This is a genomic window from Pedobacter cryoconitis (genome assembly GCF_014200595.1).
GTDB classification, from domain to species: Bacteria; Bacteroidota; Bacteroidia; order Sphingobacteriales; family Sphingobacteriaceae; genus Pedobacter; species Pedobacter cryoconitis_C.
This window is the reverse complement of record NZ_JACHCG010000004.1, coordinates 519,043-576,713: the sequence shown is the minus strand read 5'-3', so window position 1 is coordinate 576,713 and position 57,671 is coordinate 519,043. Positions and strand designations below refer to the sequence as shown.

The window sequence follows — 57,671 nt, the reverse complement described above, 5'->3', positions numbered from 1 at the left end:
AGAATCTGAGCGCATCCAGAGAGAGTGGGAAGAAAAACAAGCAAAAGAAAAAGCAATACTGGATTAATCTCCTTTATTAAAATTATACAATGAGGTTATCTGCTTGAGTATCTACTTAGAACGATAACCTCATTTTTTTTAAAATCAAACCAATGGTTCCTAAATCTGAAAAGAGATTTATCCGGTTAAACCTGATTACTTTAATAGTTACGTTAGTACTCATCTTAGCTGGTGCAGTAGTACGGAGTACAGGTTCAGGTATGGGTTGTCCGGACTGGCCAAAATGTTTTGACCAATATGTTCCACCAACGTCGGTAGATCAGCTTCCGAAAGACTATAAAGAAAAATACGTAGCAGGCAGGGTTAAAAAGAATGAGCGTTTTGCGCTGATGCTTGATAAAATGGGTAAGAAAGATGTGGCAGATAGTATCCGTCACGATCAAAGTATAACAGTTCCGGAATCATTTAATGCAGCAAAAACGTGGACTGAATATATTAACCGTCTTACCGGGGCAGCTACAGGATTTTTATTAATTGCGGTTACCGTTCTTTCATTTACGTATAAGAGTAAAGCTAAAAGGATTATAGTTTTAAGTATACTGAATCTTTTTATGGTAGTTTTTCAGGCCTGGCTGGGATCAATTGTGGTTTCCACTAATTTACTGGCCTGGGTGGTGACCGTTCATATGCTGCTGGCTCTGGTTATGCTCGCTATCCTGGTTTATACCCATTACTATGCACAATCACTACATAAAGAACCGACCGTTGTTATTTCTAAAGTGTTCTGGTTAAAAGTACTGATACTGGTTTCTTTATTCCTGAGTGTATTGCAAATTGTTTTAGGAACAGAAGTAAGGGAAGCTATTGATGAGATTTCAAAAAATCTGTTATACCAGGAAAGACATACCTGGATTGGGAAAATAGGAGATATCTTCTCTTATCACCGTGATCTGGCAATTTTTGTAGTGGTACTGAATGCATTTATTTACCAGTTCGTAATGAATAAATTTGGCGGTAAGGCAACAGAATTGAAATTAGGTAATTCAATAGTACTGGTGCTGATGGTTCAAATTGCGAGTGGGTTATTATTATCTAACTTTGCACTGCCACCGGCAGCTCAGGTTATACATTTAGTGTTCTCAACAGTTCTGTTTACACTCCAGTTTTATCTTTATCTGCTGGTATACAGAACAAGTACTTATAATCAATAATATTAAAACACATAGAATTGAAATTATTTTTCTCAGATTTATCTAAACTCATCAAATTCAGACTTACTTTTCTGGTTGTGTTTTCTGCGTCAGTTACTTTTTTAATTGGCTCAAGGATGCAGGTTGCCAGGGGAGAAGTTCCTTCTATTGACTGGGGGAACTGGTTGATTCTGGTAGCTGGTGGATTTTTAGTGACTGCGGCAGCAAACTGCTTCAATGAGATTATAGAAAAGGATCTGGATAAACTGATGACCCGTACAATGGATCGTCCAATGCCAGCAGGAAGAATGACAACAGGCCAGGGTCTGGTATTGGGTTTGATCATGGGAATGCTTGGTACCTGGTTATTAGGAAAACTGAATCTTGAAACAGGGCTTTTATCAGTGTTTTCTATTTTACTCTACGCATTTGTATATACTCCATTAAAACGTAAATCTCCGATTGCTGTTTTTGTTGGTGCAATACCAGGTGCTTTACCACCGCTAATCGGTTATTTAGCCGCGCTGGGTCATACTACAAACTTTACGCACGTAGATTATGAAGTAGCCGGAATTCTTTTCCTTATACAATTTGTATGGCAGTTTCCACATTTCTGGGCAATTGCATGGGTTTTGGATGATGATTATAAAAAAGCAGGTTTCAGATTGTTACCTACTAAAAAAAGAGACAAGACCACAGCATTTCTTGTTTTCTTAAGCACGTTAATATTAATACCTGTGAGTTTACTGCCTACATTCTTCGGATTCGGGGGTTATTACATCGCAGGGGTTTCGATCATAGCCGGGGTGATTTTTGCGCTGCTGGCCTTTAAACTACTGGTAAAACTGGATATAGACAGCGCACGTAAGGTGATGTTCTGCTCATTCTTTTACATACCACTGGTACAATTGATTTTATTGTTTGATTTTATAGGTAAATAGTTTTTTATATATGGTACACACATTGAAACCGGAAGACGTAGCGCAGGATAGATTAGCTACCTCTTTTAAAGCTAAGAAATTCGTTCTTTGGCTATTTGTGGTCTCTTCGACTATTATGTTTGGAGGATTTACAAGTTATTATATTGTATTTGCAGCATCTAAGGGTAAAGGACATGGATTAGTTCTTCCGGATGTCTTTATGTACAGCACAGCGGTGCTTGTATTGAGCAGCATCTGTTTATTCTTCGCAGCAAAGGCAGTCCGTCAGCAGAATATACAGACACAAAAAATATTTCTATGGTCAACCTTAGCATTGGGGATTGCTTTTGGCTATCTTCAAGTAGATGCCTGGTCGGCACTATACCAAAGTGGTGCAACACTGGTTAACAATAACGCAGCAATTTCTACGATTTATATTGTTTCCGGCATGCACTTACTGCACATTTTTGCAGGACTTTGTTTCATCCTGAATAGCCTTTGGGGTGCATATGGCAAAATTCCTAAAGAAAATGCGGTATATCGCATAGAAATAGCCTCTATATTTTGGCATTTTATAGATATATTATGGATATATCTTTATGTTTTTTTACTTTTGAACAGTTAGACTTTTTAACAAACTATTACAATTTTTAAAATGAATTCATTATCACAATTAGATCAGGTAAAAACTACTCCATGGAGTGGCGGCCGTTCACCGTGGTCGGTAGAATACGGGAAAATAATGATGTGGTTTTTCTTGCTATCAGATGCATTTACATTCTCTTCATTATTGGTATACTACGGAGCGCAACGTTTCACTAAATTTACATGGCCTGATCCGGATTTGGTATTCCAGTCTATTCCAGGTGTAATGGATTCCGGAGCACCATTAGTGTTCGTAGGTATCATGACTTTTATCCTGATCATGAGTTCGGTAACGATGGTATTAGCTGTTGAAGCTGGTCACAGACGTGCTAAGAAAGAAGTGATCTGGTGGATGGTAGCAACTATTATCGGTGGTTTCATGTTCCTGGGTTGCCAGGCATTAGAATGGACTCACCTTCACCATGAAGGTTTCTGGTGGGCATCTATTCCAAAACCAGAAAAATTACAGGAATTCTTTGTTGGGCCTGTGTCTAACGTTGCGGCACAACAATTTGCTAACTTGTTCTTCACCATTACAGGTTTCCACGGATTTCACGTATTTACAGGTGTATTATTGAATATCATCATCTTATGTATGACTATTAACGGTACTTTCGAGAAACGTGGTCATTACCTGATGGTTGAAAAAGTAGGTTTATACTGGCACTTTGTTGACCTGGTTTGGGTATTCGTATTTACCTTCTTCTATTTAGTTTAATTCCTCAAAAAAAATATTATGTCTGAACATAACTTACAAAATACAGAAGAGCATGCACACGATGAGCATGCCGGCCTAAGCAAATCTAAAATCTGGCAGGTATTCTTTATCTTATTAGGGATTACTGTAGTTGAATTTATCATTGCTTTGGTGATCTTACCAAAGAACCTGATTCCTCATACTGCTGGTAATATCGCTTATATCTTATTGACCCTTTTAAAAGCATATTATATTGTTGCCTACTTTATGCACCTTAAGTTTGAGAAAACCGGGTTGCAGTTATCTCTGGGGCTCGCATTTATATTTATTGCGTACTTTATAACTTTGATGCTCATTGAAGGTGGTTATTTGCATATACATATGACTGTTTAATTCATGAAGTTTTCTTCAATAAAAAAAATAATAATCCTGGTATCGATTTTAGCGGTACCGGGATTTTTATATTATGAACTGGTTGAACAAGGAAAGAACAGATATAAACCGTTACCCTTTTTCGGCCCCAAAAAAGTAGCCGCTACTTTCCATTCCAAAAGAGGAAAACAGATTCCTGATACTATTTATCATCAGCTGCCTGACTTCCGGTTTATCAATCAGCAGGCAGATACAGTGAGCTGGAAAAATTACGAAGGAAAGATTATTGTGCTGAACCTGATTTACACATCGGGAAATAATTATGCCGTAGAATTTGCCAACAAAGCAATGAACGTGTATATGAACACCTATATCAAAAACCCGTTAATTCATTTTATAGGATTAAGTATAGACCCGGTAACAGATGTTCCTGCTAAACTGCTTCCCTATGCTGATAAATTAAAAGCAAAGGCAGGTAAATGGGACTTACTGACCGGAGATAGTACAGCGGTTTATAACTGGATCAATAAAGGGCTTTATATTGATGCCCAGCAGCATTTTGAAAAGGGGGAACGTAAATTCACTTATAGCAATTTATTCGTCCTTCTGGATCCCCAGCACCGCATCAGAGGTTATTATGATGCGACTAATCAGGAAGCGCTCTCCAAGCTTAATGATGAAATAAAAGTTCTCGTTGCCGAAGAGCTTAGAAATGTAAGAGACGGAAGGTAAGCCTGCCCTGCATGCTACCTGATGCTTAATAAAGATACACACCATGAATATTAATGATAAATTCTTTTTACGTCTGATCTGGATTGTTTCTGCTGTAGTACTTGCAGTAGTTATTGCTTTAAAGATTGTACCCCCACCGACAACAAAACCATCGTTCATCTATTTACTGCCACACTTAATTGGAGGTATTAATGCAGCCTGTTCGGTACTGCTAATCCTTTCTTTAATCTTTATCAAGAAGAAAAATATACAGGCACATAAAGTAACGAATGTTATTACGTTTATCCTGTCCGCTATTTTTCTTGTCTTCTATATCCTGTTTCACCTTTATGAAAAGGATACAAAATATGGGGACATTGACCATAACGGTATCCTTTCAGTTGCTGAACTGGCAGCCGTAAGCGGAACGAGAATGATTTATTTCTTTATTCTGATTACACATATTATGCTGGCCGTTGTGGTGTTGCCATTGATTCTGATCAGTTTCCTGAGAGGCTTTAGCATGCAGATTGAAAGACACCGTAAGATTGTTAGATGGGCTTACCCGGTATGGTTATATGTAGCGGTTACCGGGGTAATTGTTTACCTGATGATTTCACCTTATTATAATTTTTAAACAATGCCTGGCATTTTTACATTAGACTTATGTAATGTCAGGCTTAATTGTGCGTTTAATCTTATATTTGCTGTAGTTAATAATTAACCTGATGAAGCTTGCGGTTTGTAAGCTTCATAAATGATAAAATCCAATGAAAAAAGCTATTATTTTCTTTATTCTTTTGGTTGCTGTAACAGCAGGAGCTGGTCTTCAGAAAGCTGCTGCACAATGTGCAATGTGTACAATCAGTGCAGAGCAGGGAACTCAAAATGGGAATACACAAGCTGTAGGCTTGAATACGGGTGTTTTGTACCTGATGGCCATTCCTTACCTGATGATTGCTGCTATTGGCTTTTTATGGTATAAAAGATACCGTCGTTCACAAGCTTCCCTGCGTTCCTGATCTCCTTCAGTTTAGATGGAGAAAACAACAAAACTATATGCATTAGTACATGGTAAATGTCCGCATTGCCGCAGGGGGGATATATTTACTGGTACTTTATATGGTTTCGATGTACAACGTACAAATGATATTTGCACTCATTGCGGACAGCGCTACGAGATAGAACCGGGCTACTTTTATGCCTCTATGTATGTAAGCTATGCAATGAATGTAATGGAGATGATTGCCGTGGGTATTGCAACCTATATTTTTTCTGGTGGTAATCTGGAATTTGATTCCCTATGGATGTATGTAGGTGTGATCTTTAGTGGATGCTTAGTTCTCGCACCCTTTAACTATCGTTATTCACGCGTGATTTTATTACATTGGCTCTCTCCTAAAATTAGTTATAACGCCTATTACGACAAACCATGATTAAACCAGAAACACTAGCTTTCTTAAGCGCAGTAGCAGCAAACAATAACAGGGAATGGTTTGCCCTGAACAAGGAATGGTATGAAACAGCAAAGGCTGATGTGATTCACCTTGTTGAGGAGCTTATTCCTGTTCTTGCAACTGTTGACCCGCAGTTCCCACTCGAAACACAAGCTAAGAAATGTGTAATGCGCATTTACAGAGATGTGCGGTTCAGTAAAAATAAAGATCCCTATAAGAACAACTTTGGAATTTCTTTCTCCGTGAAAAACTCGAATGGAAACGGGCCGGAGTTTTATCTGCACCTTCAGCCGGGGAAATCATTTTTTGCCGGCGGTTACTGGATGCCGGAAGCATCGCTGCTTAAAAAAATAAGAGAAGAAATAGATTACAATACCTCAGAGTTTCTTGAAATTATAGAAGCTAAAGGTTTTACTGACCAGTTTAAGCTGAGTACAGAAGATACCCTGAAAAAAGCTCCTAAAGGTTATGATCCGGAGCATCCTCATATCGGATTGTTAAAACTCAAAAGCTTTATTGCCGTTTTACCACTTACTGATCAGGAATTGTTAAAACCTACATTAGTTAACCATTTAAAAAAGGCTTTTACAGGAATATACCCATTTGTCCGCTTCCTGAGAGGAGCTATAGCACCATAATTATGAAGAGAGTTATTTTGTTTTTAAGCATCGGTTTATTGGCCAGTGCATTTAGTTCATGTGTAGTCCTGTCGCCAAAAAAATATAAAGCCTTACTGGCTAAACAGGATTCATTAAGTACCGGCTGGAGCGGAGCACAGGAATCTATTGATAATCTACAGAGCGCTATTGCTAAATTACAACGGGATACAGCGAATCTGAGAGGACAGCTCAATGAGCTTCAGGGGAAATATAAAGCGATTGACGGTAGTTATGCCAAATTAAAGGATAACAGCTCTTTTGCAATTAATAAGCTGTCAGAAGACCTTAAAAAGCGTGAACAACGCCTTAAAGAAGTAGAAGATGTTTTGCGTAAACGTGATGAAGCCTCTAACCAATTAAAAGAGAAATTAGAACAAGCACTGCTTGGATTCTCGAAGAGCGGATTAACTGTAGAAATGAAAAACGGTAAAGTTTATGTCTCTCTGACTGATAAACTATTATTTCCTTCAGGAAGTATCATTATTGATGAAAAAGGAAAACAAGCATTGGCTCAGCTGGCTAAAGTATTAAAAGAACAGCCTGAGATTATCATTGCTGTAGAAGGACACACAGACTCACAGAAAATAACTAACCTGGGTCAGATTAAAGATAACTGGGACCTGAGTGTATTGCGTTCTACTTCTGTAGTACGTTACCTGACAGAAACTGAAAAAGTTCCGGGGGTAAGGCTTACTGCAACAGGAAAAGGTGAATTCCAGCCATTAGAGTTGAATACTACACCCGAAGGAAGAAGTAAAAACCGCAGGATTGAAATTGTATTGGCGCCTAAACTGGATGAGCTTTACAACCTGATCAAAAAATAAGGTATCATTTTATAAAAAAGGTCATCCGGATATCCGGATGACCTTTTTTATAAAAATTCAGGAAAAGAATACGCAGCTCCTTTGTTAAAAAGGACTAACGAAATCTTTAAAAGAAGAAAGTACTAAATCCTTATCAGAAAGCAAAAGCTCTTCTTTTGTTAATTCTTCACTCCAGTTGATATTCAGATCCGCATCATTCCAGATTACACCACATTCAGACTCTTTGTCATAATAATTAGTCACTTTATAAGTGAAAATAGTATTATCTTCAAGCGTTAGGAAACCATGAAGGAACCCTGGCGGAACCCATAGCTGTTTGTGATTTTCACCACTAAGGACAATACTGAAATGCTGGCCATAAGTGGCAGATTCTTTTCTGACGTCGACAGCAACATCAAGCACTTTACCTTGTATAACCCTAACCAGTTTTCCTTGTGCAAAAGGAGCTTTCTGAGCATGTAAACCACGCAAAGTACCCTTTTGTGAAAAAGATTGGTTGTCTTGTACAAAGTCGGCCTGGATGCCAGCTTCTGCAAATGCGCGCGCACTAAAACTTTCGTAAAAATAGCCACGGTTATCTTTCCATACTTTAGGTTCGATAACAAAAAGATCGGCTATAGGTGTTTGTATCATATTCATATTTAGGCTATATATTCCATTACGGTAGTGAAAGAAACAAATTTATCTTTAAAACGGCTATTTAATTCTGCTGCCAGCGCATTTGCATGCGTTAACTGGTAAGCATCATAATCTTCGATTGACTGTACAACGTATTGTGCGCAATAAGTTACACCTTCATTTGGTGAATCTACCACCTTTAATAATCTGTTGGAAACGAATAATCCGGTAGCCATTACTTCAGGAATATGTTCTTCTTGCATCCATTGCAGCCATGCCGCAGCAGAAGCTTCTTCAATAATCAGGGTTACATTGTATAATAACATAGCACAAAGATATCATTAAGAGCTTGTGTAACTTTATAAATTGCAGGAATAAATTCAGGATTCCATAGGATCACCTCTCAGTTTTCTGAAATGTTTACGCGCCTCGGTTACAAACATGCTGCCGGGGAAGTCTGCAATCAGTTTTTGATATAAAGCCTTAGCTTGCTCAGCATCATTCAGCTGGTCTTCATAAATGCCGGCAAGGATAAATAAGGCCTCATCTGCCCAATTCCCTTTTTGCTGATGTCCGATCAATTCTTTAAGCAAAGGGACAGCAAGAGCAAAATCTCTGTTTTTGATATAAATATTTGATTTAAACATCAAAATATCATCAGTAAGGCTGTTTTTGGGATATAACAGGCTAATGCTGTCTACTTTAGCTATTGCGTCTTTGCTGAGATTTCTGAATTGCAGTGATTCAGCAGCAGCATACATTTGAAGTGCCAGTGTATCTGTTTTGGTTTCCAGATGATCAGAAATTAAAAGGCTGAGATTTAGCGCGTCGTTTGCTATTAATTGTTCCGTCGAAGCTTTCAGTACATCTGCCTGAGATTTGGCATAACTAAAGTTTCCCTGCTCAAATGATAACCTTGCAGATCTGTATTTGGCCTCAGTCCCAATGTTTTGATTTTCAAACTCTTTAGCCACCTGCTCGTACATTAAAATGGCTTCCCATGGTTGTTGTGTCAGTCTGTAGATATCTCCAAGTTCAAGTTTCATTTCACCCAGATCTGCACTGCTAATACCCGGAAATTTTATAGCCTCTTCCAGCGCTTCTTCCGCTTTTTTAAGATCTTTCAGATAATAAGCTTGTAAATTTGCCCATTTTCTAAGGGCAAAAAGTGTCTTCGCATTTTTGCCATATTCATCCAGAATTTCCTGATACTGACCTGCAAGCACTATAATATCTTTTTGCTCATTTTTACCCAATAAAAGTGCTTGATAACTGGCATCTATCAAAGCCAGTTTGGAAGGCAGATAATACGGGTTTTCCTTGCCTTTAAGAGCTAAATAAGTATAAGCTTTTATAGCTGTATCATAGGCCTTATTGGAGGCAAATATTTGTGCATGCTCAAATAAGATCGTTCCGTCATCTTTAATCCTTTTATCCTGCGCAATTAATTGACGCAACGCCATATCATATTCCTTTTGCTGCAAAAATTGCCAGATCAGCAATTTTGAATAGGATTCATTCTGAGGGTCTTTTTGTATCCTTTTGAATAATGAATTTTGAAGGGTCAGATAATCGGCATTGGTTTCAAAAACAGAAGGCAGTACTGTTTCAGCCTGCTGGAGCATTTGCGGCATGGTAGACAACGCATTCAAATATTCTTCTCCCAATTTATTCTTGTCCTTCTTGAAACGATAAATACTCAGGAGTTCGAAAGTGAAGATCTGATTGTTTTTCAGGTTTTTCCTGGCTTGCAGAAATACATCCGCTGCCAGATCATATTCGGCCATCTGATATAAATCATTTGCCAATGCCCTTATTTTGGATTCATCTTCAGGAAGGGAGTGCAAGAGCTGATCAAAAGTCTTTTTTGCATTCTCCAGTTCTCCCTTTTCTTTATAAACCCGGGCTTGTATAGTCAGATATTTTGATGATTCAGGATTTTGCCTGATCAGCTTTTTAACCGCTTTATCAGCAACTTCATATTGTTTTGATTTGAGCAGTGCATTGAAGTACAGATCTGAATAGGCCTCGTTTTTTGTTTTGAAGACTATCTTTTCCAGCAATACGGAAGCCTTTTGATAATCTCCATTTTGATAGTACAGCATCGCCATCTCATTATCATTATTACTTTGCGCAAATAATGATAGTGAGCCTGTAAAGCAGAGTAGGATTGCCAATATTGTTTTTATCATCATGTCCTGTATCAACGTGAACAGCAATAAACTGTTATCAAAAATAAAGATAATAAATTGTGGCTGTCCATCATTCCGGATTACCCGTATTTTAAATGTTACCACACATTTCTTTATCAGCGATAAAATATTCCTATTTTGAGACGCTCTTCATTTGCTGTTAAGGTAACAATATTAGTGTATTGTCCATATAGACAGCTCGTGTTGCGTATTTTTGCAGGCTACCCTAATGCTATGACCTTAAAGAAAAGATATTTATTAATTGTTCTTCTAGCCCTTTTCAGTGCTTGCCGGCAAAACAGGCAGGTGAGGGTTATTCCTGTAGCAGACTTCTTTAAGGCACAGGACAAGGGTTCTTATGCAATTTCTCTGGATGGCAAAACCATGTCTTATCTGAAGTTGCAGGGTAAAAAGCAAAATTTATTTGTAGAAGAGCTGGCTACCGGGAGGTCTTCACAAATCACACAATTGAATGAGAAAAATATCAATTATTACTTCTGGGTAAGTAATGATGAAATTGTTTATTACAAAGAGAAGGCCGGTGCAGAGCGGTTATCTGATATCTTTATTATCAATAAAAACGGGGAAAATGAACGTCAGCTGAGTGATAATGGAAAAAGCAGGATGCACGTACTTAAAGATCAGCTGATTGATGGTAAATTCTTATTGGTTTCATCTAATAAAAGAGATTCTACGGTATTTGATGTTTACCGTTTAAATGTAAGAGATGGCCAGATGGATATGGCTGCGAGGAACCCTGGAAACATTACCAACTGGGTAACAGATTCAAAAGGACAAATTCGCCTGGCCACTACAAGTGATGGGGTAAACCAGACTTTACTCTACAGAGAGACTGAAAACCAAGCCTTCAGGGCTGTCGTAACCAATAACTTTAAAACTACTTTCACGCCTATTGCGATTTCAGACACGAGACCAAATATTGTTTATGCGATCTCTAATGTCAACAGGGATAAAAATGCGTTGATAGAATTGAACTGTCTGACGGGAAAAGAAAGCAAAGTGCTTTTCAGTAATGATACGCTCAATGTAGTGGATGCTCAATATTCTGAGTCTAAAAAAACGATAGCTTTTGTAATCTGTGAAACCTGGAAAAAGGAGAAGCATTATCTTGATCCATCTGTTAAAAAGCTATATGAAAAGCTGGATAAATTATTACCTGGTACTGAATCAAGGATTATTGACAGAGATAAAGCAGAAAATACATTTATTGTAAGAACGTTTACGGATAGAAATCCGGGATCTTATTACTTATATATTGCCAATAAAGGTACAATCAGAAAACTAAGTGATTTTAATCCTTACGTTAAGGAAGCTGAAATGTGCGAGATGAAACCTGTTTCTTATACGGCACGTGACGGATTAAAAATACAGGGATATCTTACGTTACCGATTAATAAACCTTCTTCAAACCTTCCTGTAGTTGTTTTGCCGCATGATGGACCGGGGCGCAGAGATTCCTGGGGATATAAGGCAGAAGTACAATTTCTGGCGAACAGAGGGTATGCAGTGTTCCAGGTTAATTACAGAGGTTCATCCGGGTACGGGAAGTCCTTTGCTGCTGCTGGATCTGGTCAATGGGGAGGCAAAATCAAAGATGATATTAATGATGGGGTAAGGTGGCTCATTGAGAATAAGATTGCTAACCCAAGGAAAATAGCTATTTATGGTTCTGGCTTTGGCGGTTATATCGCGTTAAATAGTTTATATTCGAGTCCGGGGATGTATGTTTGTGGCGGGTCTAATTCAGGAGTGATTAATTTGTTCAGTTATCTGAAGTCAATTCCTCCATTTTTGAAGACGAATTTGCAGATGTACTATGAGGTGATTGGTAATCCTGTAACTGAAGGTGACCGGATGCGCCAGGTATCTCCGGTTTTTCATGCAGATAAGTTCAGAGTTCCAGTGTTTCTTGCGCAAAGCCCAAAGGATCCAAGGAGTAATTCGGGAGAGGCTGTTCAGTTTGTGAAAGAACTTAAAAAAAGAAATGTGAACGTAACTTACCTGGAAAAGGAATATAATGAGTTTTCTCCGCAGGGTGAAGATGTGCGCCAACAGTTATATGCTTCACTGGAGCAGTTTTTATCTGTAAATTTGTCTAAGAAATAGATGGGTAATATGGCTCCGGAAAAGACTAGTGGCTATCGTAAAAACTTTTCACTGATCGTGACATTTATTGTGCTGATCTCTGTATTGTTCATCTTGTCACTGTTCTTGGCTTATAATTTCAGCAAGAAGTTTATAGAAAATGAGTTTGTCTCTGAAAAGGTAAAGGTGCTGGAAGAAAGTATCAAGCCTTACAATGAGTTTTTCCAGAATAAAGTTCCTGAAATCTCTTATTACAATGGGTATCTTGATTCTGCTACGGCATCAAAGTTTGTTGATACAATTATTAATGCCTATCCATTCGTTTCAAAGGTGGTCTTTTATGATTCAGAGATTGGAAATACACCAGTCAGAGATGGATTAAATACCGGACATTTTTCTTTTGGCCCTAAAAATATTTATCAGTTTGGTGATCTGGTGCCTTTGGATTCGGTCAAATTGTTTTCCAGGGATGATACGAAAAAATTCAGCAGGGGTGATGATTTTAATGCTTTAGGGATTAAGCTGATTTCTTATATTGAGAGTTTGGATACGACTAGTGTGCCTAGTCAGGAAGAGCTTTTTACTAACTTCAGTATTATCCGTTCGAACAAAATTACTTACCTGAATATTCCGGGGTTTGAAGATTTAAAGGTCTATAAGCAGATGTTAAGGCAGCAGCTGAGTCCGTCTCCGGTTTATCAGCAGGATATGTTATCTTTTCATCTTGATCCTTATAAGATTAAAATTATCAATACGCGACCGCTATTGTATCAAAATATAAGGATTGAACCGCTTACTTATGATCCTTTAAATACTTCAACGGATTATGTGGCTACAGAGATTACGTTACCCGGCCCGTTTTCAGATTATAAGCTCTATTTTATTTCTGCAAAGTCGTTTGTGTCTCAGGAGATCCTGAGTTATTTTATGCCTATTGCATTGGTGATGTTACTTTTTTATGGTATTCTGGTATTGGTGACTGTTTTGATCTACAGAAATCTGAATATTAATCATAAGATGTTTAAATTGCAGTATGATTTTGTGAATAACCTGACGCATGAGTTTAAAACACCGGTAAGCGTGATTAAGATCGCAGGTAATAATATTAAAAGTGCGAGTGCGCTGACTGAAAGGGAGCTGAAGTTATATGGTAAAATCCTGGATGAGGAGGCCGACAAGTTAAATGGGCTGATGAACAAGCTACTGGCTTTTACGCAGATTGAAAACAGGGCTATTCAGTTAAATCATGATGAAATCAATATCGTGGATTTTATTGAGAGTACGATTGAGTCGCATACGTTGAAGCATCCTGATTTTGTGGTTACTTATGAGGTCTCTGGTTTTGGGACATTTATCACGGATCCGGTATTGCTGGGCAGCCTTTTTGACAATTTAGCAGAGAATGCCTATAAGTATTCACGTCCTGAGCATAAGCGGCTGCATATTGTGGCGAGAATGATTAAGGGAAAAGTTGTATTCAGATTTGTGGATCAGGGGATAGGTATTCCTACACCAGAAATTAATAATATCTTTAAGAAGTTTTACCGGATACAGAATCAGTATAATCAGAATGGTAGTGTTGGTTTGGGGCTGGCTTTTTGTAAGGAGTTAGTGAATTTCATGAAGGGTGAGATTTCGGTAAAGAGCAAAGTAAATAAAGGAACAGAGTTTAAAATAGTACTGCCTTATAATAATTAATGATATGTCTAAAGGAATTAAAATACTGATAGTTGAGGATGATGAAAATTTAAGGTTTTTAGTGGTACACAGGCTAAAGTCTGAGGGATACGATGTACTGGAAACTGGTGATGGTGAGCTGGCGGTAAAAACGATCATGGATGAAAAGCCTGATATTGTTTTGCTGGACTGGATGTTGCCGGGTAAACAGGGGTCGGATGTTTGTCAGGAGGTGCGTAAGCAGGGTTTTGAGAACTTGATTATTATGATGACTGCTAAGGCGCAGGATGTGGATAAGATCGATGCTTATACTTTTGGTGTGTCTGATTATGTAACCAAGCCGTTTAATATGGATGTTTTGGTGGCGATGCTGGAGAGTAAGGTGAAGTTTTTGCTGAATAATGATAAGTCAGAGATCCATCGTTTTGGGGATATGGAGCATCACCCTAATATCCATACGCTTTACAGGAGTGGAAGAAAGATTGAGTTAACGATATTGGAGAACAGGATTTTATTGTATTTCCTGAGAAATCCGAATAAGGTGATTAACCGTGATGAGTTAATGCTGGTTGTTTGGGGATATAATTCTGATGTGAATACGCGTACGCTTGATATGCATATTGTTCGTTTGAGAAAGAAGATTGAATTGAATCCTGATAATCCTCAGTTGTTACAGACTGTGAGGGGTATTGGTTACCGTTTTAATGCGGGATAGTTTTTTAACAGTATTTTTGATAGCGCAGTCTTTTTATAGGAGCTGCGCTATTTTTGTTTAAATACCATCTTGCAACCGGGCAGCCCAGAAGGGGTAATTTGCTCCATCTTCTATAAAATTCGCAAAATATGTTTCGTCTGGTATAATGAAGGCTCCATGTGTTTTTCTTAGTACACTGAATATACTTTGGTCATGGCGATGTTCTATAAATGTTTTTTGCTGAATGGCCGGGTTTTTCTGGTCTGTAAACAGGTACGGGGCTTCATATAGTGTATCGTACCATTTATCGATGAGTTGTGTGGTGTGCTGACATTTTCTCAGCATGATAACAGTTGCCATCAATTGATTAGAATTGATAATTTCTGCTGGGGTTTTGAGGTAATCAAATACTTCTTGTTTGGTATATTCATTTTCTTTGTGAGGGAGTTCAAAGGCGAGTATACCGGTATCGGTTGCTATGAGAAGGGTCAGGTATTCGTGGAAACGCCGGGCACCTCTTTTATTAATAATGCATCCTGCGTCAGCATAAATTAAAATATCGTTTTCCGGAAGTGTGTCGAATATTTTCTTAATAAGGTAGGGTTTCCAGATCCAGTATCCTCCGCCTTTTCCTTGTTCAAGAATTGATTTGAAGTGTTTTGCGAAGATTGGATCTATGGTAGATGGACTGTATACTTTTACTTCATCGAAAAAAGTGGAATCTATAGCTATTTGTTTGAGAAATTTTCTCTGCTCTCTGTATTTATCGTCTCCGTAGGTTATAAAGTGAGTTTTCATGATGTTTAATTTATTTATAATGTAATAAATTAAGTTTAACGGTTTTGATTAAGTTGTTAGTGAGTTATTAACAGTGTTGAGGAGTGTGTGTCCGGCTTCGAAAAAAAACAACATACTATGTTCGGCCGACATTGCCTTCGCCTGAAGAGGCCCGGAACGAATGTCCTCACATTAGTATGTTGTTTTTTTTCGATATCCACACATAGATGGAGGTTATTGGATGACCAGATAGAAGAATTTGTTGAAAAGCTTATTTGAAATAGTTTTATAAGGAAGCTCTCTGGAAGACTTATTAGACACACTAGAAGAACTTGTCACATCATGATAGTAAAACTTCGTTGTTAGACCTTTATAGTTATTCTCTATAGATATATTGGGTGAGTTACTCTTGTATTCTGTCTTTGTTTAATATTTCCCGTATACACAAAATCCCTGTAATTTCTGGTTTTCGTTTTTGTGGACTATATAACGGGGTCAGAAATTACAGGGATGTTTTTTTGTATTCTTTTTCTTATGCTCTTTTGAGCGTGAAGATGGTGATCTCCGGTAAGATACCTACTCTTCCGGGATAACCAAGGAAGCCGTAACCTACGTTAACGTAGAGCTGCTGCCTTTGCTCCTGGTATAACCCGGCCCATTCTTTATAGATATACTCTATAGGGCTCCATTGATACTTTTCGGTACGTACGCCAAATTGCATACCATGAGTATGGCCACTAAACATCGCATCTATCTGTGGGTATTTGGGCAGGACTTCGGCACGCCAATGTGAAGGGTCGTGAGAAAGTAAAAGCTTTACGGGAAGGTCATCGGTGTTCTTAACTGCAAGATCCATACGGCCGTATTTCGGGAAACGCCCCATACCCCAGTTTTCGATGCCCAGGATTCCAATCTCTTCACCGTCAATTTTTAACCGGCGGTTTTCATTCATTAAGAGATCCCAGCCCATAAGTTCATGGGTTTTGATCACATCTTTCAGGTTTTTTACTTTGGCAGGGGAAGATTCTTTACCAAAATAATAGTCGCCATAGTCATGATTTCCCAGGGATGAATAAACACCAAGAGGAGCCTTTATTTTACTGAATATATCCTGATAATCCCGCATTTCTGTTGCCATATCGTTGACGATATCGCCAGTGAAAAAGATGAAGTCTGGTTTTTCGCCAAGGAGCATTTCGACGCCTCCTTTTACAGCAGTTTTATTGTAAAAGCTTCCAGAGTGAATATCTGAGATTTGTCCCATAGTGATGCCATCAAAGGCAGCAGGTAAGTTCGGGAGGATCAGTGTTTTTCTGCGAACCTGGTAATCATAAGCTCCTGATACAATGCCCCAGGACAATGAAGTGAGGGGAATTGCCGCTGCAACTAAGCCTGCTTTGACAATGAAGGAAGAACGGCTGATCGGTTGTTCGATGGCTAAACCGGTTTTATTGGTGGTGCTTATTTTACGGGATAAACCGGTTGCGTTATCCTGATCTTTTAAGCTTCCTGATACTGCTGCGTTGTTGTTTTCCGGTCTTTTGATACGTCTGAACATAGCAATGCTGAATCTGCGCAGGTCATCAACCAGCAGAAAGGGCAGCATCACGATTTTGCAGGCTGTGGTCAGGAAAAAAACAACTAAAATGATTGCGCGCAGTGATAAAAAGAGATTTAAGAAGATACCTGCAAAAACACCAATGATTAGTATCATGGTGATAGCCCAATAAATTCGGGTAAACCTGATTTTTGCTTTATCACTCCAGTTTTTGAAAGCAGATAAAATCGCCTTGACGAAATAAAAGTCAAATGCGATGATTAAAAGACATCCTGCAATAAGAAAGGGTAATCTGCCCATTATTTATGTTAAATATTAAAAGATACTTTAAAACAGACTAGGCATTGAAATCAATGTCATCATCTTCATCCTCTTCAGGATCGGTATTAAATAAGCTGTCAAACATATCAGAGAACCCGAAACCACCACTCAGGTATTTTTTGTTCAACTGAGAATATTCCGCCAGCCCATGTAAGGCAAACTCCATTAATAAAAGGGTTTGATTTGCACTCAGCTTAGGATGGAATTGTTTAACCAGTTCATTCAGGCCGCCAACTTGCATCAGCTCTTTTTTATATTGAGACTCTGTCAGGTTATCAGCAATATCCAATGTGTTGCCATCTGTGAACCAGTCTGTGATCAATTGATAAGGATTTGCAGTTTTGCTTTTCTTTGCTTTCTCCGGATCAGGGAAGTAACGGTTGAACAGGCTTTTGATCGCTTTACCAATTAAGATATTGGCAACTTTAGCAGGCCCTTCAAGCTCACCTTCGTAAACCAACTCTATTTTACCTGTTACTGCTGGTATAATTCCCGTCAGGTCAGCAAGTCTCACGAAGGTTTTCTTTTCTCCGTTAACCAGCATTCTTCTTTCGGCAGTACTGATCAGGTTTTCGTAAGCGGAAATCGTTAAACGTGCCGAAACACCAGATTTCTGATCGATAAATTCACTTCTACGCGCTTCGAAAGCTACTTGCTCAATCAAATCTTTCACTAAACCATCCGCTTCGATTAGTTTTTGTGCTTCAGTGATCTTTGCCTCCTGGAAAGTAATTTTACGGGATATCGCTATCGTTTTAGGATAATGCGTAAGGATCTGACTTTCTATCCTGTCTTTCAACGGCGTCACAATTGATCCCCTGTTGGTATAATCCTCAGGGTTTGCTGTAAATACAAATTGTACATCTAACGGAAGACGTAATTTAAAACCTCTGATCTGAATATCTTTTTCCTGAAGCATGTTAAACAAAGCTACCTGTATCCTTGCCTGTAAATCCGGCAGCTCATTGATTACGAAAATGCTTCGGTGTGCTCTTGGGATTAATCCAAAGTGGATCACACGCTCATCGTTGTAGGTTAACTTCAGTGTAGCGGCTTTAATCGGGTCCATATCGCCAATTAAATCAGCCACGGTCACATCCGGAGTTGCTAATTTCTCCGTATAACGATCTGAACGGTGCTGCCAGCTGACCGGGGTTGCATCACCATGTGCAGCAACTTCCTGTTTTCCGAACCAGGATATCGGATTCAAAGGATCATCAAAGATTTCACTTCCCGTGATATAAGGGATATATTCATCAAGCAGGTTAACCATTAAACGTGCAATACGTGTTTTGGCCTGACCTCTTAAACCTAATAGTAAGATGTTGTGTCTGGATAAAATCGCAGTCTGAAGTTCAGGAATAACAGTCTCATCATAACCAAGGATACCCTCAAAACCAGCATCTTTATTTTGAAGCTGCTGTATAAGGTTCTTGCGCAATTCGTCTTTTACTGTTAAGGAGATGTAATTTGAGGCTTTTAATTCGCCAAGAGTTTTAATTGAGGTTTGCTCCATAGGTGTATTTGTCCGGATTAACGGACTATTTTTCTTCGGTTTTTAATATAATCTTCAAAAATGTACTCGCCTAAACCAGTTAAGGAGCTGTAAAATGCCCTTCCCCCGTTTATTTCTGTAAACTCCCTTACAAATTGTTGTAAATAGGGATCCTGGGCAATCATAAAGGTCGTAATCGGGATATTCAGGCGCTTGCACTGTGCAGCCATATTCAGGGTTTTATTAATCACCTTTCTATCCAGTCCCATACTGTTTTTATAGTAACGGCCGTTCTCTTTCAGACAGGTCGGTTTACCATCAGTAATCATGAAAATTTGTTTGTTATGTGTTTTCCGGCGACGCAGTAAGTCTGCGGCCAGTTCTAAACCCGCAAGGGTATTGGTATGGTAAGGCCCAACCTGTAAATAAGGAAGATCCTTCACCGTAATCGGCCAGGCATCATTTCCAAATACTACAATATCGAGTGTATCTTTAGGATAACGCGTTTTAATCAGTTCGGCCAGCGCCATCGCTACCTTTTTGGCCGGCGTAATTCTATCTTCCCCATATAAAATCATAGAGTGGGAAATATCAATCATCAGCACCGTAGAAGTAAGCGTTTTGTGGTCTTTTTCCTCTACTTCCAGGTCACCCTCAGTTAAAGTGAAATTACCGATACCATGATTGATTTGAGCATTTTGTATAGACGCAGTCATATCAATCTGATCCAGACTATCACCAAAGGTATATTCACGGCGGTCTGCATTCTTTTCTTCCCCGATACCAGAGATATTGCTATTGTGATTACCCTTTCCGGCCTTCTTCAGCTTGCCGAATATCTCCTCCAGTGCAGACTTGCGGATTACCTGTTCGGTTTTGGAAGTAATCTCCATATTGCCATCCTTGGAATCTTCTTTGATATAACCCTTATCTTTCAGCTCATCAATGAAATCACCCATGCCGTAATCGCCCGTGGTAAACTTATATTGCTTGTCCAGTTCATTCATCCAGGCCAATGTTTCACCTGCATCACCCGCAGTGTAATTCAATAGCTGGGTAAATAACTTCAGCATTTCATCAAACCCGCCCTTAGGCTTGTCATCTGCTTGAAAATTAGAAAAATGGAAACCTCTCATATGTTAGTATATAACGGAATATCGAAGGTAAAAGTTTGCCAGAGAACTAATGTTACCTGCTTGTAAAAATACCCTCCGGAGCTTAAACGCAAAAAACCAGTACGCTGAATACTGGTTTTTTGATATAAAGGCTGGGTATAAGCCGTAATCGGAAAGGAATTATGACACAAAGGTGTGCCCTTATTTTTTTGGTAAGCCTTTAGCTAATGCCTTTTCTGCTCTTTTAATAGCCAGTTTTTCTCTGAATTCTGCGTAAGGAGCTTTTAATGCCATTTTCAAAACACTGTCTAAACCACCTTTAATAGCAAGGTTAAATAAACTTTGTGCTTTTCTGATTGGAGAAGCATCCCATGCTCTTAAACTTAAAGAGAAAGAACCATCCAGATATTTCATCCAGTGCCACATTCCTGTAGGCATGAATAGGGTATCGCCATGTTCAAGGAAAACTTCATATCCTTCTACGCCTTTGAGTGCAGGGAATTTATCAAAATCAGGATTGGCTACATCATAATCTTCCAGCGCATAAGTAGCATTTGGAATACAATAAAGACGGTCTTTCCATTTATTATCAAATAAGATGATATGTTTTCTGCCACCAAAGTGTGTATGAAAAAGGTGTGGAAGATCAATGTCATAGTGCAGGAAGGTCACAGAGTTTGAACCACCAAAAAACATGGCGGGCATACTCTCGATGAAACCACCCATTAGATCTTTAGGCAATACAATGTCCTTGATCAGGCTCGGTACATGCTTAAATAAATTAAAGAAAAATATACGGAGTTCTGTAGGCTCTGACTTAATCAAATCAAGGTAATCGCCGAAACGCATATGCGCTGCCGCCGAATTGATAGGCTTGGAAGGGTCTACTTTTGCATTGTCATATAAAGGAACCTCCAGGTTACCGGCAATTTCTTTCAGGTACTCAGTTGTCCACTTTTCTCTTGCAGGCCAGCTCTTTGTTAAACCTTTAATGATTAGAGGTTTTCTAGGGTCTAAATAGTTTTTTTTAAAATCTGCGGGACTGATATTCTCAACGGTATCTACCGGCTTTAATATAAAGCTCATAATCAAAAAAGATCTTGTTTGAGAACAAAAGTGTAAATTTAAATCTATTTATTTATATAAAAAGGCAAGGTATGACGCAGAAAAAATATACTATCTGAAATTAAACTGATTCTTAATTAGGATGGGGCATGTTCTGCCAGTGCTTTATTCGCCCTTTTTATAGCCAGCCGCTCTTTCCATGCCATGTATTTCTCTCTGAAATTTGCTTTCATGAAGTCATCGAACTTACGCTGGATGATCAGGTTATATAGACTCTTTGCTTTTACTGCCCATGACTTGTCCCATGCCCTTAAGCTGATAGAAAATGAGCCGTCCAGGTATTTCATCCAGTGCCAGTAACCCGTAGGCATAAACAGCGTATCCCCGTGTTCCAGATAGGCTTCTATACCCTTTACTCCTTTTAAGGCAGGGAATTTATCAAAATCAGGATTTTCAATATCATAATCTTCTAATGCATAAGTTGCATATGGAATCTGATAAAGACGTTCCTTCCATTTATTCTCAAATAAGATGACATGTTTGCGGCCATTAAAATGCGTATGGAAGATATGAGCCATGTCTATATCGTAATGCAGGAAAGTAACAGAGCCTTTTCCACCAAAAAACATATTAGGATAACTATCCAGAAAACCGCCCATTAACTCTTTTGGAGCGATATAATCATTTAGTAACTTAGGGGCCTGTTTGATAGGATCGAACAGGAAGATCCGAAGATCGGTAGGGGTAGTTTTGATCAGGTCAATATAATCTGCAAACTTCATTTCTGTAGCCGCAGCATTAATTGGTTTGGAAGGATCAGCTTTAGAGCTATCGTAGAGCGGTACTAATTTATCTCCAACTACAGTTTTCATGTAATCCATAGACCACTTCTCATATGCCGGCCAGTTTTTAGCCATGTTCTTAATGACTAATGGCCTGCGTGCATTGAGATAGTTTTTTTCAAAATCCTCTTTGGAAATATCATCAACGCAATCAATCTGAGTTAAATCAAACTTCATGTTAAAATAATGTTAATTCATGTAAAATTATAGAATTTGACTTTTCTTACCAATAGGTCAATGGAAAATAAAAAATTCTGACAATAAAAAAACACAGCAACTTATGCTGTGTTTTCATTATTATAAAAAATAAATTAAAAGAATTAGTTAGGCATCAACACGCTGTCAATAACGTGGATCACACCATTTTTCTGCATTACATTCGCAATAGTAACGGTAGCTGTTCCACCTTTTTCATCTGTTAAAATTAATTTGTCTCCGTCCATAGAAGCCCATAATTTTCCACCAGATACAGTAGTCAGTTCTGCTTTACCATTACCTGCTTTAATTGCTTTAGCAATTGCTTTTGAATCCATTTTTCCAGCAACAACATGGTATGTAAGGATTTTAGTTAGCATCTCTTTGTTTTCTGGTTTTAAAACTGTTTCCACAGTACCAGCTGGCAATTTGTCAAAAGCTTCGTTTGTTGGCGCAAATACAGTGAAAGGTCCGGCACTTTTTAAAGTTTCCACAAGACCGGCAGCTTTAACAGCAGCAACCAATGTAGTGTGGTCTTTTGAGTTTACCGCATTGTCAACAATATCTTTATTGGCATACATTGCTGCACCGCCAACCATTGGATTTTTTTGAGCGTAAACTGAAGTTGAAAATGCCATAGCTACTATGACAAATACAGGTAAGATGAATCTTTTCATGATTTTGTTTTATAGCAGGAGATACGGCGAATATTAGTGCTTGGTTTTCTGAATAGCCAAATTTTTTGTTCTCATGTATTTGGAGAACCTTAACGGAAAAAAGCGCTTGAATAAAATTCCCTTCACTTCTTTGCCGCCCATATAGACTTCTTCTTTGTTTTGTTGGATAGCTTTAACGATTAAACTTGCGCATTCAGCCGGGGCAAGACCATGCTCCTGATTCTCGTCCATCTGGCTATGCAGCTGGCCATCAGCAGTCATTGCATTCAGCGAGATATTTGTTTTAATATAACCCGGGCAAACCAGGGTGATCTGGATATTTTTATCAGCTACCTCTGAACGTAATGAATCAAAGTATCCATGTAAAGCATGTTTGGAAGCGGCATAAGCAGAACGGTATGCAGTTCCGAATTTACCAGTCAGACTACTGATGCAGACAATTTTGCCTCCACCTTTAGCGATCATCTGAGGCAATACTGCCTTACTCAAAGCGACTGTGCCCCAAAAGTTAACATTCATCAGCTTTTGTTCCACATTTAAAGCAGTTTCCAGTGCTAATGACCGTTGACTCAGTCCTCCGCTGTTGATCAGCATATCAATATGGCCAAATATTTTTTGTGCATCTCTGGCCTTGTCTGCTAATAACGCAGTATCTTCCAGATCAAAAGAAAGGACATGGACATTGATCTGATTTTTACAGTTTCCTTTTACCCTGAAAAGTTCATCTCTGTTACGGGCAGAAATAATGAGGTTTGCCCCTGAATTGTTATAAGCATAAACAAGTGCTTCGCCGATACCCGAAGAAGCTCCTGTGATCCAGATTACTTTATTCTTCATTGTTTTTTTATTAATTATTCAGGATTAATCTTCCGGATGTTCGTCTAAAAGGAATAACTCTGAAGCGATATAATCAGCAAACAATTTGCCGTCAGGTGTCAATATTAACCTGTTATTTTCGTTTTTCAGCCAGTCACGTTGTAAAAATGGAACTATGTTTTTTAGTGTATCTTCCAGGAAAAGCTTACCAAATTCATTGCCTATTTTTTGTAAATCTGTACCCCACATGGTGCGGAGCGAAGTCATGATATATTCGTTAAAGCGATCGTAGATATCCAGTTCTTCTATCGTTTCTGCCAATTTACCCAGCGCTAACTGCTGCATATATTTAGCATTGTTTGCGATGTTCAAATACCTGACATTTCCATTAAAGCCATGTGCAGATGGGCCAATCCCTAAATAGGAGATACCTCTCCAGTAATTGGTATTATGTACCGCATGGCGGCCGGGTAAGCTATAATTTGATATTTCATAATGATCAAAGCCTGCAATAGCCAGTTTTTCTGTCAATGTGATAAACTGAGCCGCACTTTGTTCATCATTCACAGGGATTTGCTTTCCCTTTTTTATCGCTGCGGCTAAGGCTGTTTTAGGTTCAACCGTTAACGAGTAGGCCGAAATATGTGGAGTTTGCAAACTGATCGCTTTGTTGATGTTGCTCAACCATTTTTCATCGGTCAGCAAAGGGAACCCATAAATAAGGTCGATACTCAGATTCTCGAATCCCGCATCCTGACTGCGTTTAATACAGGTTTCTGCTTCATTGGAAGTATGTGCCCTGTTCATCCAAACCAGATCTTCATTAAAAAAAGATTGTACGCCAATGCTGAAGCGGTTGACGGGAAGCTGACGCAATTGTGCAATTTTCTTTGCATCTAAATCATCTGGATTAGTTTCAATAGTGATTTCAGCATCGGCCGAAATAGAAAAATTGGAGGTTAAAGTGTCAAAGATCCTGGCCAGTGATTTCTCCGGTAAAAGAGAAGGTGTGCCACCACCAAAATAGATACTCCCTATCTGCTGATCAGAAATTCTGCTCTTTTTTAAAAGGATTTCTTTGCAAATCGCATCAGTCATTTCATCTACGTGCTGCAGAGAGGTGCTGAAATGAAAATCACAATAATTACAAGCTTGTTTACAAAAGGGGATATGGATATAAATTCCTGCCATGGGGCAAAGGTAAGTGCAATTATGTGTTTTGAGGCACCTCTGTTTGTAAAGATGACTTCAATCCGAAATTATACAGTTTTTTGCAAAGTGTATTGCGGTTAATTTACCAAGCCCGCTGCTGGTACCTGTAATGAAAATTGTACTTGCTATTTTTATATTTTTCACGAACGTATAAATATCTTATAGCTATTGGTGAATGGTATACCCATGTATTATATCAGGATCATAATTTGGAATTTACAAGAGGTCAGTGAGTTCTTTGGAAGTGTTAAGTCTGTCGGTCTTGCTAGTCTAATTCCAATTGGTTTTTAACCAAATTGTAATATTCGTTTCTATACGCTACTAATTCGCTGTGACTTCCTCTTTCTATAATTGTCCCATGTTTTAATACAATTATCTGGTCAGCATTTTTTACGGTAGATAGACGATGCGCAATTATAAGAACCGTTTTTCCTCTAAAAAAGGATTGCAGATTATCGTGAATTATCTTTTCATTTTCAGCATCCAATGCAGAGGTTGCTTCATCAAAAAATATGTAATACGGGTTCTTGTACACCGCACGGGCTATCAGGATACGTTGTTTTTGTCCACCGGATATACCATTTCCTGCCGCTCCGATTTTGGTTTTGAATCCGAGTGGGAGACTATCAATAAAAGATCCAATATTGGCTATCCTGACAGCGTTCAAAAGTTTCTCTCTATCAATATTCTCGTCTCCTGTAGCAATGTTTCGCTCAATAGTATCAGAAAAAATATAACCATCCTGCATGACCACGCCACAGTGCTCCCGTATGCTTTTTGGAGATAATGAAAGCATGTTCTTATCATCATAGCAAACAGTTCCATGTGTCGGATCATAAAACCTGATCAGCAATTTCATCAATGTCGTTTTACCACTACCGCTCGCTCCAACAATGGCCGTAATTTTACCATCAGGAATAAAGAGCGAGACGTCTTCCAAAACAAATGGTGATTTTGGCCCTTCAAATTGAAAAAAAAGCTTGTTAATATTTATTCCTTTACTTGAAAGACTATCATTGGCGGGATATGCGGATACACGCATTGGAGTAAATTCTCCTTTTTCTTCGTCGTCATGTAAATGGACCTCGTTGAGCCGGGATAGGCTTAGTTTTGCGTCCTGCAAGGAGCGGAAGAAGTTAACGAGTTGATTTACTGGTGAATTCATTTGACCTATGATATAGGACACACTTAACAAAGTTCCGATGGTCATATCTCCGTTTACCACGAACGAGGCTGTTAAGAATGTAACGATGATGTTCTTCAGCTGATTCAGGAATTCAAAACCAGCTAGTTGAATTTGATCCAATTTAAGCAGGCTCGTATTAACCTTATAAAGTTTCTGCTGTATCTTTTCCCATTCATTTCTCTTGTATATCTCGAACTGATTAAGTTTCATCTCTGATACACCGTTTATGATTTCATAAATAGACTCCTGACTTTCAGCTCTTTGATGAAAACGCGAATAATCTAAAACTTTGCGCTTTTTCAACCAAACTAGCGACCAGACTACAGATAATGTGGTTAAAATCAAATACACTAATAGAATCTGATGGTCATAGTACCATAGTACACCAAAGAATACAGAAAAACTAACCATAGAAAATACGGTGAGTAATGCTTGAGAAGTTAGAAATTGCTCGATCCTTTCATGATCTTGTATCCTCTGATTAAAATCTCCCATTAACTTGGTGTCAAAAAAGCGAATCGGAAGAGATAGGAGTTTGGTCAGAAATTCTGAAATAATCTGAATATTTATTTTATTTCCAACGAAAAGAAGGATGCGATTACGAAAAATATCGAAAATTATATTCCCTAAAAAAAATGACAACTGAGCCAGTAAAATGTAAGTAATCATTTGCAAATCCTTTTTGACTACGCCTTCATCTATAAGTTTTTGCATTAGAATAGGCAAAACCAGCATCGTTAAAGAACTCAGCAGCATAAAAACTGACAGACCTAAGAAGTGGCGCTTATATAATTTCAAAATTCTGAAAAGATATACAGCAGACAACGATTCTGATTTTGCTGGAACCTGAGTATGAAACTTCTCAGTAGGTTCTAAGAATAAGGATACACCATGCTTTTCTTCCGGACACCAGGATTCCAAAAATTTCTCTTCAAAAACCCAAATCCAACCATGAGCAGGATCTGCAATTTTATATTTCATTTTTCCTGTCAATAGGTCTTTTGAAATCTTATAAAGTACCACAAAATGATTTTGCTTCCAATGAAGAATACAAGGTAACAGTTCGGGCTTGAACTCTCTTGGGGTCAATTTTGCTGTAACTGTTGTAAAACCGATTTTGACAGCTACGTCACTAATGCCTAATAAAGATACACCCTCTCTGGAAATAAACATATTTGATCGCAGATATTGCAGACCAAAGTCTTTTCCATGATACGATGATATCATGGCAAGACATGCAGCTCCACAGTCCATCTGGTCATATTGGAAATAGAATTTAAGCATTTATTAAAATTTTCTGCTCAAATACACGTTTAACAATTTCCATTTTCTTAACGGGATCAAAATCATTTACACAGTAGTCTTTTCCCAAATTCTCATAGGCAGCTTGGCTACAACCACCACCACAAATGGGTAATATTGAGCATGTATGGCAAGGTTTGTTCTTAAATTTTGCATTTTCTCTAACCGTAGCATCAGGATTCCATTCAATAACACCATTCTGATTTAATTCTCCTAATCTGTTGCCTACTTTAAAATCTCTCGCTGAACATTTAAAAACATCACCATTGTAATTTAGAAATGCCTGATTCTTTTTATCAGCATAACATGATCCGCGTACTGAATCGTAAACTGCACCATCCACGTAAAAACCTGAACTTTTATATTTGTCTATGTATTCTCTTACATCATTTTCAAGGGCATCTTCCAATTGCCAAACCTTATGGTAGGAGAATCTTAAACGCTTCCTGATCTTATCATCATATTCGCCAAAAAGTTCCATAATTCTGTCGATATCATCCATATTCTTATCTGAGCAGTTAATCCGGATAACAACGTTGAAATCATTCTTCGCAAGTAATATTATATTGTATACAATTTGGTGAAAAGAACCTTTTGTACTAGAAATAAATCTAACCTGATCGTGATTTTCTCCATAGCCATCCAGTGTAATCTGAATTTCCTGAACATAAAAACTTTTGAGGAAATCAATCTTCTTCTTGTCAAATAATAAGCCATTTGTTGTAAATCCTGTCATCAACTGGATGTTGCGTGAATCAAGAATCTGCTTTGCCTGAGTTAAGATAGGGACAATTACTTTATCGAAGTAAAGTAATGGCTCTCCGCCAAACCATGAAATAGCAAACTGCTCCATGCCTTCACTTCCTTTCGTAATTTGATCTATCAATTGTATCGTTTTGTCGATAGTTACAGTGTCCATTTTTGAATCTTTAATATGAGATTCATAACAATACCAACATTTGAAGTTACAGTTCATAGTCGGGTTAATAAAAAGAAGAAATTGATTTTCGTTGTTGTCAGCTTTTTTACTAATTTCTACAACCTGGCTGAATTCATCAGTTTCATTCTCTATAATAAATCCCTCATCTACCATATACTTGAAAAATTCAGGATGTATTTTATCTAATTCATCCATTTCCGTTTGTCTTTCGGCAGCCAAAAAAAGTTCTTTTACGTCATCCTCTAAGATGACAAACTTGTCGTTAATTAAATTATAGCAGATGTTCTTTCCGTCAAAGTGAAAAAAATTGTTGTATGTGCTTGATTTCATAATGATTAGATGTAAAAGTTGGTAACCTCTTTAAGAGGTTACCAACGAAAATTAAAAAACACTGTCAAATTCCTATAGTTGGTTCTTCTATAGCGTTACATGTTGTACTGTTGTTGGTACAATTACAATTGTTACCTACAACACTCGAAGGAGCTGTCTTAAAAGCAAAACTTTTAGAGAAACCACCTTTTAACATTCCTTTTTCGGCATCTTCAAGAATTTGCATGTCTTGTACCATTTCCTGGAATTTTTCTGATTTGATTTTTTTAGTACTCATTTTAAAATAGATTAAGATTTAAAAATTAGACCTCACCTTTTTTGAAGGTGCTTATTTATAAGCTTTCTCCTGTATTGCGCACTACGGATACTTTGCTGATAAAGCGTAGTTATAGTCTTCCCCGACTCTCATTTTCCGATTTAACCATCCCTTTTTTAACCTTACGTTTGTTATCCAGGGTATATTGAATTTGCAGAAATACTCCCCTTGTTAATCTTTTCTGATAGAAATTAAAATTGAAATCAGGAAAGAACGATGTGTTTTCATCAAATTTTGTATTGAAGAGATCAACTGCCATCACTTTCACCAATAGACTTTCTTTTATGAATGACTTGCTGGCAGAAATGTCAAATTGATATTTATATCTGCTTTTGATGTTAACATCACTATAACTATGCTGATAGTTACTGGTAAGTTCCAGCAGGTATTTCTTGTATAGCTTGAATTGCAGATAACTATTATTATAAAATGATGCTCCACTGAACTCCCTGTTGTTGTTGTCTGAGAATGTATTATAATAAATACCAGAAGAGAGACTCAAATAGAGCCATTTGAATAAGTTGTCAGTGTAAGAATGATCAACACCCATTGATTTATAATTTCCAAAATTCTGTGCCTGATAGTAATTGATGCTATTTTCGTTCATGAAGTATACCTTCTGTATAATTTCATTTATTTTCACCCCATATAAGGAGATAAAATGCTTTGGGAAACTATATCCAATGTCTAGACGGTCAATAAACTGAGGTTGGAGACCGGGATTACCAATATGAAATAAATAGTCATTTATTTTGAGTACAAATGGATTTAAATCAACAAATGACGGCCTTGAGATACTCCTTTTGTAGCTCAGATTGATACTCTTCTGATTAGAAATGTTATATCGGTAGTATAATGCGGGAAAGGCCTTAGTATAGTTTTGTGTTATATTATTCTCGTTAATTTTATTTAATCCTTTAATAGAAGTATTCTCTACTCTTAGTCCTGCTTTAAAAAAGTGTCTTCCAATTTTTTTACTAAGCGAAGCATGGCCGGTTAAGGTATTTTCTCTATTATCAAAATTTTGCTTTTGAGCTTCGTCATCATTCCACTTTTCTTCTTGTAAGAATTTAACATTCAGGCTATTATCTCTGTTTATATGCATGATTTTAACTCCTCCATTCAGTTCCCAGTCTGTACTAAATTTTTGGATCATATCTGCTTGGGTAGTATAATAAAATGAGCTTGCGTGCGTGTCAAAGAGATAGTGGTTGTCTAATGAAGCAATTGACGGATATATTGTCAGCACATCATTAAAAGGATTAGCGCTATTCCTGCCCAGGTCAGTTATAATTTTGAAAGAGCTCCCAATGGTGTCGGTCGCTAAGGAATAGTTGAAAGTAAGATACCAAAGGTCATTCGTAGTTTTTGATTGTGATTTGTTAATACTGTGCTGGCCTTCTTCCGGACTTTTATAAACATCAAGTGCTCCCGAGAGCAGTATATCCATTTTGTTCTCATTAAAATAGCCTTCGATACCGATTTCATTCTTTTTGTTTGGATAGTAGATAACTCCCGATCTAATACCTAAGCTTTTATAATTTTGAGAAAATCTGCCTAGTTCGTGATTTTTGCGACCATCAAAATAATCAAAATCACTTCTGGTAATTCCAAGATCCTCGTTTTTAGTGTAAGATATATCTGAATATGCATTCCATTTATCAGTACCAAAATTTAGGTTTACACCACCTCCATACCGGTCATAGTTTTTATTTTTATATTGGTAATAGGACTTGGCAATTCCACGGAAACCACTTTGAGGTTTTTTTAAAATGATATTTACAATTCCCCCAGCTGTTGTGGCTTCCTGATCTGAAGAGGCCAGGTCTTGTATTTCGATTCTTTTAATATCTTCCGAGCTGATGCCGGATAAATAATCCTCTAATTGCTTTCCGTCCAGATTAATCTTTCGGCCGTTAATCATAACTAATACGCTTTTGTTCATCAACAGTAGGTGGCCATCGGCTCCCATACTAATTTTTGGACTTTTCTTTAATAGTTCGATTCCATTGTTCCCTTTTGCAAGCGGGCTATTTTCAATGTTAAAAAACAACTTGTCCCCTACTGTTTTGATAAAGGGGCGGTTAGCATTAACTGTTACTCCTTTTAAAGCGTAAATATCATAAACCTCTATAGGAGAGAGGTGGCGATCTGTGTTTAGTGTAATTGACTCTCTGTGAAGCTCCTTCCCAAATTGAGACAAAACCAATTGAAAGTTTCCCTTAGGCGCATTTATCGAAAAATATCCTTTCGTGTCTGTTAATGTTTGTTTAACTTCTATGGAGTCCAGCGTGGTTAATGTTATTGTGACATACGAAAGTGGTTTTTGTTCCTGATTATGTACGTGTCCGAAAAGTGTTAATTGTTGGGCAAATGAACTCTTCAAAGAAAAGGTCACTAAAAGCGTAATAATGAATTTTAATCTAGGTATCCACATATCTCATAATCTAGTTTGGCTATCTTTAAATAGTAGTTCCTGTTGAATCGTAATAGCTTTGGTCTCTTTATAATCTCCCGGATTTAATATTACAATACTGAGCATCTATTTAGATACAGGTTAATAATAATTGTTCCGGGTTTTGATGTTAATTAATTGACATTTAAGGTAAAGTGTTTACTTGTTTGATTATAAATATATATAATTTTATTTTAAATAGAGAAATTATATGTCATAATAAATTGTTTAATATATGTTTTAAGTGAATAATGTTTAGTATAAAAATCCGGATATAAAGGCGTTTCTATATGTTTTAAGCCCATGTTACCAGTATGGGTAATAAAATGCTTTTTTTTGTGTAATTTCATTTTTAATCTTCAGTTAAGATTGACTTTGTTGTGTTTATGAATTTAAAGATGCCTTGTTTGTCAAGTGTTAATTCTTATGATATTTTGTAAGGTTTCTCTTCTGATTCTTTTTTATGCGGTAAGTAAACCATAAAGTGGTTCTGATTTTGTGGTTCTTTGATGGAGAAAGAAATTATAACGTCAATTAGCATTTTGTAATGAAAAAAACTGCCTTAACCTTTCTGTATATATTATCTGTCCTGGTTTTACCATTAATTGTAAAATCGCAAGCTAAAATTGTCATCATCCGTCATGGAGAAAAGCAAGAACAGAATGAAAACCTGAACTGTAAGGGGCTTAACAGATCTTTAAAGCTAGCCAGCGTACTTTCTAAAAAGATTGGAGTTCCAACGGCGATCTATGTACCGTCTTTAGGCAACGGGAACCAAACTACTCATTCGCGTATGTTTCAAACCATTACCCCATTTGCTGTTAAATATAATTTAAGTATCAACAGCAGCTTTAATGGGGCAGATTATGCCAGCATCGCCAAAGAAATCAAACATAAAAAAGGAACGGTACTATTGGTTTGGAACCATGGCAACATTCCTGCGCTGGCCAAAGCACTCGGAATCAAACATCAGAAACTAAACTGGAATCTGAACGATTTCGATTCGATCTGGATCATTACCGGCAGTGGTAAAGACAAAGTGCTGAAAACTGACAAAGAAGGAATCCTGCCTGGTGCTGACTGCCCGGTTTTCTAAACCCCCATATTTTCCTGCAATTTATTCATGAATTACTCTCCGCTTTTGTAAAGAGCTGGTAGTAATACTCGCCTGGTTAACTTGTATATGAGTCCATGGTGAGTCCACAGTGAGTCCACGTTGAGTCCACCTTTTCCGGAAAATACGTGGACTCACTATGGACTTGAAGCAGACTTGATGTGGATACATACATAACGATGATACTACTCATCAAGACTTGCTATTCTGTAGCAAAGCATGAATGTGAAATAATAATATCTTAGATTTGCACAAAGGAATAATCCCGTTACTTTAATAGGTCGATGTATAAATACTTTTTGATGACTTTTTTCCTGCTGTGCATAGCGGGCTTTGGAAAGGCGAATGCGCAGAATTTGGCTGTTGTCAGAGATTCTACCGTACAGCGCAGGGTTTATAAACCCCGTGTGGTCAGAGACTCTGCATTTCTGGCGCGGCAAAAGTTCGTTACCGACTCTATCATGACGCATACCTGGATCCTTCCGGACTCCCTGATCAACAAACACATTTTGATGGACAGCATCATGAAAGCCAATGTTTTTGAGAAACTTGATCTTGATGCCTGGTTTAAAAAGTATAGTAAACTAAAGAAAGCGAGTAAGTTCAGAACAGGCAATCCCTTGCCTAAAGGACGGACCTGGGTGCTCGGTTTTATTGTCCTTCTGCTGGTCGTTTTTGCAATCCTCAGAATCTCTTTTGCCAAACAATTACAGAATATTATTCAATCTTTTTACAGTAATCGCGGACTAAATAACCTGAATAAAGAAGATAATGTGTTCAGTTCGTGGCCATTTTTATTTTTATTTATACAATTTGGCTTCACAATCGGGATGTTTTTTTATCTCGTTGCACAATATTATCAGCTCGCTTACGTACACCAGGGGTTCCGTTTTTTTGTCAGTGTTTCCATTCTGATTGTTGTATTATATGCGATGAAAATTCTTTTATTGCGTGTGCTCGGACATCTGTTTAACATCCAGAAAGCCGTCCACGAGTACGTTTCTATATTATATTTGAGTTATTTTAACATCTCTTTAATCTTCATTCCATTGGTTGTCGCTTTTGCCTTATCGCCAATGAAATATGGTATATATTACATAGTTATCTCATTTATTTTGTTGGGGATTATCTTCACGTTTCAATTTATAAGAGCAGGAATAAATATTTTATCTCATTATCGGTTTTCGAAGTTCTATTTATTTATGTACTTTTGTGCCCTCGAAATATGTCCTATTTTGATATTAATCAAGGCCATAGGATTGGAGCTGTAATTAGGTAAAATGCAAGAAAAAACAGAAGATAGGTTGCGTAAAGTAAAAAGTATACTGATAACTTTGCCAAAGCCCGAAACAGAGAAGTCCCCATACTTTGATTTGGCTAAGAAATACAATTTAAAAATTGATTTCAGATCCTTCATTCATGTGGAAGGTATTCCAGCAAGGGACTTCAGAAAAGACAAGATCACATTAGCTGATTTTACTGCTGTAGTTTTTACAAGCAGGAATGCGGTAGATCATTTTTTTAGAATTAGTGAGGAAATGCGGTACGAAGTGCCCGCAGATCTGAAGTACTTTTGTATTTCAGAATCAACCGCTCTATATCTTCAGAAATATATCCAGTACCGGAAACGGAAGATCTTTTTCGGTAAGCAGACTGCTGCCGATTTATCAGAAGTACTGAAGAAACATGCAGGGGAGAAATTCCTTTACCCATGTTCTGACGTAGCGACGGAAGATACGATGAATTTCCTGTTGAAAAATGGATACGATCTGACCCCGGCAGTATTGTTTAAGACCGTAGTAAGCGATCTTTCGGATCTTGCTGAAGTGACTTATGACATGATTGCCTTTTTCAGCCCGTCAAGTATTCAGTCGTTGTATACAAATTTTCCTACTTTTCAGCAAAATAACACAAGGATTGCTGCATTTGGAGTAAATACACATAAGGCGATTATGGATAATAATCTGATCGTAGACATAGCCGCACCATCACCGGAATCACCTTCGATGATCATGGCTATTGAAAATTATATTAAGAAATCAAATAAGTAAAATAGTACTGTTGATAAATTTTCCCAAATTGGGGAATCGAATGGCCTGCTAAATTCTTTTAAATCTATTAAGCAAGATGTTATATAATTATTAACATCTTGCTTTTTTTGTGTTTAAGACTTATATTTATCTCATAATAATTGTTTATATCAATCATATTTGATAAAATTGTTGTAAAATTGCTCCAGGGCTTATGAGGAAAATTTACACACTGGGTTTTTTATTAATTACAGCATTGTTTTCAAGCTGCGGAAAAGGTGGGCAAGGAGAGCTGGTTGGTGTATACAATAAAAAATTTAACAACAAGAAAATGCCAAGAGGAATGGTTTACATCCCTCAGGGCAAAACGCTTATTGGTATGTCTGACGAGGATATTAACAACTCACAGACTTCGCCCAGTAAGATGACCTCATTCAGTGCGTTCTATATGGACGAAACTGAGATCACCAACGCAAAGTACAGACAGTTTGTGAATTGGGTAAGAGATTCAGTCGCTTTAACCAGCGTTGGCCCGGGCGGAGCTCCAGGTTATTTTATTACACCTAAAGGCCAGACTGCGGGTGGAGCCAGCCTCACCTCAGGACAGAAAAATATTGACTGGAAAAAAGTTGGTAACGGTTCTGCCATGTGGAACGACAAAAAAGGTGGCCTCAGCAATAAATTCAAGGACATGTATTATGCAGGTGATGACGCATTACCTGGTCGCAATGACTTAGACATCAGAAAATTAAGATACTCTTATAGTTTCGTGAATCTTGACCTGGCAGAAGCCGGAAGAAAAGATCCGACGAAAAAACGTAAAGACTTTATTGAAAGTTATGTAGATTCACCAGATCCGAATAACCCAAACCAGTTTCCTTCGGTTAATGTTTACCCGGACACCATGGTTTGGAAAATAGATTATTCTTATTCTCAGAATGATCCGATGGTGAAATCTTACTTCAATCACCCTTCTTATGATAATTATCCTGTAGTAGGGGTAACCTGGGAACAAGCCAATGCATTTTGCTTCTGGCGTACCCGCTTATATGAACCGGTTGCTGCTTCCAGAAAAATTCCTTTAAGCTCACGCCCTGAATACAGATTACCTACTGATGCTGAATTTGAATATGCAGCAAGAGGTGGTAATGTGAAAACAAAATACCCATGGGGCGGGCCTTATGTAAGAAATACAAAAGGATGTATGCAAGCCAATTTCAAAGTAGGCAGAGGAAATTACTCTGATGATGGCGGTTTATATACTGTAAATGTGAAATCTTATTTCCCTAACGATTACGGGCTGTACAACATGGCCGGTAACGTTGCAGAATGGACAGTAACAGCTTACAACAATTCGGCAGCACCTCAATTGCTGGATTTCAACCCGAATTTCACTTATGTAGCTAAAACTACAGACAGTAAATACCTTAAACGTAAAGTAGTTAGAGGCGGATCGTGGAAAGACATAGGTTTCTTCCTTCAGAACGCAGTGGGTACTTATGAATACCAGGATCAGGCAAGATCATACATCGGTTTCAGATGTGTTGCTTCTTACGCGGGTACCGACATTCACTTCAAAAATTAAGTTGATTCAATCTCAATTATAAAGTTTTTAAAATAATATCTATCTAGTAGTAATATGGCAGCTAAAAAGAATTCTAATTGGTTACACTCGGCAATCTCATGGGGTGCGAGTATCGTAATTTTGGGAGCATTGTGTAAAATCCTTCACATCGGAGGTATTTGGGGAAGCTATGCAATTGGTATCGGTCTGGGTGTAGAGGCAGCTTTGTTCTTTATCACCGGATTTTTTCCACCAGAGCCAGAATTGGCCTGGGAAAAAGTATATCCTGAATTAAGAGATGATTTTAAAGGCGAATTGCCTGTGGCTACTGCAAGACCAGTTGCTGCGGCGGGAGCTTCTTCTACAGCAGCTTTAGATAAAATGCTGGGTGATGCTAAAATCGGCCCTGAATTAATTGAAAGCCTGGGTAATGGACTGCGTAACTTCGGAGACAAAGTAGCGACTATTTCTACAGTTGCTGATGCAGCAGTGGCAACCAATGATTTCACAGGAAAAGTAAAACAAGCTTCTGCTGGTTTTGATCAGCTGAATGGTGCATTCAGTAAAGCGACTTCTCAACTGGTAGAACTCGGCGAAAGCGGTAATGCTTCAAAATCTTACCATGAGCAGGTAAATAACCTGTCTAAAAATTTATCTGCCTTAAATGCGGTTTATGAATTAGAATTACAAGATTCTACTACACACCTTAAGTCAATGAATAAATTCTATCAGAACCTTTCTGCGACGATGAATAATTTCAATGAGTCGATGGATGATTCGAAACAATTTAAGGAAGAAGTAGGTAAACTGGCTAAAAACCTTTCTTCGCTGAATGCTATTTATGGCAATATGTTAACAGCGATGAACCAGCCACGTCCATAATCAGGTAATCAATTTATTTAATCACCACAGAGAACCATAACTAATGGCCGGAGGAAAAGAAACAACGAGGCAGAAGATGATCAATATCATGTATTTGGTATTGTTGGCTATGCTTGCGCTAAACGTATCTGATACTATACTGAATGCCTTTAAGAATATCAATGACAGTTTGGATTCGTCACGGACGAATGTAAGCACGAGCATTGACCAGTTGTTCACTGCATTTCAGAATACTAAACTTAAAGAGGAGCCTGGAAGGGCACAGCCGATTTGGGATAAAGCCAATCAGGCGAAAAAATATGCGGATGACCTGAATGGTTACATTCTGCAATTGAAACAACAATTTAATACTGCCGGTGGCGGTATCGATCCTGAAACAGGTGACCTGAAAGAAAGAGGAAATCAGGATATCGCCCAGGGCATCATGATCAATGCTAAAGAAGGCGAAAAGCTTAAAGCAAAGATTAATGAGACACGCGAAAAATTAATTGCCCTTTTAGAAGCTGAAGACCGTAAACATGTTTCCTTTTCTTTGGAAGCGAAGGATGCAGAAAAAAGTATAGAGGGTAAAAAGAAATGGGAAGATATTAACTTCGGAGAAGGTACACCTTTAACTGCTGCAAACACAGTGTTGACAAAGATTCAGTCAGATACAAGAAATGCAGAAGCGGAAATTGTTAAGAAATTGTTTGGGAATATGGATAAGTCACTGGTTAATCTGGATCAGTTTGCAGCTGTAGCAGTTGCACCGACCTCTTATGTAATTCAGGGACAACCTTACAGTGCGCAAGTATTTTTAACAGCAAGTGATTCTAAATCAAGTCCTGAAATTAGTGTTGGCGGTGGCAGATTGGCCATTAAAGACGGTAAAGGAACATATACAGGAGGAACAGGTTCTGTAGGGGTGTTTAAATGGGTTGGAACAATCCGTGTTAAACAAACTGACGGACAGATTAAAGAATACAGAACTCCGGAACAAACTTACCAGGTGGCCAAACCATCGGCTACGGTTTCACCTGATAAGATGAACGTAATTTATGCCGGTATTCCAAATCCGTTTTCTGTTTCTGCGGCAGGTTTTCCTTTGGAAAGTGTGAAAGCAAGTATTTCAGGCGGCTCAATGAGTGGCTCGAACGGTAAATATTCAGTGAGTGTTGGAGGTGATCAGATCGGTAAAACGGTTCATATCAATGTAACTGCAAATAATGCTGGTAAAACTGTGAACTTAGGCTCACAAGAATTCAGAGTAAAAGCATTACCAACACCAAAAGCCTTTATTAAAGGTAAATCTGGTGGAAATGTTGAGTTGGAATGGTTAGCAAGATCTGGCGCAATTGAGACACAGCTGGATGATTTCGTGTTTGACATTAAATATAAAGTAATCAGGTTTAACGCTACTTTTATTAATCCAAGATCGGATGCGGTGAATATCCCTAATAGTGGCGGTTCATTTAGCGGTCAGATCAAAGGTGCTTTGAATTCGATTAAACCAGGAGCGACAGTAATCTTTAAAGATATCATCGCTGAAGGACCTGACGGCAGACAAAAGAATTTAGATGGTATCACATTTACAGCTAAATAGAATCAAGATGAAACAATTTCTATATCTGATTATCCTGTTGTTCGTGGGAACCGGGGTGTTCGCTCAGAGCAAACCTGTAAAACCAATCGTTAGTCAGCGTCCGAAGGTAAAGCCAACAAAATCGGCTCCTGCTACAGACGCGGTTACGGTACCTGCTACAGATGCAGCTAAACCAGCGCCTGAAACAGCTGTACCGATTAATACGCCAGTAGTTAGTACCCCTGCTGTGAATACACCGGTTGTAAACACCCCGGCCGTAAATACACCATCGGTTAATGCACCGGTTGCTACAACAGCGGCGGCAGCGACAACACCTTTGCTTAAAAAATCGAAGATTAAGACTCCTCCAAAAGATGGTTTCTTTGCGAGAAAAGATGTAGATAGCAGTGTAATGGTTCCTTACGCAGATGTCAGAGAAGAAGATGTGTTTTATTCTAAACGTATCTGGAGAGAAATTGATTTACGTGATACTATCAATTCAGTATTGAATACTGAAAGCTCTAAATTGATAGAAATCCTGCTGGAAGCAATTGGAAATGAGGAGTTAACAGCTTATTCCCCTAAAGATACCACTGCTGGAAAAGTATTGGAAGATAATGACTCTTTCAAGATTGCTTTGACTTCGGCCGAAGCATTGAGAAATGCAAGAGGGACTTCTGAAGGAGAAGCTGATGAAAAAGGTAAAATAGGAGATCCGGTATTGAAACGCTTAAGAGCGGATGAATTCTTAAAATACAGAATTAAAGAAGACTGGATTCTGGATGTTAAAAGATCAATCTTTGAACCACGTATTGTCGGCCTTGCCCCTATGAAAATGGTAGAAGGTAACTGGCAGCCCGTATTCTGGATCTATTACGATGAAGCCCGGACTATATTAAGTAAGAAAAAATTACAGGATCCATCCAATGATGCGTCAGTATTAACTTTCGATGATTTCTTTGTCAGACGGCTGTTCTCGAGTAATATTGTGAAAGAGACAAACCCTGCCAATAAAACAATCGTGGAGATCCTGAATCAGACTGATCCTAAAGATCCAAGAAAATTATACGAATCTGAAAGGATTAAAAAAGGGATGGCAGACTACGAACAAAGTTTGTGGGAATACTAAGATCCTGATCAAATAAAAATATAAAAGCGCCGTTATCATTAGATAGCGGCGCTTTTTCTTTGGGTTTAAGTAGTCTTCGGAGCGAAATGAGCCAGTAAGGTTTTAACCTGTGCTTTGTTCAGTACGTTTTCCAATTCAGCTTCTGTAGCTTCTCTGATCTTTTTAACCGATTTAAACTGGCGTAAAAGCTTATCGGCAGTGGTTTTGCCAATACCGGGAATATCCTCCAGTTCGGTCTTTAAAGTGCCCTGATCTCTTTTCTTTCTGTGGAAAGTAATCCCAAAACGGTGGGCCTCATCACGGAGCTGCTGAATAACCTTTAACGTCTCCGATTTCTTGTCCAGATGCAGCGGATAGCTATCTCCCGGATAATATAATTCTTCCAGTCTTTTAGCGATACCGATGACCGTAACTTTATGTTCTATCCCTAATTTCTTTAAACTGCTTACTGCGGACGATAGCTGGCCTTTACCACCATCAATGATGATTAATTGAGGTAATGACTCCTCTTCTTCTAACATGCGCTTATATCGCCTGTAAACAGCTTCTTCCATCGTCGCAAAATCATTCGGGCCTTCTACTGTTTTCACATTGAAGTGCCTGTAATCTTTTTTAGATGGTTTGGCATCTTTAAAGACCACGATTGCTGAAACAGGATAAGCACCTTGGAAATTCGAGTTATCAAAACATTCAATATGAACAGGCAGCTGGGTCAGCATCAGATCTTTTTGCATTTGTGTTAAAATGCGTTCAGACCTTAAATCAGGATTTAGCTTTTCATATTGGTTCAGCTTTTCACGTCTAAAGAACAATACATTTTTATGGGAAAGTTCCAGCAGGTTTTTCTTTTCACCCAGCTTGGGAACAGTAAACTTTAAATTTTCATCCTTCAGTTTAATATCAAAAGGAACGATAATCTCTCTGGAAGTACTGCTGAACTTCGTCCTGAATTCAGTAATAGCCAGGGTAAGCAGTTCTTCATCAGATTCGTCCAGACGTTTTTTGATCTCTATCGTTTGCGTCTGAATGATACTTCCATTCATGATCTTTAAGTAATTGACAAAAGCGTAACGCTCATCAGAAGCAATGCTCACCACATCTACATTGGTGATTGAGCTGTTGACTACAGTTGATTTACTTTGATACTTTTCTAAGACCAGTAACTTTTTTTGATATTGATGGGCATATTCAAAATTTAGTTCGTCGACTGCTTTTTTGATGACCAGCTTTACATCCTTGATTACATTACCGATTTTTCCATTCAGAATATCTTTGATCTCCGCTATACTCTGATCATAATCTTCGTCCGATTGATAAGCCTGACAAGGTCCCTTACAATTGCCAATCTGATATTCCAGGCAGACTTTGAATTTGCCGGCATGGATGTTCTCGTCCGTTAGCGGAAGATTACAGGTACGTAAAGGATAGGTTTCTTTAATCAGGTCAAGAATGGTATGCATCATCCCTACAGAGGCATAAGGGCCAAAATAAGTGGAACCATCTTTGATCATTTTCCGTGTCCAGTATAAACGCGGAAAGGGTTCTTTCTTGATAATAATCCATGGATAGGTCTTATCATCTTTCAGCATGATATTATACCTTGGCTGATGTTTTTTAATCAGGCTGTTTTCCAGCAGCCAGGCATCAATTTCAGTATCAACAATGGTAAAAGTAATCTTGCGGATCTTGGAAACCAATACCCGCGTTTTACCATTCATCTGGTTGTCCTGATTGAAATAAGAGCCGACACGGTTTCTTAAATCTTTGGCCTTGCCAATATAAATGAGCGTATCTTCCTGATCCCAGTATTGATAAACACCGGGTTTATGCGGAATATCGGCTAATGCCTTTTTGTAATCAAAAATGCTCATTTAAAAACCCAGCTTCTTGTCCAGTTCTGTAGTATCCGTTTGTTGCTGTTGATATTGGTTACAATCGTAAGTGATAGATACACCGCTTTTAGGGACTTCAAAGTCGCCTTTGCCTACTTTTAATTTAGGATTGGCATAGACTTTCTTTAAGAAACCACCAAAAATAGGCATGGCTGTTTTAGAACCTTCACCTTCTCTGGTACTGATAAAGTGAAATGCACGGTCTTCGCAACCTGTCCACACGCCGGCAACCAGATCAGGGGTAATCCCTACGAACCATCCATCAGAGTTATTCTGTGTCGTTCCGGTTTTACCACCAATAGGGTTTTTCAACCCGTATTTACTGATCAGGCCATAACCATAACCGGTTTTCACTACACCTTCCAGCATACGTGTCATCACATAAGCAACATCTTCGTTCATTGCAGGGTGTTTTTGTGGCGTTTGAGAGAACAGTACCACTCCGTTTTTATCTTCTATTCTTAAAATATAAGTTGGTTGCGTCCAGACACCTTTATTTGCAAATACACTATAAGCGCCTACCATATCAAATACAGAGGCATCAAATGAGCCTAACGCGATAGATGGATAAGCAGGTACATTTGAAGTGATCCCCATTCTTTTAGCCAATGTAGCGACCGCAGTAGGGCCTACTTGCTTCATCAGGTAAGCAGCGATATAATTCTGAGAGAAGGCGAGGGCTTTCTGCAAAGTAATGTAACCCGGTAGAGTACCGCCCGATTTTGGCGTCCATGGCGCACTGCCCGGAACTTCAATTGTTACCGGCTCATTCAAGACCTGGTAACACGGCGAATAACCATTTTCTATAGCTACCGAATAAGTAAAAGGTTTAGCTGTTGAACCGACTTGCCTGGTTCCCATTTTAACCTGGTCGTATTTGAAATGTTCGTAATTGATACCGCCAACCCATGCTTTAACGTATCCTGTTTTCGGATCCATTGCCATCATGGCATTTCTTAACAGCAGTTTATAATATTTTACCGAATCCACCGGTTTCATCAGCGTATCCAGATTTCCTTTCCACGTGAAAATGCTCATTTCGGTCGGGGTATTGAAGTCTGCTTTAATTTCTGACTCCGATTTTCCTTCCAGCTGTAAAGCTTTATAGCGGTCAGATCTTTTAATACCCTGCTCAATCTGCATTTCTTTGTCCTTGAAAGGGTTTCTACCTTTCCAGCCTTTTGTAAATTGTGCCTGTAAAACTTTCATCGCATCCCTTTGCGCTTCTTCGGCATAGACTTGCATGTCGTAATTGATGGTCGTGATAATTTTTAGTCCGTCTCTGTCCAGATCATATGGCGTACCATCTGCTTTTAAGATAGAGCGTTCCTGGAAGATTTTCTTAATATCATTTTTCAATACCGCTCTGAAATACGGAGCAATTCCATCATTTACAGTTGCTGCACTGAATTTAAGGGCTAAAGGTTTTGCTTTTTCTTCGTCAAACTGTTGTTGGGTCAGCAGGTCTTCTTTAACCATATTTGACATGACTGTATTTCGTCTGGCTAATGATCTTTCCGGGTTACGGGTAGGAGAGTAGCGGGTAATTCCTTTTTGCAGCCCGACCAACGTAGCTGCCTGTGCTACCGTTAGCTGGTCTGGTGTGGTATTGAAATAAACTCTTGCCGCAGATTTAATTCCATAAGCCTGGTTACCAAAATCCACAGTATTCAGGTACATCGTAATAATCTCTTCTTTGGTAAAGTTACGTTCCAGTTTTACCGCGACAATCCATTCCTGGAATTTCTGCATTAAACGTTTGAAGAAATTCTTTTGACGGCCTTCTTCCGAGAAAAGGTTAAGGGCTAATTGTTGTGTAATTGTACTTGCCCCTTGTTTTTTACCCACTAAATTGTAAAATATAATCGTGAAAGTACGCTTGAAGTCAATTCCTGAATGTTCTTTAAACCTGGTATCTTCTGTAGAAATCAGCGCATTAATTACATTCTGAGAAATTTCGGGATAAGTTACATTAGAGCGGTTTTGTACAAAATAGGTACCTAATACCCTTTTATCTTCAGTTAATATTTCAGTAGCTTGATTACTTTTAGGGTGTTCAATATCTCTGAAAGAAGGCAGCGTTCCAAATAGCCCAAAGCCGATTGCAACAATAAAGATTGCAAACAGGATCATTGCACCTATCAGTAACTTCCAGAGCGTAATATTATAGCTTTTTATCTCTGCCGCCGAAATATTTTTGGTCATTTTTAGTAATTGTTTTTGTAGAAATCTAAATATTTAGTTACCAGATCCTTGTTCCGGAGCTTTTCGAAATTCTCCTTACTGATAATGAAACTGCTGTACGTGCCAGCAGGGACTTTCATGATCTGTTTTAATTGAGGAGTTATTCCGTCAGCGTAACTTTTTGCTTCTGCAAAACTAAGAAAGTTCCCAACATATATCAGTTGGTCATTGTCAAATTCTGTTAATTGATGTTTCAAACCTGCTCCCGGGAAGTTTCCGCGGTTAAATTGGCCGATTCCAAATCGTGAAGAGCTTAAGGTCAGGCTGGCATCTGCCACATCAATCACAAAATAATAGACTTTAGATATTTCTGTACTGAATGTTTTATCTATAATAACCGGACGCGGAGCAGGAACTTCTGCCGTTTTTACCGGAACAGGGGTTGTGATTTCCGGAGTAACTACAGCCGCAACAGGTGTTTCCGGAACAGGTACAGGTTGGGTAGCTGGTGGAACATCGGTTTTAACAACGGCTACCTGCGGCTGAGTAACCGGGATATCTTTAGTAGTTACCGGTGGAACAACCGGAACCTGTTTGGTAATGGCTGACGGCTCCTTAATCACAGTTGGTTGAGTAACGTTTGGTTTAGCAGCCGCAGTAACGTCTTCCTTTACCGGTTTTGCAATGGGCTGAAGATCAGGTTGAGCAATCGGTTGAACCGTTTTTTCGGCTACAGGAGCTGAAGTAAAGAAGCGAGGTTCAGCCGGATCAAAGTCTGGTAATGCAACTCTTCTTTTACGGAATTCACCCTGGTGTGTAGCAATATAAGCCAGGTGTTCTTTAACCAGCGGGACGATTAATTTATCGTCCGGATAAGCGTTGGTAATCGCCTTAAATGCTGCTGTTAAGCTATCAATCTGTTGTGTTCTTCCAATGGCTATAGCTCTCAGATAACTCAATTGAGGATTGATCGAACCAGCCGGATATTGCTGAACCGTAGTATTCACCTCAGTAATCACCGAAGGAAATGCTTTTCCTTCATACAATTCGAATACCTGGTTGTATCTTTTAATTCCTGCGGCTTCAAGATCAGACTGTTTGATAGAATAGTCCGGATCAAGGATCGTTTTTGCGTAAACACTACCTGGAAACTTGTCCAGTACCAATGCTTTATATTTAGCCGCATTCGCAGGATCTGTTTTTTGATAACACAGGTATAAACTATAATAAACAGAACCCAGATGGCTGTTATCAGGAAATCTGCTTAATATCAATTGATAGATCCGGATGGCCTCAGGCTGATCATCCAGTTCCTGCTGATAGAAACTTGCAATTTCGTAATAAGCGTCAATTATTTTTTCATTCGAAGCTTTGACCGCTTCAACAGTCAGCGGAACGGCAGCCATGTATTTTTTACCTGTCGTATCTTTATCAGCTATCGTTTTCTCCATCCCGATTTTGTCTGTCGGGTAGCCATCATTCTCTACTTTAGCAATACTTTCGGAAGTGGTTTGTGAAGATGATTTGATACTCTGTCTCCAGTTATCTTCTTGTTTTCTATTGCCCCATTTAGTCAGAAAGTCTGTATAACCTCTGCTTAAAGCAGCTGGGTTACTAAAGTAAAAGGAACTTGTTGCTGGTGCGCCCGCATTGTTACGCCGCGTCGCGTCCGGAAAAAGATTATTCCTGAAAGCTCCGTTATTTCCAGCTACAGCCACTTTAATCTTCGTCAGGTTTTTGATTTTGGCGATACGCTCCGCCTCAGGAAGTTTAGCAAGCATTTGCAGGGTGTCCTGGTAAGCAATAACATCGTACCTGTCAGTGATATATTCCAGGTTCTGACTCTTTTTTACGATTTGTGCATATCCGGGATAATTCTTTGGCAATACCGTTACTGTACTGTCATAGTATGCTTTTGCTTTCAGAAAATCTTTGTGCTTATTAAAATTAAGGTCAGCCATCCTCAAATAAGATAACCCTTTTTGATAATTGTTCCTGGTACTGTTCCGGATAGATAACTTATAGAACTTTTCTGCTTCGGTGATATTATTTTCTTCGGCATAGTCTTCCGCAATCTGATAGTAAATCTGGTCATGATAGTCCAGGTTCTTATCATCTTTAAGTAAAGCCAGCAATTCCTTCTTCCGGTTCAGGTGTTCTCCGTTAAGGATCCCCGTAACTTTAATTCTGTTCAGGTTCGCATTAAAGTATAATTCAAAGCCAGCATTACTTTTTTGTACTTTAGTATAAAGCGCTAAAGCTTCTTTGTACTTTTTTTGACGCTCATACAACTGCGCCAGGATATAAGTCCAGCGGATACGGTTGCGGTGCAGCTGACTTTCTTTGACTGCTTTTTCCAGAATCGGGATGGCGTCGTTGTATCTGTTCTGATAGATATAAGATTGCGCAATAGTTCCGTAAGGTTCAGATCTTTTTTTCTTTACCAGTTCCAGGTTATCATAAACGGTATCAAGAATAATTGCGGCATCATCCATATTATTGAGCTGCATCAAACTTCTTGCTTTCCAGTTTTGTGCCGTAATCAGCACATTCATGTCTTTCGTATAGGTTTTGGCGGTATAATCGAAGTATTCTTCGGCTACGAAATAATTGGTTTTAAGATAATAGGCTTTACCCAATAGCAGGTAAGCATCATCTATATAATTACTGAAAGCTTTATCAGCAATAATGGCTCTTGATTTTTTGATGATGGCATCCAGTGCCCTGTCATTGGCTGGTGCATGGAGGACGCTTTCTGAACTGAACTTTTCAGGATCAGTATAGATGGGTAAAACGTCACTGTAGTTGTCTATATAGTTGGTATACGATTCTTCCTCGTAATTGTTAAGAATAACATTCGCGTTATAAATATAGTTATAACGTGCAGTTAAATTTTGCATAGCCCTGCTTGTTGCCGTATCTTTAGGCGTACTACAAGCCACTAATAAAGAGCTTCCCAGGTAAAATAATAACAATTTCAAACTGGAGCGTCGGAGATTCTTCAAATAAGTAGTTTGAGTCAACATTTAAAATATGATAGAATGTATGCAAAAATATTTTATTCATCAATATTTCTGTGCAAATTATTAATTTTTTATAAGAGCCCGTTTAAGAAGCTGTTATAAATTTATTACCTCCTTCTATTTTATAGCCGCTAAATACATTAACCTCATGAATGACGAGCCAAAAGAGAAAAAATCAGCAAATTTTGTAAAGTATACCGGGATGGGTTTCCAGATGCTGGCTACCATTGGCATATTTGCTTTTGCGGGTTATAAAATTGACCAGTATAGAAATACTGATAAAATGATTTTTACGGCGCTGCTCGGCCTTTTGGGAGTGATCATTTCCTTATATCAGGTTATCAGACAACTGAATAGTAAAGACTAACACCTATATTGTCTGTTAATTTTAATACTTTTGTCAAAAAAAAGTATTTTGAGTGTTTTAAAGTTTACGTTGTACTATCTGATTTATTCGCTGCTCCTTGTCGGGGTCGCTTTTGCCTTACCTGTATTATTTCCAAATGTTACCTTACTCGCTAAGAAGTTCTGGTTGCTGTTTGGTTTTATAGGAGGACTCACCTATATAGCCTATGTGATGGCTTATCTGGGGATAAAAATGGATCCGGAGACAGGTATTATGGCGATTATGGGATCAATTGTTTTGAAAATGATATTTTCTATGGCTTTTGTACTGATTTACAGCCTGAACACTAAAGAAAAGGGGTTGGTTTTCGCCCTCAACTTTTTTTCTTTATATTTATTGTTCAGCTTCTTTGAAATATACTCGCTGTTATGTAACTTGCGCCACCAAAATAATAAGTAAAAATCTGCCAGTAAATGGATTGTAGCCACGTTTTTGATTTTAAAGTTAATAGGTTAACCCTTGTTTTTACGCTTTTTTTAGCGTTATTCTTTGTAACACCCCTGTTATATGCACAGGAAGACACATCGAAAGCAACCGTAGCCGCTCACGCCGAACCAGAGGCTGAGAAGAAGTTCAATTTAGGTAAGTTCGCCTTACACCACATTGCGGATTCGCATAGCTGGCATGTAATCGGGGATACTTTTATTGGCCTGCCTGTCATTTTGTATACGCAAGGTGGATTGGTGATGTTTAATTCTAATGAGTTTCATGGAGATGATGAAGCGAAATTAGTAATCGAACGTGCCGGCCAGCGTTTTGTGAAATTGCACGAAAAGATTTACTATGCCTCTGAAACTGCAAACGCAGAAGGAGAATATGTAGAACTTGGTGCTGATCACCATGTAGCAAATGCACGCCCTCTTGATTTCTCTATCACTAAGAACGTATGTACTTTAATACTTTCGGTAGTTGTTATGCTTCTTGTATTTCTTAATGTAGCCAACGGTTACAAAAAGAGAGCAGGTAAATCTCCAAAAGGATTACAATCCTGGGTTGAGCCGCTTATCCTGTTTGTACGTGATGATATCGCAAGGCCAAACTTAGGACACAAGTATGAGCGTTTCATGCCATACCTGTTAACTGTGTTTTTCTTTATCTGGATCAACAACATGCTGGGTCTGGTTCCATTCCTTCCGGGAGGGGCTAACTTAACAGGAAATATTGCAGTTACTGCGGTATTGTCAGTGATCACTTTAATCATTGTGGTAACCAACGGTAATAAATATTACTGGAAGCACATCTTTACTCCTGATGTACCATGGTGGTTATATATCGTATTGGTACCTGTTGAGATCATTGGTGTATTCACTAAACCTATTGCACTTGCCATTCGTTTATTTGCAAACATCACCGCTGGTCACATTCTGATGTTATCACTGATTGGTTTGATCTTCGTTTTCAACTCTGTTTATGTTTCGTTAGTATCGGTTCCATTTGCATTGTTTATCGGAGCAATCGAATTGCTTGTTGCTTTTATACAAGCGTTTATTTTTACTATGTTATCTGCGTTATTCATTGGAATGGCGATAGAAGAACACCATTAATTAGAATTTTTTAACAACAATTAATATATATAATCATGATTACAGGAAGTATTGCTGCAATTGGTGCTGGTTTAGCTGCTATTGGCGCTGGAGTAGGTATCGGAAAAATCGGTAGTTCAGCTATGGAAGGTATTGCTCGTCAACCAGAAGCAGCCTCTAAAATTCAAACTGCGATGTTAATCGCTGCTGCTTTCGTTGAAGCGGTTGCTCTTTTCGCAGTAGTTGTTGCATTAATTGCCAACTAAAAAAAATGGTCATGTACTTTGCAGGATTGCTGCAAAGTACATACTATGATTTAAGAAATAAAGATTTAATATATATACTTAGATGGAATTATTAGTACCGGAAATTGGTTTAGTTGTTTTTCAGACAATAGCATTTCTATTGTTGATGTTTGTTTTGGCCAAGTTTGCATGGAAACCTGTATTAGCGGCTATCAAAGAACGTGAGCATAATATTGATGAGGCTTTAAACAAAGCTGAATTAGCGAAACAGGAAATGGTACGCTTAGCTGCACAGAACGAGGAATTGATGAAAGAAGCCCGTGCAGAAAGAGACTTGATGCTGAAAGAAGCGAAAACGTTAAAAGATTCAATCGTTAATGAAGCGAAACATTCAGCACAGACTGAAGGCGCTAAATTAATTGAAAAAGCAAGAATTGAAATTGAAAATCAAAAGAAAGCTGCTTTAGCTGAATTGAAAGATCAGGTTTCATCATTATCAATTGATATTGCTGAACGCGTATTGCGCAATCAGTTAGCTGATAAAGCTAAGCAACAGGATTTCGTTGCTGATTTATTGAAAGATATTGAATTGAACTAATTCCTTGCCAACAAATTAAAATAACATGTCAGAAAATAAAGCAGCATCAAGATACGCCAAATCATTAATTGATCTTTCTACAGAGCAAAATGCTTTGGAAGAGATGAAGAATGATATGGTTCTTATTGAGCAGGTTATTGATCAAAACAGTGAGCTAGAGGCTATTCTTCAGAATCCTGTGATTCCTCTGGATAAAAAATATTCTATTTTGGAAGGGATCTTCAGTAAGAGCGTTCACGCGATTACTATATCTTATCTGAAATTGCTTGTCAGTAAAGGTCGTGCTGCTATTTTATTTGATACTACGAAAGCATTTGTCAGACAATATAATACTATCAAAGGTATTGTAACTGCCGAAGTATTATCAGCTATAGCATTGACTGATGCGAATAAAGCAGAGATTATCAGCGTTGTTAAAAGAGAGATTGGCGCAAATCAGGTTATCATCAAAGAAAAGATCAGCGATAAATTAATCGGTGGTTTTATTCTTAAAGTTGGTGACAAACAATTTGATGCCAGTATTGCTGGTAGTCTAAACAAATTAAAAAAGGAATTGGCCCACGGCGTGGTTTAGTCCGATAACAATATACAGAATTACAAAAGAAATAATATAAAATTATGGTAGAGGTAAGACCAGACGAAGTATCGGCAATTATCAGGCAACAATTGTCGGGCTTTAAATCAGAAGCCGAACTTGAAGAAGTTGGTACCGTATTACAAGTGGGTGATGGTATTGCCCGTGTTTATGGTTTGACTAAAGTTCAATCAGGTGAGCTAGTTGAATTTGAAACAGGCTTGCAGGGTATTGTTTTGAACCTTGAAGAAGATAATGTTGGTGTGGTTTTATTAGGCCCATCGAGCACGATCAAAGAAGGCGATACAATTAAACGTACTAAAAAAATTGCCTCTATTAAAGTTGGTGAAGGTATGTTGGGCCGTGTAGTTAATACATTAGGTGAACCTATCGACGGTAAGGGACCAATCATTGGTCAGACTTACGAAATGCCAATCGAACGTAAAGCTCCTGGTGTAATCTACCGTCAGCCAGTTAATGAGCCTCTTCAAACAGGTATCAAAGCTATTGATGCGATGATTCCTATCGGCCGTGGTCAGCGTGAGCTGGTTATTGGTGACCGTCAGACAGGTAAGAGTGCTGTTTGTATTGATACTATCATCAATCAAAAAGAATTTTATGAAGCAGGTAACCCTGTTTTATGTATATATGTTGCTTGTGGTCAGAAAGCAAGTACTGTAGCAAACGTTGTGCGTACGCTTGAAGAAAATGGTGCAATGGCTTATACAGTTGTTGTTTCTGCTTCGGCTGCTGATCCTGCTCCATTGCAGTTTTATGCTCCGTTCTCTGGTGCAGCAATTGGTGAGTACTTCCGTGATACAGGTCGTCCGGCACTGATTGTTTATGATGATTTATCTAAACAGGCAGTAGCTTACCGTGAGGTATCTTTATTACTTCGTCGTCCACCGGGACGTGAGGCTTATCCTGGAGACGTGTTTTACCTGCACAGTCGTTTATTAGAACGTGCTGCTAAAATCAACTCTAACGATGAGATCGCACAAGCGATGAATGATTTACCTGAATCTCTGAAAGGTATCGTTAAAGGTGGTGGTTCATTAACTGCTTTACCTATTATCGAAACTCAGGCTGGTGACGTTTCTGCTTATATTCCAACAAACGTAATTTCGATTACTGACGGACAGATCTTCTTAGAATCTAACTTGTTTAACGCAGGTGTACGTCCGGCAATCAACGTAGGTATCTCGGTATCACGTGTTGGTGGTAACGCACAAATTAAATCAATGAAAAAGGTAGCTGGTACTTTGAAATTAGACCAGGCTCAATACCGTGAATTAGAGGCCTTCTCTAAATTCGGATCTGATTTAGATGCAGCAACAAAATCTGTACTGGATAAAGGTTCAAGAAACGTTGAGATATTAAAGCAAGGTCAGTTCTCTCCAATGACTGTTGAGAAACAAGTTGCGATCATTTATATTGGTACTAAAAACCTGATGCGTTCAGTTCCTGTAAATAAAATCAGAGCATTTGAAGCTGAATATTTACAACAATTGGAATTACGTCACCCACAAACATTAGCTGCTTTAAAAGCTGGTAAACTGGATGATGCAATTACATCTGTATTGGAAACTGTAGCTAAAGAATTAGCAGGTAAATACTAAATAAAATAAAAGAGCCTGTTTAATTTTTAAACAGGCTTAAAGAAGATTAAAAAAGAATGGCTAATTTAAAAGAAGTAAGAATTCGTATATCATCAGTGCAGTCTACGCAGCAGATCACCAAAGCCATGAAAATGGTTTCGGCAGCTAAGCTGAAGCGTGCAACTAATGCTATTATACAGTTACGTCCGTATGCTACGAAGCTAAAAGAGATCTTAGGGAATCTTTCTGCCAACCTGGAAGGATCTTCATCACCATATACTGAGGAACGCGAGCCTAATAAAGTATTAATCGTAGTGGTATCTTCAAACCGTGGTTTAGCTGGTGCATTCAACATGAATGTAATCAAGGCTACTAACAACCTGATCGCTGAGAAATACAGTGAGCAGTACAAAAATGGAAATGTAAGTATTTTAGCTATTGGAAAAAAATCTCAGGATTTCTACGAAAAGAGAAACTACAATGTTATTGGAAACAATAACGAGGTTTATACTGCATTAACGTTTGAAAACGTAACTAAAATTACTGATTCAATTATGGCCGGCTTTAAAAACGGTGATTATGATAAAGTAGAATTAGTTTATAACCGTTTCAAAAATGCTGCTGTACAGATTTTGACTACTGAACAGTTATTGCCTTTACCACAAAACGAAAAAGCAGAAGAAACTCATCAGCACCAGGTAGATTATATTCTTGAGCCTTCAAAAGAGGAAATCGTTAAAGAATTAATTCCTAAGTCGATTAAGATTCAGTTATTCAAAGCGGTATTGGATTCTCATGCTTCAGAACACGGAGCAAGGATGACTTCAATGGATAAAGCAACAGAAAACGCGGGTGACCTGTTGAAAGCTTTAAAACTTTCATACAACCAGGCACGTCAGGCTGCAATTACTACAGAGCTTACAGAGATTGTAAGTGGTGCTGCTGCATTGAACGGATAATACTCACGTTAAAAACTATAATAAAAAGGCCGTTGTCATTAGATAACGGCCTTTTTACATATAAATAACTTTTTGCGGGTTCTGAATAATTAGTTTTGCGGAAACATTTCTATCATGATCAAGATTTCTTTTCCGGTTGCCTTAGCTTTATTGCTTCCATTAGGTTTAATGGCGCAAACCAATCCAGCTGCTGAGGCGGCAAAAGACTATACCATTGCTGTAGCCTGGCAACAACATTCAGGAGAGTACAGAGCACTGTCTTTTCAGGCATATAATTTTGCTAAACTTTCTTTGCAGGAGCGCTTAAAAGATGTGGATACAACCAAACCAAGTTGTGTGGTGGTGGATATAGATGAAACTGTTTTGGACAATTCTACTTTTCAGGGACATGAAATTCAAAAAGGATTAAGTTATGCAGCTAAAGACTGGTCGGAATGGACAGCTAAAGCAGCGGCTGATACGGTACCTGGAGCATTGGGATTTTTAAAATATGCACAGACTCAAAAAGTAGAAACATTTTACATCACCAACCGCGATCAGGTGGATTATAAAGCTACGCTGACTAACTTACAGCGCTTAGGATTTCCTTACGCTGACGAGGCGCATTTGATGGTTAAACAAGGAACTTCTGATAAGGAAGCACGCAGACAGCAGGTGCTTGGAAAATACAATATATTGCTGCTTTGCGGAGATAACCTGAGTGACTTTTCCAATGTCTTTTACAGAGAAGGAAAGAATACGAAAGAGGAAGTCGATAGAGCGCAGCAAGAATTTGGGAATCACTTCATTGTATTGCCTAATCCAATGTATGGCGATTGGGAAAAACTATTATATAAAGGTGGTCATTTGAGCGAAACAGAAAGATCAAAGCAAAGAATCGAGGGCTTAAAAAGCTATTAGGAACATTATTCAATAAATTCTTAGTTGAACATGCTTTTTTTGCTGGAATAATATTAATTTTGCAGCAGAATTAAAAAATAAAAAAATGGAGCAAACGCCAAAACACAATACTAAAAGCATGCAAAATGCAAATCAAACATCAATATATAAATTATTGGTTGCGGGTATCGTTGTGAGCATGTTAGGAGTTTATTTGCGTTTCGCATTTGACTCAACTACTTTATCTCTGGTATCATGGATCGTATTATTCCTTGGTGCATTTATTTGCTGTAAAGCAGTATTCAAAATACTAGGTTCATAATCCCGGAAAATATAAATAAAAAAGCCTTCTGTAAATAACTTACAGAAGGCTTTTTTATGCTTAAGGTTTTCTGATTATATCCCTAAACAGTTATTGCTCTTATAAAATACCGAAGTACAGTTTGAAGTTGTTACTCCGGGGCTCATACCTGTAAAAGGAAGGTGTTTAAATCCCTTTGCTTTGAAAAAAGTAAAGGCCTCTGCATAATCCGGACGTTCTGAATTGTCCAGTACAATTACTCCATCCTCTGTTAAAGATAATACCGATTCTTTGCAGCAGTTAACGCGGTCTCTGCCGTCTACAATAATAATGTTAAACTTTTTACCAGTCGTTACTGCACTTTTAGAATAAGCACCTCCACGAACCAGCTCGCAATAAATCATTTCTACATTCGGGATTTTGATCGCTGCATTTCTTTCATACCATGCTTTATCATGTTCCACGGCGGTTACAGAATTGGCATTTTTTGCGTAAAAGATCGTAGAATTTCCGCAGCCGAATTCAAAAATGTCATGCTGTTTAGTGATCCTGTCTTTAATAAAATCAATAAAAGCATAAGTTACCCAAGGAATAGCTTCTCCATTCTGATCTACTGCTGATTTCGTTTCACGGGCCTTAAACCAGCCCTGATCTGCTAAATATCCCTTAAATCCCAGTGACAATAACGTCCGTAATTTGCTGGGATTAAATAAGGTTAGTTTTGATATGTTATTATCCAAAATTGAAATTGATTAAATTCAAATGTACTACTATTTCACTCTTTTCTGATTGTCTTTTGCAAAAGCATCCCATCCGGAATAAGATTTACCGCTGCCACCTGTGGGTACCCGCTGGAAAGAATGGCATACTGCAACAGCCAGTCCATCAGTGGCATCCAGAAATTCAGGAGTTTCTCTGAACTTCAGTAACTGCTGCAACATAGCTGCAACCTGCTCTTTTCCTGCGCTTCCGTTCCCTGTAATTGCTTGTTTGATTTTTCTTGGCGCATATTCTGTGATCGGTACATCTCTGGATAATGCTGCTGCCATACAAATTCCCTGTGCTCTGCCCAGTTTAAGCATAACTTGTATATTCTTTCCATAAAACGGAGCTTCCAGTGCCATGACATCTGGTTTATACTGCTCTACCAAACCTACCGTTTTGGCGAAAATACGTTGTAATTTCAGAAAATGATCATCCAGATGATTCATCTTTACGATGCCCATCGCTATCAGTTCTATCTTACTCCCTTTCTCCAGGATTACACCGTAACCCATCACTGCGGTTCCAGGGTCGATACCCATGATTACCCGCTCCTTTTTTTCAGCCAACATAGAACAATATTAAGCATATTTGCACAATATAAAAGAAACGATAATTTGAGATCTGACTATAAACGTATATTTTCCTATGCTATAAAAGTAACTATCGTTGCTTTCGCATTCTGGTTCATCTATCATAAACTCACTTCAAATGCTAACCTTGAAAGTTTCAGGGGGATCATCTCTACCATCCCGCGTACCGAAATCATTGCCGTAATTTCACTGGTATTGTTATTAATGCTGGTGAACTGGGGACTGGAAGCCCTCAAATGGAAAAGGCTGTTGCGAAAAATAGAAAAGCTGAGTTTATGGCAATCCATAGAATCTGTATTCTGTGGTTTAACACTGGCGATCTTTACGCCGAACAGGTTGGGCGAATATGGTGGCAGGGTGTTTTTCCTTTCTCCTAAACGCAGGATTATTGGCGTTGTAGCGATGGCGGTAGGGAATATTGGCCAGATGGTACTGACAAATATTTTCGGGGCAATTGCGCTGAGTGTTTTTCTGCTGCGTTTCCTGCATCTCGATTATCGGCTCAATTATGCGATTATAGTACTTGCAGCTATGTTCTGCCTGTTTTTCTTAACATTTTTCTTTAATATCCGCTGGTTAAATGGCTTATTGCTTTCCATGCGTTTTACCAGAAAATATAAAAAATTCTACAGTATTCTTGGACGTTACCATAAGAAAGAACTTTTTCAGATACTGATGTTCTGCCTTGCGCGTTACATAGTGTTTAGCACGCAATACTTTATTATGTTTTACTGGCTGATTGCTGATATTCATTATCTGGACATCCTGATGATGGTTTGTATCCTGTTTTTTGTACAATCTACGCTGCCCTCTCTGGATTTATTTGATATTGGGATAAGAAGCGCAACTGCGTCTTATTTTTTTAGCTTTGTAACCAAACAGGATGTCGCTGTGATTGCATGTACTGCAAGCATCTGGCTCATTAATATTATTATTCCTGCTATATTAGGTTCATATTTTGTTTTTAAATTAAATTTTTTTGGAAGTCTTAATCGTCGTTAGTTACCTATCCGCATTTTTAACCCTCATTTATCTTCTCGTTGTTGCCGGATTTATCCGTGGCTGGCATAAATTGATCCCTTTCAGGTATAAGCAAACTACGGGCACTACTTCTGTTTCTATTATTGTTGCCGCCCGTAATGAAGCTGATAATATTCACCGCACTATAGAATCCCTGCTCGCACAGGATTACAATAAAGCATTGACAGAAATCATCTTTATTGATGATCACTCGACAGACAATACAGCAGAAATTGTCAGATCATATGCTGCATCGGGCGTAAAACTGATCTCTCTGAAAGAAAATCAGGCCTTAAATTCTTATAAGAAAAAAGCGATACAGACCGCGATTGGTCAGGCTACCGGTGATTTAATCATTACCACAGATGCAGATTGCCGGATGGGGACCGCATGGCTTAAAACAATCATCGCTTTTTACGAGCAGAATCGTTATAAAATGATTTCATCGCCAGTGGCATATGATGAAGAGAAAAGCTTTTTCGAAAGAGCACAATCATTGGAATTCCTTTACCTGATTGGTTTAGGGGCTTCTACGATAGGAAATAAAAAACCTTCTACCTGTAACGGGGCTAATTTAGCCTATGAAAAAGCAGCTTTTTATGAAGTTGGTGGTTTTCAGGGAATAGATGATCTGGCTTCGGGAGATGATGAGTTGCTTTTACATAAAATTGCTGCCCGTTATGACAATCATATAGGGTTTCTTAGAAATCCGGATGCCATGGTTTACACACATGCCAAACCTAACCTTGGAGAATTTTTACAGCAACGTAAACGCTGGGCTTCAAAAAGTACCCGCTATAAAAATAAATCTATCATTGTACTGGGTGTATTTATCTGGTTTTTCAATGTCAGTATCCTGTTAAACCTGCTGGTTGGTTTGTTCTTTATTGGTTTCCTTAAAATTGCACTGATCCAGTTGCTGCTGAAAATAATTGTGGAATTTATATTCCTGATGGATGTGACTAAATTCGCTAAAAGAAGAAGTCTGATGGTTTTATTACCCGTATTGAATGTACTGCATGTCTTGTATATCATTTACATTGGTGTGGCTGGTAATTCAGGTAAATATAACTGGAAGGGTAGAATGGTTAAATAATGGAACAAAGTGTTAGCCCCTCAAAAAGAATATGGGGCAGGTTTAAAAGAAATAAACCTGCCGTTGGAGGACTAATATTTATTCTGTTGCTTTTGGTGATGGGTATACTCGGCTATTTGATTACGCCAGATCAGACGCCAATGGCTAATACCATGCACTTACAATTAAGCAATAAAAAACCGGGAAGGTCATTCCAGTTTCTGGTCATCAGCCAGAACGCGGATTTCAGGAAAGTCAATTTCCTGGAGAAGATGCTTTACGGGCAGGAAGCTGAATTCAAAAGTATCCCGATTACAGGCTACAGGATCGCAGGAAATCATTTATGGATCAAAGAATACATTGGTGATGACGAAGATGCTGCTGAAAGCAGTATT

The 57,671-nt window shown here is 38.3% G+C and carries 56 protein-coding genes (2 of these 56 only partly in view); 35 read left to right on the top strand and 21 right to left on the bottom strand.

Translation table 11 applies throughout. From position 1 onward, the window contains the following. From HDE70_RS22260 to HDE70_RS22205, 12 genes are all read left to right on the top strand, one after another. Positions 1 to 67, top strand: partial view of a cbb3-type cytochrome c oxidase subunit I gene (locus HDE70_RS22260; RefSeq protein ID WP_183866111.1) — the final stretch only. 1,826 nt of this gene lie to the left of the window's left edge; 67 of the gene's 1,893 nt are visible here — the last part of the coding sequence; the start codon falls outside the window, past its left edge; it ends in the stop codon at positions 65 to 67. Positions 68 to 152: 85 nt separating this feature from the next. Further along, entirely contained in the window at positions 153 to 1,211 is a 1,059-nt protein-coding gene (locus HDE70_RS22255) for a COX15/CtaA family protein (protein ID WP_183866110.1), read from the top strand. A 17-nt stretch (positions 1,212 to 1,228) separates the two neighbouring features. After that, complete coding sequence (gene cyoE / locus HDE70_RS22250) at positions 1,229 to 2,131, top strand: heme o synthase (RefSeq protein ID WP_111634212.1); 903 nt, start codon at positions 1,229 to 1,231, stop codon at positions 2,129 to 2,131. Between the two features lie 10 nt (positions 2,132 to 2,141). Next, a complete protein-coding gene (locus HDE70_RS22245) occupies positions 2,142 to 2,735 on the top strand; it encodes a heme-copper oxidase subunit III (RefSeq protein WP_068403952.1) in 594 nt (197 codons plus the stop codon). Between the two features lie 30 nt (positions 2,736 to 2,765). Next, positions 2,766 to 3,473, top strand: coding sequence for a cytochrome c oxidase subunit 3 (locus HDE70_RS22240; RefSeq protein WP_111634210.1), 708 nt, complete (start codon positions 2,766 to 2,768; stop codon positions 3,471 to 3,473). An 18-nt stretch (positions 3,474 to 3,491) separates the two neighbouring features. Then, positions 3,492 to 3,845: a cytochrome C oxidase subunit IV family protein gene (locus HDE70_RS22235; protein WP_183866109.1), complete on the top strand. Its 354-nt coding sequence runs from the start codon at positions 3,492 to 3,494 to the stop codon at positions 3,843 to 3,845. Between the two features lie 3 nt (positions 3,846 to 3,848). Then, positions 3,849 to 4,556, top strand: a complete 708-nt coding sequence (locus tag HDE70_RS22230) for an SCO family protein (protein ID WP_183866108.1) — start codon at positions 3,849 to 3,851, stop codon at positions 4,554 to 4,556. Positions 4,557 to 4,599: 43 nt separating this feature from the next. Beyond that, positions 4,600 to 5,172 (top strand): DUF420 domain-containing protein, encoded by a 573-nt coding sequence (locus HDE70_RS22225; RefSeq protein ID WP_221270564.1) that lies wholly within the window; start codon positions 4,600 to 4,602, stop codon positions 5,170 to 5,172. A gap of 133 nt (positions 5,173 to 5,305) precedes the next feature. Beyond that, positions 5,306 to 5,557 (top strand): hypothetical protein, encoded by a 252-nt coding sequence (locus tag HDE70_RS22220; RefSeq protein WP_183866107.1) that lies wholly within the window; start codon positions 5,306 to 5,308, stop codon positions 5,555 to 5,557. A gap of 15 nt (positions 5,558 to 5,572) precedes the next feature. Beyond that, positions 5,573 to 5,971, top strand: a complete 399-nt coding sequence (locus tag HDE70_RS22215; protein WP_183891856.1) for a DUF983 domain-containing protein — start codon at positions 5,573 to 5,575, stop codon at positions 5,969 to 5,971. Then, complete coding sequence (locus HDE70_RS22210; RefSeq protein WP_183891855.1) at positions 5,968 to 6,630, top strand: DUF2461 domain-containing protein; 663 nt, start codon at positions 5,968 to 5,970, stop codon at positions 6,628 to 6,630. The genes HDE70_RS22215 and HDE70_RS22210 overlap by 4 nt, the downstream gene beginning before the upstream one ends. A gap of 2 nt (positions 6,631 to 6,632) precedes the next feature. Continuing rightward, on the top strand, positions 6,633 to 7,475 hold the full coding sequence (locus HDE70_RS22205) for a flagellar motor protein MotB (protein ID WP_183891854.1): 843 nt from the start codon (positions 6,633 to 6,635) through the stop codon (positions 7,473 to 7,475). A gap of 84 nt (positions 7,476 to 7,559) precedes the next feature. Here HDE70_RS22205 and rfbC read toward each other — a convergent pair whose 3' ends face one another. From rfbC to HDE70_RS22190, 3 genes are read right to left on the bottom strand one after another with little or no spacing between them, the layout of a single operon-like run. Beyond that, complete coding sequence (gene rfbC, locus HDE70_RS22200; protein ID WP_183866103.1) at positions 7,560 to 8,114, bottom strand: dTDP-4-dehydrorhamnose 3,5-epimerase; 555 nt, start codon at positions 8,112 to 8,114, stop codon at positions 7,560 to 7,562. 2 nt (positions 8,115 to 8,116) lie between these two features. Next, entirely contained in the window at positions 8,117 to 8,419 is a 303-nt protein-coding gene (locus tag HDE70_RS22195) for a DUF4286 family protein (protein WP_111634203.1), read from the bottom strand. 54 nt (positions 8,420 to 8,473) lie between these two features. After that, positions 8,474 to 10,288, bottom strand: coding sequence for a tetratricopeptide repeat protein (locus tag HDE70_RS22190; protein ID WP_260161841.1), 1,815 nt, complete (start codon positions 10,286 to 10,288; stop codon positions 8,474 to 8,476). A gap of 231 nt (positions 10,289 to 10,519) precedes the next feature. Between HDE70_RS22190 and HDE70_RS22185 the strand changes: the two genes are divergently transcribed. The 3 genes from HDE70_RS22185 to HDE70_RS22175 are packed head-to-tail and all read left to right on the top strand — an operon-like array spanning position 10,520 to position 14,783. Continuing rightward, positions 10,520 to 12,412: a prolyl oligopeptidase family serine peptidase gene (locus HDE70_RS22185; RefSeq protein ID WP_183866102.1), complete on the top strand. Its 1,893-nt coding sequence runs from the start codon at positions 10,520 to 10,522 to the stop codon at positions 12,410 to 12,412. Positions 12,413 to 12,421: 9 nt separating this feature from the next. Continuing rightward, on the top strand, positions 12,422 to 14,089 hold the full coding sequence (locus tag HDE70_RS22180; protein ID WP_183866101.1) for a sensor histidine kinase: 1,668 nt from the start codon (positions 12,422 to 12,424) through the stop codon (positions 14,087 to 14,089). 4 nt (positions 14,090 to 14,093) lie between these two features. Next, on the top strand, positions 14,094 to 14,783 hold the full coding sequence (locus HDE70_RS22175) for a response regulator transcription factor (protein ID WP_068403928.1): 690 nt from the start codon (positions 14,094 to 14,096) through the stop codon (positions 14,781 to 14,783). 57 nt (positions 14,784 to 14,840) lie between these two features. Here HDE70_RS22175 and HDE70_RS22170 read toward each other — a convergent pair whose 3' ends face one another. From HDE70_RS22170 to HDE70_RS22110, 13 genes are all read right to left on the bottom strand, one after another. Continuing rightward, on the bottom strand, positions 14,841 to 15,560 hold the full coding sequence (locus tag HDE70_RS22170; RefSeq protein WP_183891853.1) for a hypothetical protein: 720 nt from the start codon (positions 15,558 to 15,560) through the stop codon (positions 14,841 to 14,843). Between the two features lie 511 nt (positions 15,561 to 16,071). Then, the gene (locus HDE70_RS22165) at positions 16,072 to 17,397 is read right to left on the bottom strand and encodes a metallophosphoesterase (protein ID WP_183891852.1); all 1,326 of its coding nucleotides are present in this window, start codon (positions 17,395 to 17,397) and stop codon (positions 16,072 to 16,074) included. Positions 17,398 to 17,434: 37 nt separating this feature from the next. Then, on the bottom strand, positions 17,435 to 18,934 hold the full coding sequence (locus HDE70_RS22160; RefSeq protein ID WP_183891851.1) for a sigma 54-interacting transcriptional regulator: 1,500 nt from the start codon (positions 18,932 to 18,934) through the stop codon (positions 17,435 to 17,437). Positions 18,935 to 18,951: 17 nt separating this feature from the next. After that, positions 18,952 to 20,049: a vWA domain-containing protein gene (locus tag HDE70_RS22155; RefSeq protein WP_183891850.1), complete on the bottom strand. Its 1,098-nt coding sequence runs from the start codon at positions 20,047 to 20,049 to the stop codon at positions 18,952 to 18,954. A gap of 180 nt (positions 20,050 to 20,229) precedes the next feature. Next, positions 20,230 to 21,114, bottom strand: coding sequence for a cupin-like domain-containing protein (locus tag HDE70_RS22150; RefSeq protein ID WP_183866096.1), 885 nt, complete (start codon positions 21,112 to 21,114; stop codon positions 20,230 to 20,232). Between the two features lie 116 nt (positions 21,115 to 21,230). Next, positions 21,231 to 22,112 (bottom strand): cupin-like domain-containing protein, encoded by an 882-nt coding sequence (locus HDE70_RS22145; RefSeq protein WP_183866095.1) that lies wholly within the window; start codon positions 22,110 to 22,112, stop codon positions 21,231 to 21,233. 143 nt (positions 22,113 to 22,255) lie between these two features. Then, a complete protein-coding gene (locus HDE70_RS22140; RefSeq protein WP_183866094.1) occupies positions 22,256 to 22,807 on the bottom strand; it encodes a fasciclin domain-containing protein in 552 nt (183 codons plus the stop codon). Positions 22,808 to 22,840: 33 nt separating this feature from the next. Then, positions 22,841 to 23,644, bottom strand: coding sequence for an SDR family oxidoreductase (locus HDE70_RS22135; RefSeq protein WP_183866093.1), 804 nt, complete (start codon positions 23,642 to 23,644; stop codon positions 22,841 to 22,843). A 24-nt stretch (positions 23,645 to 23,668) separates the two neighbouring features. Next, a complete protein-coding gene (gene hemW, locus HDE70_RS22130) occupies positions 23,669 to 24,814 on the bottom strand; it encodes a radical SAM family heme chaperone HemW (protein WP_183891849.1) in 1,146 nt (381 codons plus the stop codon). A gap of 286 nt (positions 24,815 to 25,100) precedes the next feature. Further along, entirely contained in the window at positions 25,101 to 27,305 is a 2,205-nt protein-coding gene (locus HDE70_RS22125; RefSeq protein WP_183891848.1) for a peptidase domain-containing ABC transporter, read from the bottom strand. Continuing rightward, entirely contained in the window at positions 27,298 to 28,593 is a 1,296-nt protein-coding gene (locus tag HDE70_RS22120) for a radical SAM/SPASM domain-containing protein (protein WP_183891847.1), read from the bottom strand. Before HDE70_RS22120 ends, HDE70_RS22125 begins: the two co-directional genes overlap by 8 nt. Positions 28,594 to 28,657: 64 nt before the next feature. Then, positions 28,658 to 28,870, bottom strand: coding sequence for a hypothetical protein (locus HDE70_RS22115; protein WP_183891846.1), 213 nt, complete (start codon positions 28,868 to 28,870; stop codon positions 28,658 to 28,660). A 109-nt stretch (positions 28,871 to 28,979) separates the two neighbouring features. Further along, positions 28,980 to 31,346 (bottom strand): outer membrane beta-barrel family protein, encoded by a 2,367-nt coding sequence (locus HDE70_RS22110; protein ID WP_183891845.1) that lies wholly within the window; start codon positions 31,344 to 31,346, stop codon positions 28,980 to 28,982. Between the two features lie 565 nt (positions 31,347 to 31,911). Between HDE70_RS22110 and HDE70_RS22105 the strand changes: the two genes are divergently transcribed. From HDE70_RS22105 to gldN, 7 genes are all read left to right on the top strand, one after another. Further along, positions 31,912 to 32,460: a histidine phosphatase family protein gene (locus tag HDE70_RS22105; protein ID WP_221302117.1), complete on the top strand. Its 549-nt coding sequence runs from the start codon at positions 31,912 to 31,914 to the stop codon at positions 32,458 to 32,460. A gap of 320 nt (positions 32,461 to 32,780) precedes the next feature. Then, positions 32,781 to 33,749: a DUF4271 domain-containing protein gene (locus HDE70_RS22100; protein WP_260161830.1), complete on the top strand. Its 969-nt coding sequence runs from the start codon at positions 32,781 to 32,783 to the stop codon at positions 33,747 to 33,749. Between the two features lie 9 nt (positions 33,750 to 33,758). After that, the gene (locus tag HDE70_RS22095; RefSeq protein WP_183866089.1) at positions 33,759 to 34,529 is read left to right on the top strand and encodes a uroporphyrinogen-III synthase; all 771 of its coding nucleotides are present in this window, start codon (positions 33,759 to 33,761) and stop codon (positions 34,527 to 34,529) included. Positions 34,530 to 34,722: 193 nt separating this feature from the next. Beyond that, the gene (locus HDE70_RS22090) at positions 34,723 to 36,093 is read left to right on the top strand and encodes an SUMF1/EgtB/PvdO family nonheme iron enzyme (RefSeq protein WP_183866088.1); all 1,371 of its coding nucleotides are present in this window, start codon (positions 34,723 to 34,725) and stop codon (positions 36,091 to 36,093) included. Positions 36,094 to 36,147: 54 nt separating this feature from the next. Next, positions 36,148 to 36,954 (top strand): gliding motility protein GldL, encoded by an 807-nt coding sequence (gldL, locus tag HDE70_RS22085; protein WP_183866087.1) that lies wholly within the window; start codon positions 36,148 to 36,150, stop codon positions 36,952 to 36,954. 43 nt (positions 36,955 to 36,997) lie between these two features. After that, positions 36,998 to 38,536: a gliding motility protein GldM gene (gene gldM, locus HDE70_RS22080; protein WP_183866086.1), complete on the top strand. Its 1,539-nt coding sequence runs from the start codon at positions 36,998 to 37,000 to the stop codon at positions 38,534 to 38,536. Positions 38,537 to 38,543: 7 nt separating this feature from the next. Further along, a complete protein-coding gene (gene gldN / locus HDE70_RS22075; RefSeq protein ID WP_260161819.1) occupies positions 38,544 to 39,644 on the top strand; it encodes a gliding motility protein GldN in 1,101 nt (366 codons plus the stop codon). A 65-nt stretch (positions 39,645 to 39,709) separates the two neighbouring features. On the opposite strand, the gene uvrC is transcribed toward gldN, so the two are convergent. Genes uvrC through HDE70_RS22060 form a run of 3 tightly spaced genes read right to left on the bottom strand, consistent with a single transcriptional unit; the run spans position 39,710 to position 46,725 of the window. Continuing rightward, on the bottom strand, positions 39,710 to 41,515 hold the full coding sequence (gene uvrC / locus HDE70_RS22070; RefSeq protein ID WP_183866085.1) for an excinuclease ABC subunit UvrC: 1,806 nt from the start codon (positions 41,513 to 41,515) through the stop codon (positions 39,710 to 39,712). Next, positions 41,516 to 43,741, bottom strand: a complete 2,226-nt coding sequence (locus HDE70_RS22065; RefSeq protein ID WP_183866084.1) for a penicillin-binding protein 1A — start codon at positions 43,739 to 43,741, stop codon at positions 41,516 to 41,518. Between the two features lie 2 nt (positions 43,742 to 43,743). Next, positions 43,744 to 46,725, bottom strand: coding sequence for a tetratricopeptide repeat protein (locus HDE70_RS22060; RefSeq protein WP_183891843.1), 2,982 nt, complete (start codon positions 46,723 to 46,725; stop codon positions 43,744 to 43,746). Positions 46,726 to 46,891: 166 nt separating this feature from the next. On the opposite strand from HDE70_RS22060, the gene HDE70_RS22055 reads away from it, so the two are divergent. From HDE70_RS22055 to HDE70_RS22010, 10 genes are all read left to right on the top strand, one after another. Next, complete coding sequence (locus HDE70_RS22055; RefSeq protein ID WP_183866082.1) at positions 46,892 to 47,110, top strand: AtpZ/AtpI family protein; 219 nt, start codon at positions 46,892 to 46,894, stop codon at positions 47,108 to 47,110. Between the two features lie 48 nt (positions 47,111 to 47,158). Then, complete coding sequence (locus HDE70_RS22050; protein ID WP_183866081.1) at positions 47,159 to 47,548, top strand: hypothetical protein; 390 nt, start codon at positions 47,159 to 47,161, stop codon at positions 47,546 to 47,548. A gap of 14 nt (positions 47,549 to 47,562) precedes the next feature. Beyond that, entirely contained in the window at positions 47,563 to 48,693 is a 1,131-nt protein-coding gene (atpB, locus tag HDE70_RS22045) for a F0F1 ATP synthase subunit A (protein WP_183891842.1), read from the top strand. 38 nt (positions 48,694 to 48,731) lie between these two features. Next, positions 48,732 to 48,938: an ATP synthase F0 subunit C gene (atpE, locus tag HDE70_RS22040; RefSeq protein ID WP_041879754.1), complete on the top strand. Its 207-nt coding sequence runs from the start codon at positions 48,732 to 48,734 to the stop codon at positions 48,936 to 48,938. A gap of 82 nt (positions 48,939 to 49,020) precedes the next feature. After that, complete coding sequence (atpF, locus tag HDE70_RS22035) at positions 49,021 to 49,515, top strand: F0F1 ATP synthase subunit B (RefSeq protein WP_111634180.1); 495 nt, start codon at positions 49,021 to 49,023, stop codon at positions 49,513 to 49,515. A 25-nt stretch (positions 49,516 to 49,540) separates the two neighbouring features. Next, a complete protein-coding gene (atpH, locus tag HDE70_RS22030) occupies positions 49,541 to 50,089 on the top strand; it encodes an ATP synthase F1 subunit delta (protein WP_183866078.1) in 549 nt (182 codons plus the stop codon). Positions 50,090 to 50,133: 44 nt separating this feature from the next. Then, on the top strand, positions 50,134 to 51,708 hold the full coding sequence (gene atpA / locus HDE70_RS22025; RefSeq protein ID WP_183866077.1) for a F0F1 ATP synthase subunit alpha: 1,575 nt from the start codon (positions 50,134 to 50,136) through the stop codon (positions 51,706 to 51,708). Positions 51,709 to 51,764: 56 nt separating this feature from the next. Further along, the gene (gene atpG, locus HDE70_RS22020) at positions 51,765 to 52,646 is read left to right on the top strand and encodes an ATP synthase F1 subunit gamma (protein ID WP_068403871.1); all 882 of its coding nucleotides are present in this window, start codon (positions 51,765 to 51,767) and stop codon (positions 52,644 to 52,646) included. A gap of 114 nt (positions 52,647 to 52,760) precedes the next feature. After that, positions 52,761 to 53,546, top strand: coding sequence for a 5'-nucleotidase, lipoprotein e(P4) family (locus tag HDE70_RS22015; protein ID WP_260161812.1), 786 nt, complete (start codon positions 52,761 to 52,763; stop codon positions 53,544 to 53,546). Between the two features lie 85 nt (positions 53,547 to 53,631). Continuing rightward, positions 53,632 to 53,847 (top strand): hypothetical protein, encoded by a 216-nt coding sequence (locus HDE70_RS22010; protein ID WP_084359345.1) that lies wholly within the window; start codon positions 53,632 to 53,634, stop codon positions 53,845 to 53,847. 74 nt (positions 53,848 to 53,921) lie between these two features. On the opposite strand, the gene HDE70_RS22005 is transcribed toward HDE70_RS22010, so the two are convergent. Both HDE70_RS22005 and ruvC read right to left on the bottom strand, forming a co-directional pair. Further along, entirely contained in the window at positions 53,922 to 54,566 is a 645-nt protein-coding gene (locus HDE70_RS22005) for an FkbM family methyltransferase (protein WP_183891841.1), read from the bottom strand. A gap of 30 nt (positions 54,567 to 54,596) precedes the next feature. Continuing rightward, positions 54,597 to 55,160 carry a crossover junction endodeoxyribonuclease RuvC gene (ruvC, locus tag HDE70_RS22000; RefSeq protein WP_183866075.1) on the bottom strand — a complete coding sequence of 188 codons (564 nt, stop codon included), beginning with the start codon at positions 55,158 to 55,160 and terminating at the stop codon, positions 54,597 to 54,599. A gap of 45 nt (positions 55,161 to 55,205) precedes the next feature. Between ruvC and HDE70_RS21995 the strand changes: the two genes are divergently transcribed. The 3 genes in view from HDE70_RS21995 to HDE70_RS21985 are tightly spaced (each overlapping or abutting the next) and all read left to right on the top strand, a layout consistent with a single transcriptional unit that may run on beyond the window. Beyond that, a complete protein-coding gene (locus HDE70_RS21995; RefSeq protein WP_183891840.1) occupies positions 55,206 to 56,183 on the top strand; it encodes a lysylphosphatidylglycerol synthase domain-containing protein in 978 nt (325 codons plus the stop codon). Next, positions 56,161 to 57,297 carry a glycosyltransferase family 2 protein gene (locus HDE70_RS21990; RefSeq protein WP_183866073.1) on the top strand — a complete coding sequence of 379 codons (1,137 nt, stop codon included), beginning with the start codon at positions 56,161 to 56,163 and terminating at the stop codon, positions 57,295 to 57,297. The genes HDE70_RS21995 and HDE70_RS21990 overlap by 23 nt, the downstream gene beginning before the upstream one ends. Then, positions 57,297 to 57,671 carry the beginning of an ABC transporter permease gene (locus HDE70_RS21985; protein ID WP_183891839.1) on the top strand. The gene runs 735 nt beyond the window's last position, so 375 of the gene's 1,110 nt are visible here — the first part of the coding sequence; its start codon is at positions 57,297 to 57,299; its stop codon lies beyond the right edge, outside the window. The genes HDE70_RS21990 and HDE70_RS21985 overlap by 1 nt, the downstream gene beginning before the upstream one ends.

Excerpts from the sequence above, each read along its gene's own strand:
- HDE70_RS22255 (WP_183866110.1), top strand. The coding sequence starts at position 153 with ATGGTTCCTAAATCTGAAAAGAGATTTATCCGGTTAAACCTGATTACT.
- HDE70_RS22245 (WP_068403952.1), top strand. The coding sequence starts at position 2,142 with ATGGTACACACATTGAAACCGGAAGACGTAGCGCAGGATAGATTAGCT.
- HDE70_RS22240 (WP_111634210.1), top strand. The coding sequence starts at position 2,766 with ATGAATTCATTATCACAATTAGATCAGGTAAAAACTACTCCATGGAGT.
- HDE70_RS22235 (WP_183866109.1), top strand. The coding sequence starts at position 3,492 with ATGTCTGAACATAACTTACAAAATACAGAAGAGCATGCACACGATGAG.
- HDE70_RS22230 (WP_183866108.1), top strand. The coding sequence starts at position 3,849 with ATGAAGTTTTCTTCAATAAAAAAAATAATAATCCTGGTATCGATTTTA.
- HDE70_RS22225 (WP_221270564.1), top strand. The coding sequence starts at position 4,600 with ATGAATATTAATGATAAATTCTTTTTACGTCTGATCTGGATTGTTTCT.
- HDE70_RS22220 (WP_183866107.1), top strand. The coding sequence starts at position 5,306 with ATGAAAAAAGCTATTATTTTCTTTATTCTTTTGGTTGCTGTAACAGCA.
- HDE70_RS22215 (WP_183891856.1), top strand. The coding sequence starts at position 5,573 with ATGGAGAAAACAACAAAACTATATGCATTAGTACATGGTAAATGTCCG.
- HDE70_RS22210 (WP_183891855.1), top strand. The coding sequence starts at position 5,968 with ATGATTAAACCAGAAACACTAGCTTTCTTAAGCGCAGTAGCAGCAAAC.
- HDE70_RS22205 (WP_183891854.1), top strand. The coding sequence starts at position 6,633 with ATGAAGAGAGTTATTTTGTTTTTAAGCATCGGTTTATTGGCCAGTGCA.
- rfbC (WP_183866103.1), bottom strand. The coding sequence starts at position 8,114 with ATGAATATGATACAAACACCTATAGCCGATCTTTTTGTTATCGAACCT.
- HDE70_RS22195 (WP_111634203.1), bottom strand. The coding sequence starts at position 8,419 with ATGTTATTATACAATGTAACCCTGATTATTGAAGAAGCTTCTGCTGCG.
- HDE70_RS22190 (WP_260161841.1), bottom strand. The coding sequence starts at position 10,288 with ATGATGATAAAAACAATATTGGCAATCCTACTCTGCTTTACAGGCTCA.
- HDE70_RS22185 (WP_183866102.1), top strand. The coding sequence starts at position 10,520 with ATGACCTTAAAGAAAAGATATTTATTAATTGTTCTTCTAGCCCTTTTC.
- HDE70_RS22180 (WP_183866101.1), top strand. The coding sequence starts at position 12,422 with ATGGCTCCGGAAAAGACTAGTGGCTATCGTAAAAACTTTTCACTGATC.
- HDE70_RS22175 (WP_068403928.1), top strand. The coding sequence starts at position 14,094 with ATGTCTAAAGGAATTAAAATACTGATAGTTGAGGATGATGAAAATTTA.
- HDE70_RS22170 (WP_183891853.1), bottom strand. The coding sequence starts at position 15,560 with ATGAAAACTCACTTTATAACCTACGGAGACGATAAATACAGAGAGCAG.
- HDE70_RS22165 (WP_183891852.1), bottom strand. The coding sequence starts at position 17,397 with ATGGGCAGATTACCCTTTCTTATTGCAGGATGTCTTTTAATCATCGCA.
- HDE70_RS22160 (WP_183891851.1), bottom strand. The coding sequence starts at position 18,934 with ATGGAGCAAACCTCAATTAAAACTCTTGGCGAATTAAAAGCCTCAAAT.
- HDE70_RS22155 (WP_183891850.1), bottom strand. The coding sequence starts at position 20,049 with ATGAGAGGTTTCCATTTTTCTAATTTTCAAGCAGATGACAAGCCTAAG.
- HDE70_RS22150 (WP_183866096.1), bottom strand. The coding sequence starts at position 21,114 with ATGAGCTTTATATTAAAGCCGGTAGATACCGTTGAGAATATCAGTCCC.
- HDE70_RS22145 (WP_183866095.1), bottom strand. The coding sequence starts at position 22,112 with ATGAAGTTTGATTTAACTCAGATTGATTGCGTTGATGATATTTCCAAA.
- HDE70_RS22140 (WP_183866094.1), bottom strand. The coding sequence starts at position 22,807 with ATGAAAAGATTCATCTTACCTGTATTTGTCATAGTAGCTATGGCATTT.
- HDE70_RS22135 (WP_183866093.1), bottom strand. The coding sequence starts at position 23,644 with ATGAAGAATAAAGTAATCTGGATCACAGGAGCTTCTTCGGGTATCGGC.
- hemW (WP_183891849.1), bottom strand. The coding sequence starts at position 24,814 with ATGGCAGGAATTTATATCCATATCCCCTTTTGTAAACAAGCTTGTAAT.
- HDE70_RS22125 (WP_183891848.1), bottom strand. The coding sequence starts at position 27,305 with ATGCTTAAATTCTATTTCCAATATGACCAGATGGACTGTGGAGCTGCA.
- HDE70_RS22120 (WP_183891847.1), bottom strand. The coding sequence starts at position 28,593 with ATGAAATCAAGCACATACAACAATTTTTTTCACTTTGACGGAAAGAAC.
- HDE70_RS22115 (WP_183891846.1), bottom strand. The coding sequence starts at position 28,870 with ATGAGTACTAAAAAAATCAAATCAGAAAAATTCCAGGAAATGGTACAA.
- HDE70_RS22110 (WP_183891845.1), bottom strand. The coding sequence starts at position 31,346 with ATGTGGATACCTAGATTAAAATTCATTATTACGCTTTTAGTGACCTTT.
- HDE70_RS22105 (WP_221302117.1), top strand. The coding sequence starts at position 31,912 with ATGAAAAAAACTGCCTTAACCTTTCTGTATATATTATCTGTCCTGGTT.
- HDE70_RS22100 (WP_260161830.1), top strand. The coding sequence starts at position 32,781 with ATGACTTTTTTCCTGCTGTGCATAGCGGGCTTTGGAAAGGCGAATGCG.
- HDE70_RS22095 (WP_183866089.1), top strand. The coding sequence starts at position 33,759 with ATGCAAGAAAAAACAGAAGATAGGTTGCGTAAAGTAAAAAGTATACTG.
- HDE70_RS22090 (WP_183866088.1), top strand. The coding sequence starts at position 34,723 with ATGAGGAAAATTTACACACTGGGTTTTTTATTAATTACAGCATTGTTT.
- gldL (WP_183866087.1), top strand. The coding sequence starts at position 36,148 with ATGGCAGCTAAAAAGAATTCTAATTGGTTACACTCGGCAATCTCATGG.
- gldM (WP_183866086.1), top strand. The coding sequence starts at position 36,998 with ATGGCCGGAGGAAAAGAAACAACGAGGCAGAAGATGATCAATATCATG.
- gldN (WP_260161819.1), top strand. The coding sequence starts at position 38,544 with ATGAAACAATTTCTATATCTGATTATCCTGTTGTTCGTGGGAACCGGG.
- uvrC (WP_183866085.1), bottom strand. The coding sequence starts at position 41,515 with ATGAGCATTTTTGATTACAAAAAGGCATTAGCCGATATTCCGCATAAA.
- HDE70_RS22065 (WP_183866084.1), bottom strand. The coding sequence starts at position 43,741 with ATGACCAAAAATATTTCGGCGGCAGAGATAAAAAGCTATAATATTACG.
- HDE70_RS22055 (WP_183866082.1), top strand. The coding sequence starts at position 46,892 with ATGAATGACGAGCCAAAAGAGAAAAAATCAGCAAATTTTGTAAAGTAT.
- atpB (WP_183891842.1), top strand. The coding sequence starts at position 47,563 with ATGGATTGTAGCCACGTTTTTGATTTTAAAGTTAATAGGTTAACCCTT.
- atpF (WP_111634180.1), top strand. The coding sequence starts at position 49,021 with ATGGAATTATTAGTACCGGAAATTGGTTTAGTTGTTTTTCAGACAATA.
- atpH (WP_183866078.1), top strand. The coding sequence starts at position 49,541 with ATGTCAGAAAATAAAGCAGCATCAAGATACGCCAAATCATTAATTGAT.
- atpA (WP_183866077.1), top strand. The coding sequence starts at position 50,134 with ATGGTAGAGGTAAGACCAGACGAAGTATCGGCAATTATCAGGCAACAA.
- atpG (WP_068403871.1), top strand. The coding sequence starts at position 51,765 with ATGGCTAATTTAAAAGAAGTAAGAATTCGTATATCATCAGTGCAGTCT.
- HDE70_RS22015 (WP_260161812.1), top strand. The coding sequence starts at position 52,761 with ATGATCAAGATTTCTTTTCCGGTTGCCTTAGCTTTATTGCTTCCATTA.
- HDE70_RS22010 (WP_084359345.1), top strand. The coding sequence starts at position 53,632 with ATGGAGCAAACGCCAAAACACAATACTAAAAGCATGCAAAATGCAAAT.
- ruvC (WP_183866075.1), bottom strand. The coding sequence starts at position 55,160 with ATGTTGGCTGAAAAAAAGGAGCGGGTAATCATGGGTATCGACCCTGGA.